The organism is Pseudomonas sp. NFACC16-2 (assembly GCF_900119205.1).
GTDB classification, from domain to species: Bacteria; Pseudomonadota; Gammaproteobacteria; order Pseudomonadales; family Pseudomonadaceae; genus Aquipseudomonas; species Aquipseudomonas fluorescens_Q.
Genome location: NZ_FPIX01000036.1, coordinates 1 through 56,417, shown reverse-complemented (window position 1 = coordinate 56,417; position 56,417 = coordinate 1). Strand labels below are relative to the sequence as shown.

General features: G+C 59.7%; 53 protein-coding genes and 3 pseudogenes (1 of these 56 running past the window's edge). 24 read left to right on the top strand and 32 right to left on the bottom strand.

The window, feature by feature from the left end; translation table 11 throughout:
* The 3 genes in view from fdhF to BT116_RS23445 are tightly spaced (each overlapping or abutting the next) and all read right to left on the bottom strand, a layout consistent with a single transcriptional unit that may run on beyond the window.
* Positions 1-935, bottom strand: the 5' end (the start) of a protein-coding gene (gene fdhF / locus BT116_RS23455) for a formate dehydrogenase subunit alpha (RefSeq protein ID WP_072347466.1). It extends 1,942 nt beyond the left edge of the window; only the first 935 of its 2,877 coding nucleotides appear in the window; its start codon is at positions 933-935; its stop codon lies beyond the left edge, outside the window.
* Positions 932-2,491 (bottom strand): formate dehydrogenase beta subunit, encoded by a 1,560-nt coding sequence (locus BT116_RS23450; protein WP_072347464.1) that lies wholly within the window; start codon positions 2,489-2,491, stop codon positions 932-934. Before BT116_RS23450 ends, fdhF begins: the two co-directional genes overlap by 4 nt.
* Positions 2,485-2,967 (bottom strand): formate dehydrogenase subunit gamma, encoded by a 483-nt coding sequence (locus BT116_RS23445; protein ID WP_063321514.1) that lies wholly within the window; start codon positions 2,965-2,967, stop codon positions 2,485-2,487. The genes BT116_RS23450 and BT116_RS23445 overlap by 7 nt, the downstream gene beginning before the upstream one ends.
* A 1,148-nt stretch (positions 2,968-4,115) precedes the next feature.
* Between BT116_RS23445 and BT116_RS30795 the strand changes: the two genes are divergently transcribed.
* A complete protein-coding gene (locus BT116_RS30795) occupies positions 4,116-4,646 on the top strand; it encodes a hypothetical protein (protein ID WP_139209482.1) in 531 nt (176 codons plus the stop codon).
* Between the two features lie 173 nt (positions 4,647-4,819).
* Here BT116_RS30795 and BT116_RS23440 read toward each other — a convergent pair.
* Positions 4,820-5,233 (bottom strand): annotated as a pseudogene (locus tag BT116_RS23440) (LysR substrate-binding domain-containing protein); the annotation flags it as partial.
* A 1-nt stretch (position 5,234) separates the two neighbouring features.
* Here BT116_RS23440 and BT116_RS23435 point away from each other — a divergent pair.
* Positions 5,235-5,548, top strand: a pseudogene (locus tag BT116_RS23435) (alpha/beta hydrolase); the annotation flags it as partial.
* A gap of 18 nt (positions 5,549-5,566) precedes the next feature.
* On the opposite strand, the gene BT116_RS23430 reads toward BT116_RS23435, so the two are convergent.
* The gene (locus BT116_RS23430) at positions 5,567-6,118 is read right to left on the bottom strand and encodes a cytochrome b (protein ID WP_072347462.1); all 552 of its coding nucleotides are present in this window, start codon (positions 6,116-6,118) and stop codon (positions 5,567-5,569) included.
* Positions 6,119-6,398: 280 nt separating this feature from the next.
* On the opposite strand from BT116_RS23430, the gene BT116_RS23425 reads away from it, so the two are divergent.
* Positions 6,399-6,560 carry a DUF2986 domain-containing protein gene (locus BT116_RS23425; protein ID WP_072347460.1) on the top strand — a complete coding sequence of 54 codons (162 nt, stop codon included), beginning with the start codon at positions 6,399-6,401 and terminating at the stop codon, positions 6,558-6,560.
* Between the two features lie 23 nt (positions 6,561-6,583).
* Here the strand turns inward: BT116_RS23425 and BT116_RS23420 are convergent, their stop codons facing one another.
* Positions 6,584-7,300, bottom strand: a complete 717-nt coding sequence (locus tag BT116_RS23420) for a class I SAM-dependent methyltransferase (RefSeq protein WP_072347481.1) — start codon at positions 7,298-7,300, stop codon at positions 6,584-6,586.
* A gap of 206 nt (positions 7,301-7,506) precedes the next feature.
* Here BT116_RS23420 and arsH point away from each other — a divergent pair, with 206 nt between their 5' ends.
* On the top strand, positions 7,507-8,241 hold the full coding sequence (gene arsH / locus BT116_RS23415; RefSeq protein ID WP_072347458.1) for an arsenical resistance protein ArsH: 735 nt from the start codon (positions 7,507-7,509) through the stop codon (positions 8,239-8,241).
* A gap of 97 nt (positions 8,242-8,338) precedes the next feature.
* On the opposite strand, the gene BT116_RS23410 is transcribed toward arsH, so the two are convergent.
* Positions 8,339-8,644 (bottom strand): NIPSNAP family protein, encoded by a 306-nt coding sequence (locus tag BT116_RS23410; protein WP_072347456.1) that lies wholly within the window; start codon positions 8,642-8,644, stop codon positions 8,339-8,341.
* A 219-nt stretch (positions 8,645-8,863) separates the two neighbouring features.
* On the opposite strand from BT116_RS23410, the gene BT116_RS23405 reads away from it, so the two are divergent.
* Both BT116_RS23405 and BT116_RS23400 read left to right on the top strand, forming a co-directional pair.
* Positions 8,864-9,157, top strand: coding sequence for a hypothetical protein (locus tag BT116_RS23405; protein WP_072347454.1), 294 nt, complete (start codon positions 8,864-8,866; stop codon positions 9,155-9,157).
* A gap of 190 nt (positions 9,158-9,347) precedes the next feature.
* Positions 9,348-11,111, top strand: a complete 1,764-nt coding sequence (locus tag BT116_RS23400) for a S8/S53 family peptidase (protein ID WP_072347452.1) — start codon at positions 9,348-9,350, stop codon at positions 11,109-11,111.
* 20 nt (positions 11,112-11,131) lie between these two features.
* Here BT116_RS23400 and BT116_RS23395 read toward each other — a convergent pair whose 3' ends face one another.
* Both BT116_RS23395 and BT116_RS23390 read right to left on the bottom strand, forming a co-directional pair.
* Positions 11,132-11,839, bottom strand: coding sequence for a class I SAM-dependent methyltransferase (locus BT116_RS23395; RefSeq protein WP_072347450.1), 708 nt, complete (start codon positions 11,837-11,839; stop codon positions 11,132-11,134).
* A gap of 215 nt (positions 11,840-12,054) precedes the next feature.
* A complete protein-coding gene (locus BT116_RS23390) occupies positions 12,055-12,624 on the bottom strand; it encodes a carboxymuconolactone decarboxylase family protein (protein ID WP_072347448.1) in 570 nt (189 codons plus the stop codon).
* Positions 12,625-12,697: 73 nt separating this feature from the next.
* Between BT116_RS23390 and BT116_RS23385 the strand changes: the two genes are divergently transcribed.
* Positions 12,698-13,033, top strand: coding sequence for a winged helix-turn-helix transcriptional regulator (locus BT116_RS23385; RefSeq protein ID WP_072347446.1), 336 nt, complete (start codon positions 12,698-12,700; stop codon positions 13,031-13,033).
* Positions 13,034-13,079: 46 nt separating this feature from the next.
* On the opposite strand, the gene BT116_RS23380 is transcribed toward BT116_RS23385, so the two are convergent.
* Positions 13,080-14,363, bottom strand: a complete 1,284-nt coding sequence (locus BT116_RS23380; protein ID WP_072347444.1) for a hypothetical protein — start codon at positions 14,361-14,363, stop codon at positions 13,080-13,082.
* A gap of 304 nt (positions 14,364-14,667) precedes the next feature.
* Here BT116_RS23380 and BT116_RS23375 point away from each other — a divergent pair, with 304 nt between their 5' ends.
* Entirely contained in the window at positions 14,668-15,105 is a 438-nt protein-coding gene (locus tag BT116_RS23375; protein WP_256572596.1) for a hypothetical protein, read from the top strand.
* 87 nt (positions 15,106-15,192) lie between these two features.
* Here BT116_RS23375 and tssI read toward each other — a convergent pair whose 3' ends face one another.
* Entirely contained in the window at positions 15,193-16,521 is a 1,329-nt protein-coding gene (gene tssI, locus BT116_RS23370) for a type VI secretion system tip protein TssI/VgrG (protein WP_072347439.1), read from the bottom strand.
* A gap of 152 nt (positions 16,522-16,673) precedes the next feature.
* On the bottom strand, positions 16,674-17,777 hold the full coding sequence (locus BT116_RS23365) for a polyamine ABC transporter substrate-binding protein (protein ID WP_072347437.1): 1,104 nt from the start codon (positions 17,775-17,777) through the stop codon (positions 16,674-16,676).
* A gap of 138 nt (positions 17,778-17,915) precedes the next feature.
* On the opposite strand from BT116_RS23365, the gene BT116_RS23360 reads away from it, so the two are divergent.
* Positions 17,916-18,707, top strand: a complete 792-nt coding sequence (locus BT116_RS23360; protein WP_072347435.1) for a response regulator transcription factor — start codon at positions 17,916-17,918, stop codon at positions 18,705-18,707.
* Between the two features lie 28 nt (positions 18,708-18,735).
* Here BT116_RS23360 and argC read toward each other — a convergent pair whose 3' ends face one another.
* A complete protein-coding gene (argC, locus tag BT116_RS23355) occupies positions 18,736-19,665 on the bottom strand; it encodes an N-acetyl-gamma-glutamyl-phosphate reductase (RefSeq protein WP_072347433.1) in 930 nt (309 codons plus the stop codon).
* A gap of 113 nt (positions 19,666-19,778) precedes the next feature.
* Here argC and BT116_RS23350 point away from each other — a divergent pair, with 113 nt between their 5' ends.
* Both BT116_RS23350 and BT116_RS23345 read left to right on the top strand, forming a co-directional pair.
* The gene (locus tag BT116_RS23350; protein WP_072347431.1) at positions 19,779-20,663 is read left to right on the top strand and encodes a LysR family transcriptional regulator; all 885 of its coding nucleotides are present in this window, start codon (positions 19,779-19,781) and stop codon (positions 20,661-20,663) included.
* A 129-nt stretch (positions 20,664-20,792) separates the two neighbouring features.
* Positions 20,793-22,652, top strand: a complete 1,860-nt coding sequence (locus BT116_RS23345; RefSeq protein ID WP_072347429.1) for an ABC transporter ATP-binding protein — start codon at positions 20,793-20,795, stop codon at positions 22,650-22,652.
* Between the two features lie 28 nt (positions 22,653-22,680).
* On the opposite strand, the gene BT116_RS23340 is transcribed toward BT116_RS23345, so the two are convergent.
* From BT116_RS23340 to BT116_RS23325, 4 genes are all read right to left on the bottom strand, one after another.
* Positions 22,681-23,199: a hypothetical protein gene (locus BT116_RS23340; RefSeq protein WP_072347427.1), complete on the bottom strand. Its 519-nt coding sequence runs from the start codon at positions 23,197-23,199 to the stop codon at positions 22,681-22,683.
* Between the two features lie 181 nt (positions 23,200-23,380).
* Complete coding sequence (locus tag BT116_RS23335; RefSeq protein ID WP_072347425.1) at positions 23,381-23,824, bottom strand: HIT family protein; 444 nt, start codon at positions 23,822-23,824, stop codon at positions 23,381-23,383.
* A 186-nt stretch (positions 23,825-24,010) separates the two neighbouring features.
* Positions 24,011-24,412: a response regulator gene (locus tag BT116_RS23330; protein WP_072347423.1), complete on the bottom strand. Its 402-nt coding sequence runs from the start codon at positions 24,410-24,412 to the stop codon at positions 24,011-24,013.
* On the bottom strand, positions 24,409-26,592 hold the full coding sequence (locus BT116_RS23325; RefSeq protein WP_072347421.1) for a PAS domain-containing sensor histidine kinase: 2,184 nt from the start codon (positions 26,590-26,592) through the stop codon (positions 24,409-24,411). The genes BT116_RS23330 and BT116_RS23325 overlap by 4 nt, the downstream gene beginning before the upstream one ends.
* 532 nt (positions 26,593-27,124) lie before the next feature.
* Between BT116_RS23325 and BT116_RS23320 the strand changes: the two genes are divergently transcribed.
* Positions 27,125-28,474 (top strand): S8 family serine peptidase, encoded by a 1,350-nt coding sequence (locus tag BT116_RS23320; protein ID WP_072347419.1) that lies wholly within the window; start codon positions 27,125-27,127, stop codon positions 28,472-28,474.
* 110 nt (positions 28,475-28,584) lie between these two features.
* On the opposite strand, the gene BT116_RS23315 is transcribed toward BT116_RS23320, so the two are convergent.
* The 3 genes from BT116_RS23315 to BT116_RS23305 all read right to left on the bottom strand — a co-directional run bounded on the left by BT116_RS23315 (position 28,585) and on the right by BT116_RS23305 (position 31,587).
* Positions 28,585-29,415 (bottom strand): amidohydrolase family protein, encoded by an 831-nt coding sequence (locus BT116_RS23315; protein ID WP_072347417.1) that lies wholly within the window; start codon positions 29,413-29,415, stop codon positions 28,585-28,587.
* Between the two features lie 28 nt (positions 29,416-29,443).
* The gene (locus BT116_RS23310) at positions 29,444-30,733 is read right to left on the bottom strand and encodes an MFS transporter (protein WP_072347415.1); all 1,290 of its coding nucleotides are present in this window, start codon (positions 30,731-30,733) and stop codon (positions 29,444-29,446) included.
* 122 nt (positions 30,734-30,855) lie between these two features.
* Positions 30,856-31,587, bottom strand: coding sequence for a GntR family transcriptional regulator (locus BT116_RS23305; RefSeq protein ID WP_072347413.1), 732 nt, complete (start codon positions 31,585-31,587; stop codon positions 30,856-30,858).
* Positions 31,588-31,897: 310 nt separating this feature from the next.
* Between BT116_RS23305 and BT116_RS23300 the strand changes: the two genes are divergently transcribed.
* A complete protein-coding gene (locus BT116_RS23300) occupies positions 31,898-33,241 on the top strand; it encodes an OprD family porin (RefSeq protein ID WP_072347411.1) in 1,344 nt (447 codons plus the stop codon).
* A gap of 44 nt (positions 33,242-33,285) precedes the next feature.
* Here BT116_RS23300 and BT116_RS23295 read toward each other — a convergent pair whose 3' ends face one another.
* Positions 33,286-34,227: a LysR substrate-binding domain-containing protein gene (locus BT116_RS23295; RefSeq protein WP_072347409.1), complete on the bottom strand. Its 942-nt coding sequence runs from the start codon at positions 34,225-34,227 to the stop codon at positions 33,286-33,288.
* Positions 34,228-34,320: 93 nt separating this feature from the next.
* Here BT116_RS23295 and BT116_RS23290 point away from each other — a divergent pair, with 93 nt between their 5' ends.
* Positions 34,321-35,334, top strand: coding sequence for a DMT family transporter (locus tag BT116_RS23290; RefSeq protein WP_072347407.1), 1,014 nt, complete (start codon positions 34,321-34,323; stop codon positions 35,332-35,334).
* Positions 35,335-35,617: 283 nt separating this feature from the next.
* A complete protein-coding gene (locus BT116_RS23285; protein WP_072347405.1) occupies positions 35,618-36,601 on the top strand; it encodes a zinc-dependent alcohol dehydrogenase family protein in 984 nt (327 codons plus the stop codon).
* Here BT116_RS23285 and BT116_RS23280 read toward each other — a convergent pair.
* A pseudogene (locus BT116_RS23280) lies at positions 36,591-36,866 on the bottom strand (universal stress protein); the annotation flags it as partial. The gene BT116_RS23285 and the pseudogene BT116_RS23280 overlap by 11 nt on opposite strands.
* A gap of 152 nt (positions 36,867-37,018) precedes the next feature.
* On the opposite strand from BT116_RS23280, the gene BT116_RS23275 reads away from it, so the two are divergent.
* Complete coding sequence (locus BT116_RS23275) at positions 37,019-37,582, top strand: GNAT family N-acetyltransferase (RefSeq protein WP_072347403.1); 564 nt, start codon at positions 37,019-37,021, stop codon at positions 37,580-37,582.
* A gap of 51 nt (positions 37,583-37,633) precedes the next feature.
* On the opposite strand, the gene BT116_RS23270 is transcribed toward BT116_RS23275, so the two are convergent.
* Both BT116_RS23270 and BT116_RS23265 read right to left on the bottom strand, forming a co-directional pair.
* The gene (locus tag BT116_RS23270; RefSeq protein WP_072347401.1) at positions 37,634-38,545 is read right to left on the bottom strand and encodes a universal stress protein; all 912 of its coding nucleotides are present in this window, start codon (positions 38,543-38,545) and stop codon (positions 37,634-37,636) included.
* A gap of 100 nt (positions 38,546-38,645) precedes the next feature.
* Complete coding sequence (locus BT116_RS23265) at positions 38,646-39,896, bottom strand: MgtC/SapB family protein (protein WP_072347399.1); 1,251 nt, start codon at positions 39,894-39,896, stop codon at positions 38,646-38,648.
* 257 nt (positions 39,897-40,153) lie between these two features.
* On the opposite strand from BT116_RS23265, the gene BT116_RS23260 reads away from it, so the two are divergent.
* A complete protein-coding gene (locus BT116_RS23260) occupies positions 40,154-41,077 on the top strand; it encodes a universal stress protein (RefSeq protein ID WP_072347397.1) in 924 nt (307 codons plus the stop codon).
* Positions 41,078-41,373: 296 nt separating this feature from the next.
* Here the strand turns inward: BT116_RS23260 and BT116_RS23255 are convergent, their stop codons facing one another.
* Positions 41,374-42,696 carry a sigma-54 interaction domain-containing protein gene (locus tag BT116_RS23255; protein ID WP_072347396.1) on the bottom strand — a complete coding sequence of 441 codons (1,323 nt, stop codon included), beginning with the start codon at positions 42,694-42,696 and terminating at the stop codon, positions 41,374-41,376.
* Positions 42,697-42,927: 231 nt separating this feature from the next.
* Here BT116_RS23255 and BT116_RS23250 point away from each other — a divergent pair, with 231 nt between their 5' ends.
* From BT116_RS23250 to BT116_RS23230, 5 genes are read left to right on the top strand one after another with little or no spacing between them, the layout of a single operon-like run.
* A complete protein-coding gene (locus BT116_RS23250; protein ID WP_072347394.1) occupies positions 42,928-43,806 on the top strand; it encodes an MBL fold metallo-hydrolase in 879 nt (292 codons plus the stop codon).
* Between the two features lie 46 nt (positions 43,807-43,852).
* The gene (locus BT116_RS23245) at positions 43,853-45,523 is read left to right on the top strand and encodes a bifunctional protein tyrosine phosphatase family protein/NAD(P)/FAD-dependent oxidoreductase (RefSeq protein ID WP_072347392.1); all 1,671 of its coding nucleotides are present in this window, start codon (positions 43,853-43,855) and stop codon (positions 45,521-45,523) included.
* A 28-nt stretch (positions 45,524-45,551) separates the two neighbouring features.
* The gene (locus tag BT116_RS23240) at positions 45,552-46,355 is read left to right on the top strand and encodes a sulfite exporter TauE/SafE family protein (protein ID WP_072347390.1); all 804 of its coding nucleotides are present in this window, start codon (positions 45,552-45,554) and stop codon (positions 46,353-46,355) included.
* Between the two features lie 43 nt (positions 46,356-46,398).
* Entirely contained in the window at positions 46,399-46,833 is a 435-nt protein-coding gene (locus BT116_RS23235; RefSeq protein ID WP_072347388.1) for a YeeE/YedE family protein, read from the top strand.
* Positions 46,834-46,835: 2 nt separating this feature from the next.
* Positions 46,836-47,255 carry a DUF6691 family protein gene (locus BT116_RS23230; protein WP_072347386.1) on the top strand — a complete coding sequence of 140 codons (420 nt, stop codon included), beginning with the start codon at positions 46,836-46,838 and terminating at the stop codon, positions 47,253-47,255.
* 246 nt (positions 47,256-47,501) lie between these two features.
* On the opposite strand, the gene BT116_RS23225 is transcribed toward BT116_RS23230, so the two are convergent.
* The 7 genes from BT116_RS23225 to BT116_RS23195 are packed head-to-tail and all read right to left on the bottom strand — an operon-like array spanning position 47,502 to position 53,796.
* The gene (locus tag BT116_RS23225) at positions 47,502-48,869 is read right to left on the bottom strand and encodes a sensor histidine kinase (protein WP_072347384.1); all 1,368 of its coding nucleotides are present in this window, start codon (positions 48,867-48,869) and stop codon (positions 47,502-47,504) included.
* Positions 48,866-49,528: a response regulator gene (locus tag BT116_RS23220; RefSeq protein WP_003201124.1), complete on the bottom strand. Its 663-nt coding sequence runs from the start codon at positions 49,526-49,528 to the stop codon at positions 48,866-48,868. Before BT116_RS23220 ends, BT116_RS23225 begins: the two co-directional genes overlap by 4 nt.
* Positions 49,529-49,539: 11 nt before the next feature.
* A complete protein-coding gene (locus BT116_RS23215; RefSeq protein WP_072347382.1) occupies positions 49,540-50,184 on the bottom strand; it encodes a tetratricopeptide repeat protein in 645 nt (214 codons plus the stop codon).
* Complete coding sequence (locus BT116_RS23210; protein ID WP_072347380.1) at positions 50,181-50,990, bottom strand: SDR family oxidoreductase; 810 nt, start codon at positions 50,988-50,990, stop codon at positions 50,181-50,183. The genes BT116_RS23215 and BT116_RS23210 overlap by 4 nt, the downstream gene beginning before the upstream one ends.
* Positions 50,977-51,651 (bottom strand): iron-containing redox enzyme family protein, encoded by a 675-nt coding sequence (locus tag BT116_RS23205; protein ID WP_072347378.1) that lies wholly within the window; start codon positions 51,649-51,651, stop codon positions 50,977-50,979. The genes BT116_RS23210 and BT116_RS23205 overlap by 14 nt, the downstream gene beginning before the upstream one ends.
* Positions 51,648-53,129, bottom strand: a complete 1,482-nt coding sequence (locus tag BT116_RS23200; protein ID WP_072347376.1) for an AMP-binding protein — start codon at positions 53,127-53,129, stop codon at positions 51,648-51,650. The genes BT116_RS23205 and BT116_RS23200 overlap by 4 nt, the downstream gene beginning before the upstream one ends.
* Positions 53,119-53,796: a thermostable hemolysin gene (locus tag BT116_RS23195; protein WP_072347374.1), complete on the bottom strand. Its 678-nt coding sequence runs from the start codon at positions 53,794-53,796 to the stop codon at positions 53,119-53,121. Before BT116_RS23195 ends, BT116_RS23200 begins: the two co-directional genes overlap by 11 nt.
* 244 nt (positions 53,797-54,040) lie before the next feature.
* On the opposite strand from BT116_RS23195, the gene BT116_RS23190 reads away from it, so the two are divergent.
* On the top strand, positions 54,041-55,747 hold the full coding sequence (locus tag BT116_RS23190; protein ID WP_072347479.1) for an amidase: 1,707 nt from the start codon (positions 54,041-54,043) through the stop codon (positions 55,745-55,747).
* 394 nt (positions 55,748-56,141) lie between these two features.
* The coding region (locus BT116_RS23185) for an IS4/Tn5 family transposase DNA-binding protein (RefSeq protein ID WP_305883634.1) at positions 56,142-56,417 on the top strand (276 nt) is incomplete at its 3' end.

The following is a 56,417-nucleotide window of genomic DNA, read 5'->3' as shown; positions in this document are numbered from 1 at the left end:
CACGGGTCATCGATATGCTTGCGGATCATCGGCTTGGTGATGCGGTCCGGGTGCGTAGCGTAGCCCCAGGCGAAGCGGCCCTTGACGCAGGAGTGGCCGTGGTTGGCCTGGCCGTTCTTGTCCGGAACCATGCGCACCAGTTGTTCGCCTTTCATCTCGGCGCGGAACGAGCAACCCACGCCGCAGTAGGCGCACGTGGTAATGACGCTGCGCTCCGGCTGGCCGATCTCCACGACGCTCTTGTCGATCAGGGTCGCCGTCGGGCACGCCTGCACGCAGGCGCCGCAGGAAACGCACTCGGAATCGAGGAAGTTGTCACCGCCGGCCGCTTCCACCCGGGAATCGAAGCCGCGTCCGGTAATCGTCAGGGCGAAGGTGCCCTGGATTTCCTCGCAGGCACGCACGCAGCGGTTGCAGACGATGCACTTGCTCGGGTCATAGTCGAAATACGGGTTGGAAACGTCCTTGGCCTCAGCCAGGTGGTTGGCGCCTTCGTAGCCGTAACGCACTTCGCGCAGGCCCACCTGCCCCGCCACGGTCTGCAATTCGCAGTTGCCATTGGCCGGGCATGTCAGGCAGTCCAGCGGGTGGTCGGAAATGTACAGCTCCATGACGTTGCGCCGCAGCGTGGCGAGCTTGGAGGTTTGCGTGCGCACCACCATGCCTTCGGTCACCGGCGTGGTGCAGGACGCGGGATAGCCGCGCATGCCGTCGATCTCCACCAGGCACATGCGGCAGGAACCGAACGCCTCCAGGCTGTCGGTGGCGCAGAGTTTGGGGATGGTGGTGCCGAGCAAGGCCGCGGCACGCATGACCGAGGTGCCGGAGGCGACGCTGATTTCACGCCCGTCGATGGTCAGGCTGACCTGCACGTCGCTTTCACGCGCCGGGGTGCCCAGGTCGATGTCGGTGCTGGGATCGAAGATGTTGATCATTGGTCGGCCTCCGTGGTCGCCAGACCGAAGTCGGCGGGGAAATGCTTGAGGGCGCTGGCGACAGGGTAGGACGTCATCCCACCGAGGGCACAGAGCGAACCGTATTGCAGGGTGTCGCACAGATCCTGCAACAGCAGGGCTTGTTCCTGACGAGCACCGGCTTCGGTGCTGGCGATCAAGCGATCCACCACTTCCACCCCGCGGGTGGAGCCGATCCGGCACGGCGTGCACTTGCCGCAGGATTCCTCGGCGCAGAACTGCAAGGCGAACCGGGCCATCTGGGCCATGTCCAGGCTGTCGTCGGCGACCACCACACCACCATGGCCAAGCATCGCGCCCATGGCGGCGAACGCCTCGTAGTCCAGCGGCGTATCGAATTGCGAAGGCGGCACCCAGGCCCCCAACGGCCCACCCACTTGCGCGGCTTTCAGGGGGCGACCGCTGGCGGTACCGCCGCCGTAGCCTTCCACCAGTTCACGCAGGCTCAGGCCGAAGGCGCGCTCCACCAGACCGCCCTGACGGACGTTGCCGGCCAGTTGGAACGGCATCGTGCCCAGGGAACGGCCCATGCCGAAGTCGCGATAGAACTGCGCGCCCTTCTCCAGGATGATCGGCACCGAGGCCAGGGTCACCACGTTGTGCACCAGCGTCGGCAGCCCGAACAGGCCTTGAATCGCTGGCAGTGGCGGCTTGGCGCGAACCGTGCCGCGCTTGCCCTCGAGGGATTCGAGCAGTGCGGTTTCTTCGCCACAGATATAGGCGCCCGCCCCGACACGAACCTCAATGTCAAAGGTGCGGCCGCTACCGCTCACGTTCGCCCCCAGATAGCCGGCGTCGCGAGCAATGCGCAACGCATCGTTCAGGGTACTGATGGCGGCCGGGTATTCCGAACGCACGTAGATGTAGCCCATCGTCGCGCCTACGGCGAGGCCGGCGATGATCATGCCTTCAATCAGCAGGAAGGGGTCGCCCTCCATCAACATGCGGTCGGCGAAGGTGCCGGAGTCGCCTTCATCGGCGTTACACACCACATACTTCTGTGCCCCCACGGCATCGCGCACCGTGCGCCACTTGATGCCCGCCGGGAACGCCGCACCGCCCCGACCGCGCAGGCCGGAATCGAGCACGCTGGCGACCACGTCAGCGCCATCCTTCTGGATGGACCGGGCCAGGCCCTGGAAACCGCCCTGGGCACGGTAATCGTCCAGGGACAGCGGTTGTGTGATGCCGGCGCGCGCGAAGAGCAGGCGCTGCTGGCTCTTGAGATAGGGAAGCTCCTCCACCGGCCCCAGGGCCAGCGGATGGCTGCCGGGATCGCCTGCCAGCGCATCCAGCAGGCCCGGCACATCGGCCGGTGTGACAGGGCCAAAGCCCAACCGGACGCCGGCGCTTTCAAGCTCCACCAACGGTTCCAGCCAATAGAGGCCACGGGAACTGGTGCGCAACACCGTCAACGGCAGCTGTCGACGCTCAGCCTCAAGGGCCAACGCATCGGCCACCTTGTCCGCGCCCACGGCACGGGCTACCGAATCGCGGGGGATACAGAGCGTCAGCATGCGCCCTCCTCCCTGCAATCATTGACCAACTGACGCAGACGCTCAGGCGTGATCCGCGCATGCAACTCCCCGTCCAGCTCCAGGGCCGGCGAACAGACGCAGGCGCCCAGGCAATAGACCGGCCGCAGGCTGATGCTTCCATCGGCGCTGGTACCGTGATCGTCCAGCGCCAATTGCTCGCGCAACTGCGCAGCCAGGGTCTCGGCGCCCATGCTCTTGCAGGACTCGGCCCGGCACAGGCGCAGGGTATGGCGCGCCGGCGGCGTGGTGCGGAAATCGTGGTAGAAGCTGATGACCCCGCGCACTTCAGCCTGGCTGAGGTTGAGGGCGTGGGCAATCTCCGGGACGGCGCTGTCGGGGACATACCCGCAGCCTGCCTGGATGGCATGGAGAATAGGCAGCAAGGCACCGGGGGTGTCCTTTTCGCGCGCAAGCACGCTGTGGATCAAAGGCAGGTGAAGCGTCTCATCGGGCATAAACGTACCTCGGCATCTCGAACGACACCACCGCATAGCGGCAGCCGTCCGGAGTCTTGGCTGCGGCGCTCGGCCCACGTCACGGTCGCGTGGCACATCCGATCGCCATTCTCGCTCTCCGGCCAGGTGTCTTTGGCGCATCTGGTCCGGGGCATCCTCACAGCTTGCCACTCCCGGGGGCTGGCGATTGCACATGGACGACGAAACGTGTTCTGAAAGCGACTAGGCGTGAAAAGTTGCCCTGCGTCCGCGGGAAGTCAAATACACAAGTGAGTGTAGGCGACCCGCAGCGATCGGTGGCTATTGGTCGTTTTCCTGACTGGCAGCGTGGCGAGTGCTTTGTGGGATCACAACATAAGGTTACAAACACACTATATATGTATCGTTTTCACAGCGTCGCTCCAAGAGATCATCAAGGGAGTTTAAAACCTAAAAAACCGCAAGGACGCCCAATGTTACCCAAAATACTCGCCTCATACTCTCTGTCACTCTCACTGCTTGCCACTAGCTTTAACACAACAGCAGAGGAATATTATTGGCATATTCAACCGGAAGCTTGGGATTGGCAGGGACCGCAGAAAAATCATCTATCCCCAGAACAAGCCTGTCGATTTCTGCACGAAAACACTGAGTACGAAATGTATGAATACGGCTCTGCCACTCCCACCTTATCCGGGGCGCCGGGCCGAGCCGGTCTATTCTTAGGAGGACAACTGAACCCCGACGGAACACTTTGCGCCTATGGCGGACTTATGGGCGGCATTCCGGGACCTAACTACAGCACTGGTCCCATAGAGTACTAAACAATGATCGCATACATTTTTTCAATACTGGGTCTGACTTATATAAGCCTGATGATAACGGCGTATCCACATGCCAAAAAGGGCCAAGGCATTGTAGTGGCCGGACCATGGTGGTGCCTCTATAAGAGCAGCTATAAAGAAAGCGTTGGAAATCTCTGCACTTTTGGCAGAATCATCCTAGGACTCGACCTAATCCTTCTTACTTATATTTACTTATAGCGATACAAAATAATAACCAAGCGGACATATGCGCAGCCAAGGGCAACAACTCTCCTGAAAACCGCCCCAAAAGCTGCATGACATTTCTTAACAATGGAATTTTAAGGACAGAGGCAAGCTCTGAAGGTGCGCACTATTAATACCATTCTTAAACTGTCGAAAACAACAGCAGCACTAATTGCTTTGGTGACTGTGGTTTTTGCTGTCATCGGACTCAAATACCAAGAACCCGTGAACATTGAACGGGCTTGCGAGAACTCTCGACCTCCGCTAGTAAACAACTTCAACAGCTGCAGCCTTGTTGATCAAGCATTGGATTTCCTTGAAGCAGAAGGCTACAAACCTGTACTCCTAGAAAGCTCAGAAAAAAACAGCGGCCTTCTTCGAAAAAAATTCTCTTTAAAAATATTTGAAGTGTCCAACTACAAAATGAACAATAGCACCGGCCCTGCGCAATTCAGTTTTATAAACGGACGATTATTTGCCATATCCTACTTTCCGAAAGCATCAGACGCCGTATTCGAAAGGCATCCAGCAAGTAAATCCGAGACGCTGACTGTAAAACACCTGACCAACCACCAGGGATTGAAATACATATCATGGTCAAACAATCACCTTGAAATCTATATCACTTGGTGGATATCGAGATTCTCATGAGGGCTAGCACGTGAGTTACTAAACGTTACGGCTTGCCCCAAGCCGTAACGTTTCTTTAGAGGTATTTGAGCGCCCGGTTTAAAGCGATTACTTGAAAGCCGTACCCGTGAATCAGCGCTGCCTGAACGAGCAAGACATACGCCGGATCCGCTTATTTGAACCGGCACTCGTCCTTAATGGGCTTGGCGCAATGCGTTGGCAACCAACGTAAATGCAGGCGAAGGTTGCCGCCGGCTGGGATAGTACAAATAGTAGCCTGAAAACGGTGGGCACCAATCTTCCAGCACGCGCACCAGCCGGCCTTCTTGCAGGTACGGTTCAAACTCTTCTTCAGGCAGGTAAGCAACGGTCAGCCCGGCCACTGCCGCCTGCACGATATGAGTCGACGCGTTGAAAATGAGCTGGCCGTCAACTCACACGCTCACCTGCTTGCCTCGACGCTCAAAGTCCCAGACATAGAACCCGTCTGATGTTTGCATGTGCTGGTTGATACACCGATGGCTCATCAGATCGTGGAGGGCCTTGGGAATGGCGTGGGCAGCGAAGTACGCTTGCGAAGCGACGACAGCCATCCGCAATGGAGGGCCTCGCACCCCGCGCGGTGAGTTCACGCCATCGAGCTCGTCCAAAGACCTACCACGCACCCGACGCTGACAAGCAACGTCAAGTTCATGAATTTTTATCCCCTCAATGACATCGAAACCATTTCGCCTCATCCGATGTTATTCATTGCTGGCGCCGATGCGCACTCCAGGGAGTTCAGCGAGGAGGCTTACAAGCTCGCCGGTCAACCCAAGGAACTTGTCATCATTCCCGGGGCAGGCCATGTCGATCTTTATGATCGGATCGACCTCATTCCGTTCGATAAGCTGACGAGCTTCTTCCAGAGCCATCTGAGATGACAAGGGACGGGAAAGTGGTCAAGAGCGGTTTCGCCCCGGCAGCATCCGGACCAGGGTATTGTCACCCACCCAATAATGATGGAACAGCCCCGCCGCCGCATGCAGGCCGATGAGCCAGTAGCCACTGCTGCCGAGTAACTCGTGCCAATACTTGAGCTGTTTGGCCAAATCGGGATCCACCGCCGCGGGAGCCGGCAAGAAGAACCCGAAGTACGGTACGGGCTTACCGCCGGCGGCCAGCATCAACCAGGCCAGCAGGGGTGTCGCGATCATCAGGCCATACAAGGCCGCATGCATCAGGTGGGATACACCCGTCTGCCAGGCTGGCGGCGCGGGTGTGATGGACGGGCGTGGTGTCAAGCGCCCGAACAGACGAACCCAAACCAGTGCAAAGATGCTCAGCCCGAAGAGCCCGTGAAGCCCCAGGAACAGGCTTCGCCCGGTGCTGCCACGGGGCAACCAACCCTTGATCTCGATGCAGGCATACACACCGACGAACAGCGCCAGCATCAACCAGTGCAGGGTGATCGACAGTTTTCCATAACGGTTTACGGCAACATCGCGGGTCATGACACGCCTCGTGAAAGTCTGACGGCTGCCGACTCATTCGCAGCCTCGATCCGGTCGCTGGGAACCGATGCTGCCAACTTGCAGGCAAAGTCTTAAGGCAGTCTGAAGAGCGACATTTCCAAGAAGTTTTTGACCTTCAAACTTCGGCGATCCGGTTAAAGGCCCCAAATGACTCGATCATTATCGAGCGCCGCGTGAAGTCCATAGCCAAGTCAGGAACAAGCCTGGAAAAACGGAAAGCTGATACCATCCTGGAAATTGACATGCTGAGCAGAACACCATGAATCGCCGCAAGAAAATAAACCAGCTATTGAAGGCTAACGCCAAAAAAGCCAGTGCCAAGCTGGCCCCCAAAAACAAGACTCCCTACATCAGCAAAGCCGACCGATTGAAACTGGCGGCTGAAGCCAGCGACGCCCCCATCACGCCGCCGGAAAGCTGATCCACGTTGCTGAAGTTCCATCCTCAGGCCGTTTTGCACGTTAACCAGGCGCTCCAGAAAAGACTGCTGAAGAACCGGGTAGCACTGCCGAATCCTGCATCACTCAACAGTTTTTGAACCGCAGCCTCGGAATGTGGAGGATCGGCGCCTTGAAGAATCTTGCCAAGCTTGACTGTCACTTCTTCCGGGCTGGCGCCATGCTGTCGCCACCGTTGCCCCCAGGCCGCGAGCAGTAACGGTTGACTGGCATACGCATATTGGTTCCCGGCGACAATCAGCGGCGCCCCCGGCTTTAGGTGTGCCTGGATGGACCGCAATATTTTCGACTTGGCTTCATCCCCATCGAGATGATGGAGTACACCGATCAAGGTGGCAGCATCGTACGATCCGTTGGCTACCAGGTCTTCAACGTGCCCAAGATGCAGGGCGGTTCTTCCGAGCAAGTTGTTTGCGGCTAATTGCTGCTTCGCGGCCTCCAGCATAGGTTCGGAGGGGTCGATGGCAGTGAAGCGCCAACCCGGCTCCAACCTGGCCATTGCAATGATCTCTTGCGCCGTACCGCCGGCGCCCACCACCAGTATTTTCGCCGAGCCCACATTCCCAAGGGTCGCCGCCAGCATGCACGCCGCCAGGTCCTGGCAGGCGTCGTATCCAGCGAGCGCAATGCGGCTCTGCCGGCCGTACTCGTTGGCCCGTGAGGTATCAAATTTTTCCGCTGAATTAAACGAGGATGATTTCAAAGCGCAGTTCTCCATGTGCTGAAATCAAACTACGCCTCGCTTAGGAATAATAAAAATTCATTAATTTTATGCTCAGCATTCCCATAAGGAATATCGTTTTCCATCGGCAGAATTTTGCGCGGCCAGCCAATTGCGACTTGCGATAAACATATGGAAATACGAATATGCTTTTTTCCATATGTTCTGGACCGAATTGGAGCTGTGTAATGACTGAATTCTCCAGCGAAACCCCGCATGACTTCCCAAATCTCGACCTGTCACTCTTCGATGTACCCACAGCGGAAAAACTCGCAAAGGGCGCAGAACCAGAACATAAACCGCGCATACTTTTACTGTATGGATCAACCCGCGAGCGCTCTTTCAGTCAGTTGCTGACCCGCGAAGCGGCGCGCCTGCTGGAGCTCATGGGCGCCGAAACCGCGATCTTCGACCCGTCCGGGCTGCCATTGCCGGACGATGCGCCCGTCGATCACCCCAAGGTGCAGGAACTGCGCGACCTGGTGATGTGGTCGGAAGGCCAGGTCTGGTGCTCGCCAGAACGCCACGGTTCGATGTCGGCGGTGTTCAAGGCACAGATCGACTGGATCCCGCTGGCGCTGGGCGCGGTTCGTCCTTCCCAAGGCAAGACATTGGCGGTGATGCAGGTATGCGGCGGCTCACAATCGTTCAACACGGTGAACCAACTTCGTGTGCTGGGGCGTTGGATGCGCATGGTCACGATCCCCAATCAATCTTCCGTCCCCAAAGCCTTCCTTGAGTTCGACGAAGCCGGGCGGATGAAGCCATCGCCCTATTACGACCGGGTCGTCGATGTCATGGAGGAGCTGATGAAGTTCACCTTGCTGGTGCGCGGCAGAGAAACCTATTTGGTCGACCGCTACTCCGAGCGCAAGGAAAGCGCCGAAGCGCTCTCCAAACGCGTTAACCAGAGGTCTATCTAGGTGCAGCGATAGTGATAGGTTCTTCGGTGGGATGTAGAACTTTAACGGACGTTGGTTCATGGCTTGAAATCTGGCATTGATTCAAGCATCCACCCGCTCAATCCAGGACAGGGCGCAGGAAACTACGCTCATAACTCAGAATGAATCGTTGTTCCGTCGCCTGGGTCACCAATTCAACGCACGCTGGATCCTGTTCGGCTTTCCTTCGATAGTTTTCGTAACCGGCCAGGCTGGCAAAGCTGAACAGGCAGTAGGCGATGTTGTTGGCGCCTTCGGCGGGGAGAAAGTAGCCATGATGGACGCCCCCCATTCGGGTCACCACTTCGATCCATTGGCGCGAGTAGCTCTCGAAAGCTGGGATCTGGTAGGGGTCAATGACATACCTGACATGGCAAGTAATCATGGGCACAATCCTTTGAAAACTAAAAAAAACGGATTCTACACAGGATACGAGGCATGTCGTCGATGATTGCCATTGGCCGAACAACTTCTTCGCTCGCTCCCTCTCATCACCCGGGTCAGTATTCCCCTGCCATGATCGAGCGCTCAAAAAACAAATGCGGCGCTTGCTATCGCAGTGCCTGACACCCGCGATCAAATCATCAACCCGGATCGAAACACCATGGATGAACGCCAAGCAACCATCAAGAACAAGATCCACGCCGTGGTGACGAGCGGCGAATCCGACGAGATTACCTATCGGTCAGAGTGGCTCGGTTACCTGCCCTTCCCGGTTTTCCGATGGATTGAATATCAGGGTGAAAGCTTTTCCAGCGATTTCCCCTTTGATTGGACCCTTGAGGATCTGGCGAGTCTTGAGTGCACAGGGTTCTTGGAAACACTGGAAGCTTATGAAAACCCGGAAGACAGTTTTGATCGGGATATCAGGTATCGCGTTCATGTTGGGCGCGGGTAACGGTTGGCTGGCAAAATGGAAAATTCGAGGAAAGGGAACATGATCGAGCTCGCGCAGCAAGCAGGTGTTGAAGTACGCCTCGATAGCTTCTGAACGAAGAGGCGTCATCGCTGGATAACGTTATCCCGCTGAACAAAGCGAGCAAGGTAACAGTCGGAGCAACAAGACCCTCGGCAAAGAAAGCTGGCTCATGCCCCTACGATCCGCTGCCCTCGCTACGTTGTTCTCTTTGGCTGCCAGCGCGGCGGTCGCAGTGCCTGAACCGCTGCGCCTGGAAAGCCTGAAACGCTGCGGCGACTTGCTGCAAAGCCAGCACCAGGACTGGTGCCTGACCGTACGCGGACTGGGCAACGCAACGCCGCAACTGAAACTGGGCGCCAAGGTGATACCGGCAGACACGATCCAACGCGAAGGGGACAACCTGCGCTTGCGCCTGGACAGCACCGGCTACCAGAGTGGCCCGCTCTCGCTGCAGGACGGCCCACGCGCCAGCAATGCCGCCTGGCTGACGTTGCGCAACAGTCATGTACTGGCCGCCGGAGCGCACGAAGTAGCGAAGAACATGGATGGCCTGACCACCTACCTCGACTTGGTCAGCGTGCTGATCGAGGAAGACCGTGACGGCCGCCAGGAAGCCGAGCGCCTGGCCCGCAAGTATGAGGCAACGGTGGTCGGCAGCATCGCGCCGCTGAACCTGTACCAACTTCGCCTGCCGGCCAAGGACCTGGTGCAGCGTGACGCCCTCGTGTTGCGCCTGGGCAGCGAGACCAGCGTGGACGCCGTGGTCATCGAAGAGTCCTCGGCCGAAGAAACCGAGCAAGCCGCAGCCCATCCGGAACCGAAGAAGCCTGCACTGGACTCCGATGAGTGGGCCGCGAATCGCTTCCTCGACGCGGTGAATTATTACCAACGACGCATCCCCGCACGACAGCCGCCCATCCAGCCGCAACCGGTACGCATCGGCCTGATCGAGCGTGATGTGGATTTCGACACGACGGATTTCGCAGACTACCTCGGCGCCTGCTCACCGCCGCGCACCTGTGTCTACGCCCGCGATGCAGACAAACCGGACAACCATGGCACAACCGTCGCCGGCATTCTCGCCGCGCGCTGGGATGACAACGGCAACACTGGTTTTCTCCGTGGCCTGGACAAAGCCAGCGGCGGCTTCGAGGTCATCGTCGAGCGTAATTCCGATGCCGGGATCACCGCCAATATCGCCGCCTCCGTCAACCTCGTGGAGGACGGTGTGCGCGTGCTCAACTGGAGCTGGGGCATCCACCGCGTCGGCGCCAAAGACATCAAAGGCGATGACGTCGACTCGCTGCTGCGCTCGGGCATCGCAATGGGCGGATACGAGGAGTTGCTGGAGGAGTTCTTCCTCTGGCTGCGCAAGGAACATCCGGACGTCATCGTGGTGAACTCCGCCGGCAATGGCGCTTCGTTCTCGGGCAGCGACGAATACCGCCTGCCCTCCTCCTTCATCACCGAACAATTGCTGGTGGTCGGCGGGCACCAACGCAGCGAACATACCGGCGTCGCCGTCGACGACCCCGCCTATGCCGTCAAGCGCAGTTCCTCGAACATCGACATGCGCGTCGACATCACCGCCGCCGCATGCGCCCATGCCTCGACGACCAACGCCGACCAGCAAGGCGCAGTGCATTGCGGCACGTCCTACGCCACGCCCATGGTCGCGGGACTGCTGGCGGCGATGCTGTCCATCAACCCGCAACTGCAACCCGAGCAACTGCGCATGCTGCTACGCCGCAGCGCCATGACCATCGGCGACAACCACGACTTCGAACAGATGGACGCCGAAGACCTCACCGCGCCCATCCTGCCGTCGGAGCGTCGCTATCGACTCAACGACAAAGACGTCGGCCGCTCAGCGCGACTGGACATGCAAAAGGCCCTGGACCTGGCCGCACAAAGCCGCGACCGCGTGCGTTGAAAGCCAAGGTCACGTCCAACTCAAGACGATGTCTGCTTGCGCGGGCAGAACCAGCCATGCATCAGCCCCGCCTGGAAGAACTGTACCGGAGCCTCGAACCCAGCGGTCTCGATAAGACCTGCGACCTGCTGTGTCGGCAAGATAGCCACGTCTCGGGCGTAGGCGGCACGAGCTCGGGCCAGCATCTCCGGCTGTACGCCTGCCGAGGACATCAGCGTCATCCAGTTGCGCAGCAGTGCCTCATAGGTAGGTGATTCGATGTCAGCGGCGAGGTCAGCGTTTGCCAGTATTGCGCCCGGCTTGAGCCGTCGGGCGATCTCGTTGAAGAAAGTTATGCGGGTCTGTGGCTCGAGCAAAAATTGAGACACCAGAAAGCAGGTAGCGCCGTCGTGTCCAGGCTCGGCAGGCAGCGCGTCGAGGTAACCTTGGTGAAAGCTGCAACGCGACAGGAAGCCTTCTTGTACCGCTTTCTGCCGGCAGATATCGAGCATGGCGTCCGAGGGGTCAACGGCGGTGAAATGCCAGCCGCGGTTCTGCTTGGCCAGGTGGACCAGTTCCGCACCGGTGCCCACGCCGACACAGAGAATCCGGGCATTCTCCGGTAAGTCAGCGAATACCGCGTCGAGCAGGATGTACAGGGCGTCACGAATAGGCGCCATTCCCGCCCATTGCTTATCGTAGCCGGCGGCCTGCTGGTCGAATAAGGCCTTGAGTTCTTCATTGCGCATGTAGAGCACCTTCCTTTGCGTCGTGATGGGAGGTAACCACGATGGATGTGGCGACGCTTTCAGTATCCCAGGGCTGTCAAGCCCATAGGTGTCGAAGGTCCAGGCTGGTGGCGATGAAGACGTGGGCGGTGGGCATTTGTGACTCCTTGTGGTGGGGTAGCTCTCGCTGGACCAGAGAAAGACTTGTGGCCAAAAGCAATCAAGGTCGGGCTACCTCAAGTTTTTGCAGTCATCCCCTTCTGATATTCGCTGAAGCGGGCTGCATTTTGCTCGAGCGGTAATGCAAGGCCATTCGCAATGTACGAGACCGTACGGTAAAAGCCCGCGAGCATCAAAATCTCCAGCACCTGATCGTCGTCGAAGTATTTTTTGAGGCTCAAAAATTCTTCATCGCTCAACGCTGCTCGATCATGAAGCGCATCGATCGCGGTGAGTAGAATGGCCTCGTCCTCCTTCCAATGCTCCGGGCGAAGAGGATGTTCCAACGTGCCGGCCACCTCTTCTTTGGAAAGCCCGGCAGCCTGTGCGAAGGCCATCACATGTACCCCCCACTCGTATTCACACGCCGTGCGAGCACAAACCCTATCGATGACCAGTTCTCTCTGGCGAAGTGTCAGCAACGATCCATCCAGCAGCGAACCGCCCGTGAATTTTCGCCACGCACGATCACTGCTTGCAATGGTTGAGAATAGAACCAGCGGCGGTACTCCTACTCCCATTATCTTGTCGAATGTCGCCCTGACCTCGACTGGGTAGGGCTCACCGAGTGCTTTGATTCGTGACATCGCGTATCCTCCGCTATCAAATATGTAGCAAGGATAATCGCTACTGAATATGTAGCAAGCAAGGTCAATCACGATGAATGATAGCCAGAGCCGCGTTTCATCAATACTCAGGGGACGCCGGCCAATTATGGCTCTCCTGGACTTACTCGGACAAAAATGGGCGCTTAGAGTCCTTTGGGAGCTACGCCATGGAGCCATGAGTTCCAGGGCTTTAAGAAGTGCGGCGGGAGACATCTCTCCCACCGTGCTGCAAAGCAGAATCCATGAGCTGCGCGACGCGGGCATTGTCGAACGAGTCGACGGCGGCTACAGCCTCACGCCACTTGGCTTGGAACTATCGGAAGCATTCGCCCCCCTCTACCGGTTTGCGGGCAAATGGGCCGACTGCCTGGAGCGGGAACCCCGCTAGGTGCTTCAGCAAGCCGTCTGAAAAGCAAGAAGCTGATGCAGAACTGCTAAGTCGGACCATACGCCCCCCCGATCGAAGGGGAAGAAAACTGAGCCTTCAGGCATAACCGCTTCCCCTCCAGCAACGCAACGTAATCAATCAGAAACCTGCGAAAGTCCCCCTTGAAGATGCCGTTGTGCGCTTCTATCAACTCGTTCTCACTGTAGGCGACCACGACCGGGCTGAACTGTTTGCTCCGGCCAGGCAATGCGGCCAAGGTTGCATTGGCGAACGGAGCACCAGGATTAGTCAGGTCAAAACCCAAAGCCTGCTGGCAATAATCTTTCGAAAACTCGAAGGAAGTCGTATTGGGCTGCAACTTCAGCGAATGCGTTCGTTGTGGCTCGTACTCACCCAACGCGGTAATCCACTCAGCTTTGTTCTCATCGCTTGAAAATGCCGGCCTGAACCAAGCACTGATACGCCGCCCGAGCGGGAAGAACCATTGCCGCGCCCAATCCCTCTCCCCTGAAAACACCAGAAGCACAGGTGTCTGTGCCGGGCTGTAGGTGTACCTGGACTGCAAAGCTCGCAGGCGATCGAACTGGGCGGCTTCAAACGCTGGATTGATCAGCACGGTGACATCGCCCACGCTGGCCACTGGCATCTGGGCGGGTTGCCCCTCGTGCAGCAGGAAATTATCTTCGAGGGATGCCGCGACGGATTTATAAAGCACCTGCCCACCAAAACTATGGCCGATGCTGACCAGGCCCATGAAATGCTGCTGGTCGCCTTGGTTACGTTTTTTGTATATCTCGTTGAGGCGGAAGATGAACTCCCGCGCCGCGCCATCCCCTACTCGCTCCGCAGCAGCCTTGCGCCCCCAGAATGTTGAGTAATCCAGAAAACCAGGTAGCGACTCGCCCCGCCAGGAAAGATAGATACCCACAACCTTTACATCACCGCCGATCTTTAACGTCGTTCTGGCGTCCCGGTAAATCTGTTCCTTGAGCTTGTCATCCACTGCCTTAACAGTAATGTGAAAATCGCTGCGGTTGGTGTCGTCGTCTGCTGCGTTATGGTGCCAGCCATGGACAAACAGCAACACGACCACATTGGAGGTCGCCGCACTGTCATCAATCGCATTGAGGACACTTTCCGCCTTTGTGCGATCCCAAAAATTGCCAAAATCATCTATTTCCACATCGACAGTCGATAGGTCATGCGTGGATTGTAATGGCGCCTGCTGAAACGGCCGATGTCCGTAATTACAGCTGGTCAAAACAATGGTGGCGATGCCCAGCAAGGCTAGCAGGCCTGCCCTTCTTCGCTTGCCAGCCAGATTGGTCATTTAATTCACTCCGTTGATTTTCTAGCCGGCGGCTAGACAAACTGAGTGTAGGTTGCGGCGGATCAGCACGCGCTATAAATGGAGCCAACGACGACGTGATCTATGGCAAAAGGTGAATAGTGCAACTGACAGCCGAGATAGACGAGAGCCAGCCAGGAGCGGACATCAGAACGCCTGTGTTATATCTACCCCAGTCCGAGTACCGAGGTGCCTATTGGATAGCCGCTATTCCTATTCAGTTACGAGAACAGCCCAAGACCTAAACAGTGCACGTTTACTGGTAGGTAAGAGGCTGAGCGTGCTGATGCATGACCAGTGCTATTTCAACGGAGAGAAGAGTCTGGGAGATGTCGGTTCCATTGAATGGCGTTTCGGCGAGCAAGAGATGATATCCATGTACCTCTTGAGTGATGGTGAGAGCGTAGGGACCGACCTATTTCCCATCAATACGCCAGACGCCTTCGAGATTGAGCCTAACGCCATTTGCTCCTGGAAGAGGGAAAACCTCCTGGTAGCTTTATCAGCATCCTATCTCGAAGGCGAAAAAATTTGCGAGGTTGAGGGAATTCTTGACTCCCTCAACGGCCAGGAGTCCCGGCTAATGGGATTTAGAGTCGAGTTTGAGTCCGGGGACTTTCTGATTTTTCTTAACCAAGGTGACAATGCCGTCATGTTGGTCAACACGCTCCCCTCTGCAAGCGTCGAAATCGAAACCAACTTCGTTACCTTCATACAACAATGACAACTATGGGGCGATTCTGTTGAAAAAGTAGCTCCCCTGCCTGGCTGGATCAGCAACCCATGCCTAAGACCATAAAAAACGGCCCCCTCACCGACAACACAAACAACCGCTGACCACCGGCTGATCAGGATCGCCCTCAAGAAATGTGACCATGATTTCCATGCCCGTCCGGGGCAGCCCAATCTCACAGCGCCAATCAGAGGCGCCCTTCAGCCAGCAATGACTCTTGTCGTCAAATCTATCTTCACGGTCCCAGGGGAACTTGACCTTGATCCGCCCGAAGCGCCGATCACTCTGGATCCCCTCGCCTTCTAAAGCGACAACTGCAGCGGTCTGCATGCTTGGCACCTGAGGTTTCTTGTGGGCCAACGGCGGACGATAGGAAACATTCCACGGAAGAACGACAAAGCGGTTGCGGTAACCCTGATGAAAGTCATCTTCGTTCACAGTGTTGCCACGGGCGACGTTCTCACCCAATACCTGTGGTTGCCGGCCTTCGTGGATGACCTGGGTCAGTAGCCATAGGGTGTTCCACTCTTGGCGTGGATGGCCTGAGATTTCCAGCACATGGCCGCTGACTAACCGAGTCTGGTCACTTTGCCCTTCAGCTTGTCGATAGGCCGCATGGCGGCGCTCCATAGTCCGAAGACGTATCTGCTTGCCATGCTCATGACCGGTATAACGCTCTGGACTGTCATCTTTTTCAATGTCCAGCTGTTGCTCGAAATCATAGTTGCGGTGCGAAATACGACTGGTGAGTTGTCCCAGACGCAGGTTGATGCGCTTGATCAAGGGTTCGTCCGCCACCCTATCGCTCTCATGCCGATAAGCAGTGGGTTGGCCAATACTGGGAAAAGCCGACTGATCATCGCCAAAGACCAGCACGTGGCCTTGAGCGCTGTGTTGAAAGTGAAAGTGGATACCCTCTTCTTCGCACAAGCGCTGAATGAAGTGCAAATCCGTTTCGTCGTACTGGGTACAGTAGTCACGCTCGGGGTAGGTCGCCCCCAGATGAAACCGATAGGCGTCGCCCAGGATGCCGTGCTCTTCCAGTATCAAGGCGACGATTTTCGGCACCGAGAACTGTTGATAGATCCTCTGGTTGATGCGATGGCGCAAGTAGGCCAGGTGCGGTACGAGGGCCAGCCTGTAGCGCGTCAAACGCTCACCGTTACTGCTGTGAGCGATGTGGTAGACCCGTCCATGAATACCATTGCCCTTCGAGTCGAAGGTCAGAAAAGCCTCGACGTCGAAGAAGCTCTTGAGATCAAGGTCAGAGCGCTCGCTAACAAACTCCACATTGAAGAGGTAAGGCCTGCTGATCGCCTCTTTTCCAGTGAATGCGAGCACTTGAAAATCGTGCTCAAAACTTTCGATGGTCAAACTGAAGTGCATTTGATTGGCTGGGCTGAACATCCGCTGTTCTCTTCTTACATAAGACGGCGCAATGGACCGGAAGACCCCGAACAATACTGGGCTGATGGATTAACAGGCACGAACCCACCCGCCCAGCGTTCCTGTATATCGGCGTTTGCGCCTTACTTTCCAGACATATAAATCAAGTCAGATCAGACACCACTCTTTACTTTGGTCCAGATTCGCGTGCGGATCCGCTCCAACTTCAACGGCAGTGGCTCAAGTGGAATAAGTGTCGCGATCGTTTTTTTGTCTGGATAAATCCAAGGATTGTCTCGCAGCTTCTGCTCGACGAACTCAGCGGCATCCTTATTGGCGTTAGGGTATAGCGTGTGATTTGAGGTCTTGGCGATAACTTCCGGTCGCATCATATAATTAATGAACGCCATGCCTTCCTTGGGATGGGGAGCATCTTTCAGCAAAACCAGATTCTCTGACCAGGACAGCGCTCCTTCGCGGGGAAGGCTGTAGGCGATCTTGCGCCCCGTGTTGGCCTTCTCGTTGATGGCCTGCGCAGCAAGGGCACCGTTAGCCCATCCCACAACTGCACAAATATTGCCATCGGCCAGGTCAGCGTCGATTTTGGAGGAGTCGAAATAGAGGACGTAAGGACGAATTTTCAACAGCAAGGCTTGCGCTTTCTGGTAATCATCCGGGTTCTTACTGTTGCTAGGGAGTCCAAGGTAATTCAACGCAATCGAAATGATCTCACTTGGAGAGTCAAGCATTGCCACGCCACACGACTGTAGCTTGCTAATGTTTTCCTCTTTGAAGATCAGGTCCCAGCTATTCACCGGAGCGCTATCACCCAACGCGCCCCTGACTTTGTCAACGTCATAACCAATGCCGGTAGTGCCCCATAGATAAGGTACGGCGTAACGGTTACCAGGGTCATTGACCGCGAGCTGGGACAGGAGATCAGGATCGATGTGCGAGAAGTTACTCAGTTGACTACGATCCAATGGCTGAAGGACTCCCGCCCGGATCAGGCTGGGCAACACATTGGAGGTTGCCACAACCACGTCATACCCGGTGCGCCCGGCCATGACCTTGCTCTGCATGATTTCAGCGCTGTCGAACGCATCCATATGCACGCGCGTGCCAGTTTCCTGTTCAAACTCCTTTGGCGTCTCCGGCGCAAGCAACCCGAACCAGTTATACAGATACATCCCGGGCTCTACAGCCGCTACTGACGTGCTTATCCCTGCCCAGAGAAGCGAGGCGGAAAAAATGGTTCGCAAATGTGACTTTCTCATGCAACATCCTTGTCAAGACGATACGCCCTCATGGCCATCGTTAATCCTGGCAGCGAATATACCGGGTGTTACCGAATAGTAAATACCTACGAATACTTACCTTCAACCTGCGAATCCCTAACCCTAAAGGGGTAGAAAATGCCGTTTGACCTCCACAGCCTGGCTTGGCATCGATCGATTGGGAAGCTGATCATGCAGCTGAATCGTCCAGATTTCTGGAGTTCACTTGTTCGCACCTTAAATGAATATGTACAAATCGATAATTGGGTTGTATTGATTTTCAGCAACCAACACGTGCAGGTTGTCAGCCTTCCTGAAATAGCAGACGCGGAAGAAGTCGACGCATTCATTCATCGTTATGTGAAGGGTCTTTACTTGCTGGATCCGTTCTATATAGCCAATCGGGAAAATCCACAGAGTGGTTTCTTCCACCTACTGGATATAGCACCGGAATACTTTCTTGAAACCGAGTATTACCACCAGTACTTTGCCCAGTACATCTCCATGGATGAGGCACAGTTCAATGTCCAACTCGACCCAGACAGAACGTTATGCATTTCCATCGGCAGCAAAGTCCGTTTTAGCCAAGAACAAATAACCATACTGGACATCATAAAACCGTGGGTGACAGCATTGATGCATCAGCGCATGGGTTTTGAAATCGACGTAGAGAAAACCCTGACTGAGCCACCCCTGTGGCCGGAAACGGTCAATCAGCTTGGCACCCAAATAACAGCACGCGAGAGTGACGTACTCCGTTTATTACTCAGCGGCTTCTCCAATAAGGAAATAGCCGGAAAGCTGTCCCTCTCGGCGGAGACCATAAAAGTTCACCGTCGCAACATTTACGCAAAATTGAATATCAAGTCGCAATCTGAGCTATTTGCTCGATTCTTCATGCCCAAACAGAATGTTCCCGCTACCCATTGAAGCCAGGACACCGGGCTGATTTGCTCGGTCATGCGCCTGCAAGCATCAAGTTCAGATTCTGCACCGCCGCGCCAGCGGCGCCCTTCCCAAGATTGTCAAACACCGCAGCCAGCAAAACCTGCCCGGTCTCATCGTTATCAAACACCGACAATCGCAAATCATCAGTTCCGTTAAGCGCTTGAGGATCAAGGGACGTCAACGCTTTCGCTTCTTGCATCGACATCACCTGTACATGGCGCGCATCGGCGTAGTGCTGCATCAAACACCCATGCAACTGCACCGCGCTCACGCCTGGCGCCAGCAATCGGGTGTGCAAGGGTATGGTCAACACGATCCCCTGCCTGAAAGCGCCATAGGCCGGTACGAACATCGGGCACTGCGTCAGTCCGCTTTGCTGCTGAATCTCCGGAATATGCTTGTGTGCCAGCCCCAGTCCATAGACCTGAAACGCCGACGCCTGTGCTGCGCCTACTCCCTCATGCTCTTGCACGCCGGCACGTCCTTTTCCGGAATAACCCGATACAGCATGAATGTTCAGCGGGTAATCCCTGGGCAGCAATCCGGCCTCCAGCAATGGGCGTAGCAACCCGATCGCCCCCGTTGGATAGCAACCGGGATTGCTGACCCGTCGCGCAGCGGCGATGCGTTGGGCCTGTTGCGGACTCATCTCTGCGAAACCATAGGTCCAGTCTGGCTGGGTGCGGTGCGCCGAACTCGCGTCGATCACCCGAACGGCGGGGTTTTCGATGGTCGCTACGGCGTCGCGTGCGGCTTGGTCGGGCAAGCAGAGAACCGCGATGTCGCAGTGATTGATGGCTTCGGCGCGACGTTGCGGATCCTTGCGATGTTCGGGGCTGAGTGTGAAAAGCCGCAGATCGTTGCGTTCGCGCAAACGTTGATGGATTTGCAACCCGGTGGTGCCTTGGTCGCCATCGATGAATACAAGGGGACTTGCCATGGATGCTCTCGGACATTGGAAATCAGGAGCCCCAATCTTCAGCGACGCTATAAGATAGGAAAAGTTGAATTTACAAACGATGAAATTCAGTTTTTCTGAACAAGGAAATCTTCATGCGCGAAATCAGCCTGGACCGTCTGCGCACGTTGGTGGCGATTGCCGACCTGGGATCGTTTGCCGAGGCCGCCCGTGCGCTGCACCTTGCCCCCCCCACCGTCAGCCTGCATATCGCCGACCTGGAGGCGCGCGTAGGCGGCAAGCTGTTGTCGCGCACGCGCGGGCGCGTTCAACCTTCAGCGATAGGGAGCACGCTGGTAGAACGCGCACGGCGCTTATTGGCAGACGCAGAGCAGGCGCTTGAGGACATCGAACGTCAGGTGCAAGGGTTGGCCGGGCGTGTACGGCTAGGCGCCTCCACAGGGGCCATCGCACAGTTGCTGCCGCATGCCTTGGAGTCGTTGAGCCAACGTCACCCCGCTATCGACGTACAAGTCGCGGTGCTGACCTCCCAGGAAACCTTGCAGAAACTTGCCGAGGGCTCCTTGGAGGTAGGTTTGGTTGCACTGCCGCAGTCCCCGGTGAAGGGCTTGCGGATCGAGCCGTGGCGACGGGACCCGGTCATGGCGTTCCTGCCGGCTCGCTGGGAGTCCCCGGAGGTTGTGACCCCCACTTGGTTGTCCGCCCAGCCGTTGATTTTGAATGACGCCAGCACGCGTCTTTCACGCTTGACGGCGGAGTGGTTCGCCAGTGATGGGCAACAGCCTGCGCCGCGCATCCAACTGAACTACAACGATGCGATCAAAAGCCTGGTGGCGGCAGGATATGGTGCGACGTTGTTGCCCCATGAGGCGGCCACGCCATTGCTTGATAACAGGATCGTCATGCGGCCATTGAAGCCCTTATTGTGGCGTCAACTGGGTATCGCCCACCGCAGTCTGGACATCGAGCGGTCTACGCAACATGTGCTGGATGTGTTGTGGGAACTGAGTGCGCAGTGATGCCCTCGAATGGCCCTGCGCACGGCGCCGGATGAATTCCAATCCCTCAGAGCGGTCAATTCGACCACAGCGCCACATAAGCCTCAAAGCCGCCGTTAAATGGCAGAATGATCGTTTCGGAGACCTCCCATGCTTCGCGTGTTTGAACAAAGACTCGACCCCTTCCCGCCCGACGAGGTACCGCCGCCACCCGAAGGCCTGGCTCGGTTTCTCTGGGCGTGCACACGGGGCGCCCGCGGCTACATCCTTGCTTTTGCGCTGCTCAGCGCCGGAGTGTCGATCTACGAAGCCTGGTTGTTTTCTTTCCTCGGCCAGGTTGTGGACCTGCTCTCGACCTGGCAAGCCGGTGGTGAGGCGGCGGCGCAGGAAGGTCGCGTCCTGTGGGGCATGGGCATCGTCATGCTGGCCAGCATCGGGCTGGTGGCGTTGCGTACCATGGTGCAGCACCAGGTATTGGCGATCAATCTGCCATTGCGCCTGCGTTGGGACTTTCATCGTCTGATGCTGCGGCAAAGCCTGTCGTTTTTTTCCGATGAGTTCTCCGGTCGGGTCACCACCAAGGTGATGCAAACAGCGTTGGCCGTGCGTGACGTGCTGTTCACCCTGATCGAGATTGCCCCCGGAATCGGCGTGTATTTCATCGCGATCATCGCACTGGCCGGCGGCTTTGCCCTGAAACTGATGCTGCCTTTCCTTGCCTGGATCGTGTTGTTCGGGCTGGCCATGCTCTACTTCGTGCCCCGCCTGGGGAAAGTTGGACAGGAACAGGCCCATGCGCGCTCTTCGATGACCGGGCGCATCTCGGACGCCTACACCAACATCACGACCGTGAAGCTGTTTTCCCACTCCAATCGTGAAGCGCACTTCGCGCGCGCGGCCATGGAGGATTTCAAACAGACCGGCTTTCGCCAGATGCGCCTGGTCAGCCAGTTCGAAATCGTCAACCAGGCGCTGGTGGTGGGGTTGATCATGGCCGCAGGCGGTTATGCCCTTTGGCTGTGGCACCAGGGCGACGTCGGCGCCGGTGCCGTGGCGGCGATCACTGCCATGGCGTTGCGTATCAACGGCATGTCGCACTGGATCATGTGGCAAATGACCTCGCTGTTCGAGAGCATCGGCACCGTGCAGGACGGCATGGCCACCCTGACCCGCGGCCCCAAGGTGCAGGATGCGCCGGACGCCGGGGTGCTGGAGACCTCCGGCGGAGCGGTCACCTTCGACAATGTGAGCTTCAACTACAACGGTGAACGCCAGGTGCTCGATGGCTTGAGCCTGAACATTCGCCCGGGCGAGAAAATCGGCCTGGTGGGTCGCTCCGGCGCAGGCAAATCCACGCTCATCAACTTGCTGCTGCGCTTCTATGACGTCGACAGCGGGCAGATTCGCATTGACGGGCAAGACATTGCGCATGTGACGCAGGACAGCCTGCGCAGCGCCATCGGCATGGTCACCCAGGATACGTCCCTGCTGCACCGCTCCATTGGCGACAACATCGCCTATGGCCGACCCGATGCAAGCGACGCACAAATCCGCCGTGCCGCGGCCAATGCCCAGGCCGATGAGTTCATCAGCCAATTGAGCGACCGCCAGGGTCATACCGGCTACGACACTTTGGTGGGCGAGCGCGGCATCAAGCTGTCGGGCGGGCAGCGCCAGCGCATCGCGATTGCCCGAGTGATGCTCAAGAACGCTCCGATCCTGCTCCTCGACGAGGCGACCAGCGCGCTGGATTCGGAAGTCGAAGTGGCCATCCAGGAAAGCCTCGATGAAATGATGCAGGGCAAGACCGTCATCGCCATCGCCCATCGGCTGTCCACAATTGCGGCGATGGATCGACTGATTGTCATGGACGATGGACGCATCATTGAACAGGGCACTCACGCGCAATTGCTCGCCAAAAACGGCATCTATGCGCGGCTATGGCAGCATCAGAGTGGCGGGTTCCTGGGCGAGGACCGGTGGGTGACCGAGGCGATGGATCAGGTATGAGCGTGGATGGCCCGGGGGACAACCCGACTTACCTTTTCTCTACCAATCGCAGTGACTGCGCCCCCTCCAACGATAGGTGAATCACAGCAGCCCTGCTCGGGAAGTTCGGCGCATCGTCATCGGTATTCTCCATCACCGGAATGTCGATCAGCGTCTGCTCACCGGCCGGATCACTGACCAGCTTGGCATCCAGTTTGTCGATGGCACGCCAGCTGTCGCCGCCGATGCGCATCACGTCCAACAGGCTGTAGTGCGGCACGCCTTCTTCGTTCTCTTCGGGCGTAAAGGCCGCCAGGTATTGGCTGTAGTTGTTGCCCATACCGAAACCCTCGACGGTGAAGACCGCAAGGGTGACCTGGCTGTCCTCGCCGGTGTCCAGTGTCTGCACCAGCGTCGCTTCAGGATAGCCGGTGGCATAGCTGTCCTTGATGAGCGCTACCAAGTGCCCGATCTGTTCTTCCAGGGCTTTCGGAACGGGTTTCGATTCAGCGGCGTGAGTCAGGGTGCAGGTGAAAAGCAAGGCAGCGGTCAACAGGCGCAATTTCATGGAAGTGAGGTCCGGGGTATTGGGAGATCAGCGCGCAATGGTAGCGGTTGGCCAGGGATTGGGTGGTGAACTGTTGATGGGTTCTGTGGCGGGATTCACAACCTTGGACGTTGTGGCAAGGTTGCCGAGCATTTTGATGAGTGGGGCACGCTCTGTGCCCCTTACGGCGTCCTGCCCAGCGTCAGGCTTGCGAGCGAATCCGCTCGACCAGACGCGCCTGGAGTGCTTCCAGATCCTGCGGATCGGCCTTGCCCCTGCCATGCACACCGGGCGCCTCACCGTCCCAACGAGGAATGATGTGCATGTGAATGTGATAGACCGTTTGCCCGGCCACAGCACCATCGAACTGCGCGACCTGAACCCCGTCCGGCTGCAATTCGTCCACGATGATCCGCGTCAGGCGCTGCACGGCAGACATCATCGCGCCCAGGACAGCGGGCTCGACTTCGAGGATATTTCGCGCCTGGGAGGCTTTGGGGATGACCAGGACATGGCCGCGCGATTGAGGAAAGATATCCAGGAAGGCCAACACATCGGCGTCTTCGTAAATCTTGTAGCACGGCGCATCGCCGCGAAGGATCAGCGCAAAGATGTTCTGCGGATCGTAATGACCGTGGAGACTCATGATCACTCCTTGGAGTTTGGGGAGGTTGGTTGCCGGTAAGAGATTTAGCACAGTCCAGAGGCAACGTCTCGTAGAGGCCTGCCTGGAAGCCAAGGGCTGGGCGCGCTCCCACAGTTTTTTCGAGCGGTTCGGCAAAAGTCGTGTCTGGCCCAGATCCCTGTGGAGCTTGCTCGCGATGGCGGCGGCTCAGTCGACATCGGTGCTGGCGGCCAAGCCGCTTTCACGAGCCCCCGTCAGCGTAACGGCAATTTTTTGCTGTAGTTCACTTTGCGAAAACGGCTTGTGCAAGACCGGGCAGCCGGCGTATTCGGCTGGCAGTCCGCTGGCGCCGTATCCGGTGCTGAACAGGAAGGGAATATGGCGACCGCGAAGGATTTCAGCCACCGGAAAAACGCGCTCGCCAGCCAGGTTGACGTCCAGGATCGCCAGATCGACCTGCACCGAGCCGGCCATGTCACGCGCTGCCGCGAGCCGGGCGACCGAGGCCACCACTTCGCATCCGAACTCCTCCAGCATGTCCTCGATCAACAGGGCAACCGCGCCTTCGTCCTCGACGACCAGCACCCTGACGCCTACAAATGGGGTCATGCCCCGGTCACCCCAATCAGGAACGAAAAGCGGCAGCAAACACCTTGCGGAGCGTAGGTAAGGTCGAACTTGCCGGCCAAGTCGCGCTCGATGCAACGCTGCATCAAGCGAGAACCCAGCCCTTCCCGTTCCGGCGGTGACACGGGTGGTCCTCCTTGTTCGCGCCAGTCGAAGGTCAGCAATGTTCCGCCCGCCCGGGCTTGCAGGTGCCAGGTGACGGCAAGCGTCCCGCTCTCGACCGACATCGCACCATATTTCAGCGCGTTGATCGCCAATTCATTGAGGGTCATCGTAAGGTTGAGCGCCACGCGAGTGCCGACGTCTGCAGAAGGGCCTTCGATCACGATGCGGCCAGGCTCATGCCCAAACACCGGCATCAGCACTTCGTGGGCCAGGGTGTCGAGCGGCGTCTGTCCCCAATGCCGTTTCGTCAAGAGATCGTGTGCCCGTGACAAGGCCAAGAGCCTTGCCTCGAAACGCCTGTAGCCGTCTTTCGCATCCTCTGCGTTGCGTGCCGTCTGGGCTGCCAGCGATTGCACCGTGGCCAGGGTGTTCTTGACCCGGTGATTGAGCTCATCGATCAGCGTCTTCTGCCGATTTTCCGCCTGCTTTCGCTCGGAGATGTCGACCAGCATGTTGATGGCGCCCACCAGGTTTCCATCGGCATCATGCAAAGGCGTGGGATAAGGCGTGAACGGAACGCGGCTACCGTCTGGCCGTTCTGCAATGGCCTCGACGCCGCGTATCGGCCGGTTTTCCTTCAGGGCCACCGCCATCGGGCATTGATCGTGAGGCAGCGCGGTTCCATCCGTATTGAACAGCTTCCAGGTTACACACCACATGTCGCCCAACTGCGGTGTTCGTCCCGACAGTTCGACGGCGGCGCGATTGTAGAAGGTAATGCGGCCATCGGCGTCAGTGGTGTACACCGCAGCAGGCAACGCCTCGAGAAGATTGCGCATGTGCCGTTCGCTTTCGCGGACCTGGTTTTCCATCCGCCGCGCCAGCGTGACGTCCTGCAGCACTCGAACGCCATAACGAAACGTACCGTTGGCGTCTCTCACCGAGGAACTGTGGATGTCGAGGTAAACGACCTCGCCATCGGGCTTCACGGCGCGCTTGCGAAGCACGTAGTTATCAAGCTCACCGGCCACCTGGCGGGCGTACAACCCGGCGTCCTGCGGGATGCAATCCGGGTGGGTATAGTCCAGGAACGTCATCGACAAAAGCTGTTCCCGCGAGCGGCCCAGCATGTTGCACAGGGCATCGTTGACGCGGAGCAAGCGACCGTCGACGTCGGCCTCGGCAATACCGATGGTCGCCGCTTCATAGGTCGCCGAAAGTCGGTCATCGCTGTCCTGGCGCGCCGCCTCGGCCGCATGGACACCGCTCCGGTCTATGGTGAAGCAGCGCGTGTTGAAGAGTTTCCCGTCTTCGAAGCGGCCATTGGAAGTGATCATGACATGCTTGATCGAGCCGTCCTTTGCTCTCAGCCGCGCCGGATAGCTTTGCAGACAGTCGCCGCTGCCCAGCTTGGTGAGGATGTCGCCGATAACCGGTTCGTCGACATGAAACTCGGTGATGTGGCGGCCGATGTACTCGTCGGCCGAATAGCCCAGCAGCGCCAGCTCCGCCTTGTTGGCGCGCTGGATAATGCCTTCGCCGCTGACGATATGCAGGCCCACCGCGCTGTTTTCGAAAAAGTCTTCCAGGTCGGCGCTCTTGCGCCGAAGCTCTTCGGCCATGGCGTGGTGCGCCGAAACGTCCTGGAAGCAGTTGATCACCCCTTGAATGACGCCTCGGCAATCCTTGAGCGCGCGGATGTTCATCAGCGCCACGAACCGCGAGCCATCCGGGCGCTCGATGAGCACTTCCTGATTGCGCGAGGCAATGCCGGTATTGAGCGCCATGGCTGTCGGGCAGTGTTCGAATGCCAGCGGCCTACCGTCGGTCAGGAACAGTCGATGGGCGCCGCAGAAACGGTCACCGTTCTCCCCAAGTGCCGGCGCCCTTCCCCATAGCTCGGCCGCCTCACCGTTGTACCTGACGAGCCACCCCTTGCGATCACAGAGGTACACCGCACCAGGAATGGCATCGAGTGCGCTCGTCCCCATCGCGATCAAGCTTTCGTATTCGCTTGGTGTACGCGTTTCCCTGGGTAGCTCTTCAATGTTCGACATCAGTCATCCTCAAGCCGCCTGGCTGAAACCTTTCACAGGACATCAATGGAGTCTAGATCCCTATTCACCGGGCGAGTTCAGGAAAAACTCAACGTCACAACCTCGCGCCCTGAAACAGTGCCTGAGGTTCCTGGACTATTAACCTCCGCATACGCATAAGTGGCGCCGAACATTCCAACGCGCACAACTGCTCCATCGCCGTTTCGAAACCAATATTCGCTTTATGCCGCTTGTGCGACCAGTCGATCAGCTTCCTTCCTGGCGCGCAGATGCGCGGTGTCCGAAAACTCGCCAAGCCATAAATCGAGAGCCTTCACGGCGCTTGACGGCGGACAAACTTTTACTATTCTCTGAATTGGCCATGATCCGCGCCCTTACCTAAGGGCTTAAATGACGATAACGAGCGAGCAGTTGAGAGCGGCAAGAGCGCCACTGCTGTGGGACCAGAAGTCGGGCTGAAGCTGAACATAGCCAGCCTTGGTTGTAGTTTTCACAACAGCACTTCTCAGGATAGCCCCATGGAGAGTGCGTGATGAACAAAACCTATAATTTGCTTGTGAAGTTCACTCCAGCCAGTATTTCCAACGTAGTAAATGGAAAGATATTTTTCAATGAATCAGAAAAAATATCAGAGGATGCGAGTTTTTTATCTAACTTGGAATATCGCCATGCCATTCCGGATTTGGCAGAGACAGGCGAAATAAAAAACGAAGAAAACAGCATTGATTTCTCTCAATACAAGGGGCTCGTTTATATTAAAAACGCCCCCTGCATGCCATTCGAAGAAGTGCAGCACCTCGCAACCGCGTTGAAGAATATGGCTATTGTAGAATATGTCGAGATCGAACCAGTCGAACCTGTGCCTGATCCAGTCGAGCCTGCTCCAACGCCGTCAGGCGAATGCATGTCAGCAGGCCCCACGAGTACAACGCCGGACTTTGTTGATCGGCAAGATTATCTCCAAGGTGATTCGGGATCAAATGTTATCGGTATAGATGCCATGAATGCCTGGCGATTATTTGAGGCCACAGGGCAAGGAATCAGATGTGCAGATATCGAAAACGGCCCTTTTGTTGATCATGAAGATCTGGAAGGCTCTAATTTTATAGAGCTCGTCCCATTACCTGGTGGGAGTACTAATGACCACGGCATTGCAGTTGCTGGTATCGTCTTTGCTAGAAACAATGGATTTGGCATGCTGGGCGCTGCCTATGATGCTGATGTATTTTATGGGATTTCGCAGGGGCCTCTTGGCCGTGTTGGCGGTATTGCTGAGGGCTTGAAGCATTTAAGGGCAGGGGACGTATTTATATATGAAATGCAAACTGGCGGCCGTGAGAACGAACTTGTACCCGCTGATTTCAATAGAGGTGTTTGGGATATAACGAAACAGGCCACCGACGCTGGAATTATTGTTGTCGCCGCCGCCGGCAATAGCGGTGAAGATTTAGACCATCCGTTCTATGATGAATATAGAGGTCGTGGGGATAATGGGAGCATTCGCGTCGGCGCTGGAACTCGGACAGGCCGTAATCGCTTCTATTTTTCTACATATGGTAGCCCGATACATTTACAGGGGTGGGGTGATGGCTATGTAGCCACTTGTGGCAAGGGTGATCTTTTTAATGGAGGGCCTACGAAGACTTATACCTCAACTTTTGCAGGAACCTCTGCGGCCACGGCAGTTGTAGCGGGAGCCGTCATTGCGGTGCAGTCATGGTTTAAAAGAAAGGGCACGGTAATAACGCCAAGACACATGAGAGAGCTGTTAATTCGGACGGGATCACCTCAAGGAACAGGTGGGCATATCGGTCCACTTCCCCATATCGTGAACGCCATTGCTTCACAGTCTGCGGCCGAACTGCCGGCGTCGGCGATCTAAACAGACCAGTGGCAGCCAGCTCGATCCGCTGGCTGCCGTGACCACGCTGACGATGCTGATGCCGCAATACGGTGATATGGCAAGTGCCGCCCCCTACGCATCTGCACACCTCAAAACTTGAAGAGCGCCTGGGGTGCCTGGACCATTAACGCATGCATCAGCGACGCCGAACACTCCAATGCACGCAACTGCGCCATGACCGTCTCGAAGCCGACATGCGCTTCATGCTGAGTGTGCGGCCAATCGCTGCCCCACACCAGGCGTTCGGGGCCAAAGCTGCGTTCCAGCACCGCCAACGAAGCACGGGCGAATTCAAGGTTTCGCGGGGCTGTTGCACCCAATCGATAGATACCGGACACCTTCATCCACACCTGCCCGCCCTGCCCCAACTCCATCAAATGGGCAAAGCCAGGTTGATCCAACCCCAGACGCGCATCCGGGCGACCGAAGTGATCGACCACCAACCGGACGCCAAACGGCAACAGTTGACCGATCAGCCCTGGCAAGTCCGCCAGGTTGGCATGCAGCTCGACATGCCAATCCAGTTCGGCGAGATGACGCAAAAAACCGTTCCAGGCAACGTCACGAAAATCAGGCAACGCCTTGCCCATCAGGTTCAAGCGCACACCGACCACCCCCAGCCGGGCCATGTCGTCCAGCTCGGCCCGGCTGACGTCTCGCTCCACTACCACGACCCCGCGCAACTGCTCCGGTGCTTGCCGCAATGCAGCCAACAGGTAGCGGTTATCGGTGCCAAGAAAGCTCGGCTGCACCAACACCCCATGGTTCAAGCCATGGGCGTGCAAGTGGCCCAGGTATTGAGCGAGCGTAGCGTCATAGTCAGGTGTGTAGCGCCGGACAGCCGCCAGTTCCAGCCCACGGCTGAATACGTGGGCGTGGCAGTCAATGCCGGTGATCGGCGTAGTACGGATATCAACCATGGGTTTCATCTATCGACAATAAGGAAAATCAGGCTCGGGCGCCCTGGCCGTCACTCTCCACCACAGGCGCCGATGCCGCAGTGGCTTCCAGGCTGCGGCCGCGGGTTTCCGGCAGGCACAGCGCCGCGATCACCGCCACGCCGTAGGCAATCCCGGCGTCGATGCCAATGGCCGAGCCCAAGGACATGGAATCGCTCATGTGGCCGACCAGGAACGGGAACACCGACGAGAGCACCCGGCCGAAGTTGTAGCAGAACCCCACACCGGCACCGCGCACATCCGCCGGGTACAACTCGTTGAAAAACGCTCCGAGGCTCGCCGGAATACCGGCCGCGAAGAAGCCGAGCGGGAACCCCAGGAACAGCATCTGGGTGTTGGTCAACGGCAGGAACACATAACACTGCACGGTGACCACGCAGCACAGCGCGAACAACACGATGTTCTTCCGACGTCCAATGCGATCGATCAACAGGCCACTGACTACGCAGCCGCACCAGAAGGCGAAGATGATCACCGCCAGATAGCCGCCGGAGTTGAGTACCGACAGGTTGCGCTCGGTCTTGAGAAAGGTCGGCAACCAGGTCATCACCGCGTGGTAACCACCGTGCGCCCCTAGCCCCAGCAACCCGCCAAACAAGGTCACGCGGATCAACTCGGGGCGAAAGATGCCGGCCAGGGATTTGAAGAAACTTTGCGGGATGACGTTGTCTTTTTTCAGGCGCTGGAAACTGTCGGGCTCTTCAACGTTGCGCCGCACCCAGATGATCAGCAACGACGGCAGCAGGCCCACGACGAACATCACCCGCCAGGCCATGTCTTGCGGCACGAGGGAGTAGATCAGCGTGAAGACGCCGACCGCCAGCCCCCAACCCACCGCCCAGGCGCTTTGCACCGTGCCCATGACCTTGCCGCGATACTTGGGGTTGATGGTCTCGGCCATCAATACTGCGCCGGCGGCCCATTCCCCGCCAATCCCGAAGCCCTGCAGCGCCTTGACGATCAACAGCTGGTGGAAGCCTGTGACGAATGCCGACAGAAAGGTGAAGAACGAAAACCACAAGATCATCCACTGCAACGTGCGCACCCGACCGTAACGGTCCGACAACGTCCCGCCGACCCAACCACCAATGGCCGAAGTGACCAGGGTCACGCCGCTGACCAGCCCGGCATCGCCCTTGCTCAAGGCGAACGCGGCGATCAACGCCGGGATCGCCAGGCCGAACATCTGTACTTCCAGCGCATCGAGCGACCATCCGCCGAAACAAGCCCAAAACGTTTTGCGCTCCCGCGCAGTGACTTGGCGATACCAACTGAACATGATTGTTATCCTTATGGGTGGAACGAAAGGCAGCCGAGAGCGAACCGCGCCGCTACAGGGCCAGTCATGACAAACAAAACGGTAGGGACAGCGGCGACCGACTCGCCGCTAGCCAGGTGGGGTCAGCGGATTTCCACGCGGTAGCGGAAATGCTCGGCGTGCCCGCGCGAGCGTCGCCACTCCAGAGGATTGCCGGCGTAGTCCCGCGCCAGACGCTCGATCACCACCACCGGGCTGTTGACCGGTACTTGCAGCAATCGCGCGTACACCTCATTCACCGATTCGGCGGTGAGGGTTTCTTCGGCATAGGCGACAACCTGGCCGCAAACCTCTTCATAAATGGGGTAAAGCAACGGGCCCTTTTGACTCAGGTCGATTTCGAGCAAGGTTTGGAAGCGGCTACGGGGCAGCCAGATTTCTTCGGCGAGCACCGGCGCCACATCCAGCAGACGCACCCGCACGATGCGAATCACCGGCGCATCCGTCGGCAGTCCCAGCGCCTGGGCCACCGCCGAAGGCGCGGCCACCGGCTCCACGGACAGGATCCGGCTCTCGGGAACCCGGCGTTCGCCTGAAGCGCTTTGAAAGCGGAAAAAACGGAACAACGACGATTGGAATTGCGGCCGGCGAATGAAGGTGCCGCGCCCTTGCTGGCGCTCCAGGACGCCCTCGCTGACCAGCGCATCGATGGCCTTGCGCACCGTGCCGGTAGACAACTGGTATTCGGCTGAAAGTGCCGCCTCAGTAGGAATCGCCTCCCCCGGGCGCCAACGGTTATTGGCGATCTGCTCAGCCAATTGGTCGCGTAAACGTTGATAAAGCGGCAGGCGGGCATCACTGGAGAGAGATTTCATCGACCTTATTCACCTTGTTATCTAGTCATATATATGAATATGAGCGGCAAGTATTTACCCAGGCGCGATGGCTGTCAAGAAATGCCAGGATGGCTCGTTGACGAATGGTAAAGCCAATGATGTAGCGGCCCGCAATTAACAACGTTTAACTCGCACGCTCGCTCCCCACGCCCAAGAATGAAGCCCTCTGCCCAGACCTGGTTTCTCAAGCGCAAAGCTGCTCGGCCACCCTGCGCCGCGCCGGACACTTCCCACCTGGCTGCGCGTAGTACCGCCCCCTCACCCGCCCAACTTCACTTGGAAATGAAGCATGTTACCTGCACCACACCACTCACCCGCCGCCCTGAAGCCGCTCTGGCTGCTTGCCCTGCTCACAAGCGGCACCGCACCGGCGATGGCAGCGGAACTCGCGCAAAGCACGCCTGGCTTTCTCGACGGAGCGACGCTGCAAGTCCTCAGCCGCAACTTCTACCTCAACAATGACTATCGCGCCCCGACCCCGGCAGGCAAAAGCTACAAACAGGAGTGGGCCCAGGGCTTCATCGCCTCGTTCGAGTCCGGTTTCACCCCCGGCACGATCGGTGTAGGCATCGATGCCCACGGGTTCCTGGGGTTGAAACTGGACGGCGGCAAGGGGCACTCCGGAACGGGATTATTACCGCTGGATGAGAATGGGCGAAGCGAGGACCACTACTCCAGTGCCGGCGGTGCGCTGAAATTCAACGCCTCACGCACCACCCTGGCGGTCGGCGAAATGACTGTGCAGAGCCCGGTATTCGATACCGCAGACAAGCGCCTGCAACCCGAATACGCCAGCGGCCTGCTACTCTCCAGCCGCGAGTTCGAAGGGGTCGCCCTGCAGGCAGGCCACTTCAGCGCGTTCAAGAATCAGGACGCCTCGACCAGCAAGGGTGATTTTTCCGGGTATGGGGCGACGACGCGCCACGGTGTCATCGACTTCATCGGCGCCGACCTGTTCACCGGCCAAGCCCTGGGCGGTGCACTCTACGCCTCCGAACTGAGCGATACCTGGCGCCAGTACTATGCCAATCTGCATGCCACCGTTGGCGAACTGTTCCTCGACGCCAACCTGTATCACACCCGCGACGATGGCAAGGCCATTGCCGGGGCCATCGACACTACAGCCTATAGCCTGAGCGGCAAGTACCGGTTCAATGCCCAGGCGTTTACCCTGGCCTATCAGAAAATCAACGGCGACACACCCTTCGATTTCGTCGGCGGCGACTCCATCTACCTGGCCAACTCGATCAAATATGCCGACTTCAACGGCCCCGGCGAGCGCTCGTGGCAAGCGCGCTACGACCTCGACCTGGACACCTTGGGCATCCCCGGCCTGAGCTTCATGGCCCGCTATGTGACTGGACGCGGGATCGACGGCAGCCATGCCCCCCAAGGCGGCGCCTACAACCCGTTCGATAGCGACACCGGCACTTACAGGCCGCAACAAGGCGCTGGCGGACGCCATTGGGAGCGCGACCTGGACCTGCACTACATCGTGCAGTCAGGCCCGGCCAAGGACCTGTCGTTGCAACTGTCCCACGTCACCCATCGCGCCAACAGCAGCCAGGGCGGCGATGACATCGACCGGCTGTATATCGTCATCCAATACCCGCTCAAGCTGGGGCCGTTCTGACCCGGCCACAATGGATACCCAATACTTTATCCGTCATGGCGGCCTCACCGGTTTAACCGCGACTGGCCGAAGCCGGCCTGACGATCACTTCCCAGTTCACCTTCAAGCCAGTCGAGCAGCGCGCTTACCTCAACCCGACCTTCCCCGCCCGGCCGGCTGAACACCGATATCGCGTCAGGCAATGGGACGCTTTCTGCGCAAGGTCTCACCAACGCACCGCTCTCAAGCAGCCCTTGGGCGGTGCGCCGCCACCCCAATGCGATGCCATGCCCCTCGACAGCCGCCTGGAGCATCAAGGGATAGCTATCAAACAGCGAGCCCTTGGGAACGTCGTCGAGCGACTGTCCAAACGCCTGGAACCAGGCCCTCCAGTGCATCCAATGAGGCGGCGTAGCGTGATAGTGCAAAAGAATGTGGGACTTCAGGTCAAGGACTTGCAACGTTTTGTGGGAACGCAGGTAATGAGGACTGCATACGGGAAATACTTCATCAGCGGCGGTAAACATCAAGCCATGGGTGCCGCTGGGTCGTCCTGTGCTTTGCAGGGCTACGTCAAAATGCTCATTGAACTCAGTCAGCGGCCCGGTGGATGTGGCCACCTGGATCTCGATTTCCGGGTATCGCTGGTGGAACGTCGAGAGCCGCGGCATCAACCAGTAGAACGCTTCGCATAATTGGCACAGCAAAACGACGCGGTTTTTACCTGGCGATTGACGAAGGCTGACAGCACTGGCACTGATGCTTTGCAGTGCGTTACTCACCACACGTCCCAACTCACGCCCTTGCGGGGTCAGGAAAACGGCGCGGTTACGACGGCAGAAAAGTTTCAGCCCCAGGTCCTCTTCGAGCCCACGGATCTGCCGACTGATCGCCGCCTGGGTAATGTGCAGTTCCTCGGCGGCCTTGGAAAAACTTTCCAGGCGCGCAGCCGCTTCGAAGGGCAACAAGCTGGCAAGCGGCGGTAATGACTTTCCAAGGGTATTCATAATCAGAGGTAATGCATCCAGGGCCGAGAACTCGTTTGTAGCATAGCGGCAATGCTGTGCAACATGCGCTCAATGCCTCAAGGATATGCATGAATGCCCAATGCCTACTCGAACACCCTCGCCGGCGTGAGCCTTGCCATCGTCGCGACGCTGAGCTGGGCGTTGAATTTCATTGCGCCTTACGTCGTCGGTGCCTACACGATCCACGATCTGTTGATCATCCGGTTCCTGATCGCCGGGGCGCTGGGTGCGGCTGTCGTGGTGGGCTATCGGACCCAGCTTCGGCGCCTGCGCCGTAGCCAACTGCTACTTGGCGCAAGCCTGGGGGTCATCGGGTACCTCGGCTATAGCAGTTGCATTGCCGCAGGCGTCATGTTTGCCGGGCCGGTACTGACCCCGGCGTTCATTGGCATGGTGCCGGTCTTGCAGGCACTGCTCGGCAATGCCACCCACAAAACCCTTCAATGGCGCAGACTGGTGATACCCCTGGCCTTTTTAACAGGAGGGCTATTGCTGTCGAACATCAGCAGCATCCAGCAGCCCCCGAGCGACGACGGTTCATGGTTGACGGGCGTGTTTTTCTCGATCGGTGCAGTGCTCTTATGGCTCGTATTCAGTTGGTTGAACCAGGGCGCCTTGGTCAATCTATCGGCCAGCGCTTCGGGGGCCTGGACCGGTCTCATGATGGTCGGCGCAGGAATCGGCACCTTGTGCTTGTTACCGGCGGCGCAAGCGCTCGATCTTCTCAAGCTGCCAAGCCTGGGTTTCAGTATTTGCGTGGCGAGACACCTGTACGCCTGGGGTTTTGTGATTGCGCTGATGTCGTCAGTCATCGGGGCCTGGGCCTGGAACGCGGCGTCCCGTCGCCTTCCCATGGTGCTTTCCGGGCAGTTGATATCCCTGGAATCACTCTTTGCCACACTACTGGGCTTGTTGTTTCATCACCGGCTACCAACGCTTCTGGAAGCGTCAGGTCTTGCTGGCGTGCTGGTGGGGGTGGTGATGGCAGTTCGTATCATTCTGCTCCCCCGAGGGATAACACTGGGTGAAGCTCCCCGCAAGGTAGCTCTGGGCGACGATGGCCGGGCCGCCGACCGGGGCCGGTGATCAGGATCATGTTAAGAACTGCCCTACGGCCAGGTCATTGAACGCACGCCAGTAGGCGTCAATACCTTCCAGTTGGTCGGGGCTGAGAAATCGCTCATCACGTCCTCCGCAAAGACACAGGGTTGCCATGCCTGATTCTGGAACGCGGGAATAAGGGTGACTTGATTTACATCAGAACCATTTACATCAGAACCAGGGACGCTAAGGTCATACAAGGTGCTTGCTCGATGCCCTGGCGCCGCTCACTGGCATGGCGAGCGCCCGCTCACACAGGAGAATGCTCATGCGCGCCATGGTCCTGCATACGATTGGCCAGCCCTTGCAACTGGAGGAACGCCCTCAACCGACGCCGGCCGCCGGGCAACTGCTGATCGAGGTGCAAGCCTGCGGTGTGTGCCGCACCGACTTGCATCTGTTCGACGGTGAACTGCCCCAGGCTCGATTGCCTCGGGTGCCGGGCCACGAGATCGTCGGTGAGGTCACCGCCGTCGGCGCGCAGGTGGCCCCGGACTGGATCGGCCGACGGGTAGGCGTGCCCTGGCTGGGGTGGACGTGTGGGATGTGTGAGTTCTGCCGCTCGGGCCGGGAGAACCTCTGCGACCAGGCACTGTTCACCGGCTGCCAGCTGGACGGCGGCTATGCCGACTACACCGTTGCCGATGCGCGATTCTGCTTCCCCCTCCCCGATACGCTTGAGGCCGCCGAAGCCGCGCCTTTGCTGTGTGCAGGGCTGATCGGTTTCCGGGCCTTGCAGATGGCGCAAAACGCCCCTCACTTGGGCCTTTATGGCTTCGGCGCCGCTGCGCACCTGGCGATCCAGGTCGCCGTGGGCCGGGGCCAGCAAGTCTATGCCTTCACTCGCCCCGGTGATGACCCCGGCCAGGCCTATGCCCGTTCGCTGGGCGCGACCTGGGCCGGGGCATCGGATCAGCTCCCGCCCCATCTGCTGGACGCCAGCCTGATCTTCGCCCCCGTCGGCGAACTGGTGCCGCTGGCCTTGCAAGCCACCGCCAAAGGCGGTTGCGTGGTGTGCGCCGGCATTCACATGAGCGACATCCCTGCCTTCCCCTATCGCTTGTTGTGGCAGGAGCGCAGCGTGCGCTCAGTGGCCAATCTGACCCGCGCGGACGGCCTGGCATTTTTCGAACAGATCCAGCGCACCCCCGTGCATTGCAACGTGACCTGCTACCCATTGGTCCAAGCCAACCAAGCGCTGGAACACCTGAGGAGCGGACAGGTCAACGGGGCCATCGTACTCATCCCTTGACCGCCAGCACACTGCCCGGCACCGAGTACAAGGCCCGTTCTGTCGTGCTGCCAATCAAACGCTCAAGACCGGCGCGGTGCACTGTGCCCATCACCACCACGTCGGCCTCGAATTCGTCGATGAATTCCTGGATGACCGGCACTGGCAGGCCAACGACGAAGTGCCGACGCTCCGCCGGTACGCCACAGTGCCCGGCCAGGCTGATAAACGCCGCATGCAGCGATTCGCGCAGGGCGTCGGCAAAGTCGTCATCCCAAGCCCCGGACGGTTTGATCTGAATCAAAGGCCGGGCAATCGACGGGCGGATACGCAGGCACTGATCCAGATCAGAATCGATCGCCGTGGCGGGCGTAGAACAGTACCGAATGCGTAGCTTCTTATCGCACCGCACGTGCACATCCGAGGGAGGATCGCACCATGCTCACTGTCAAAGACCACAACGAACGCGCCGCTGCCCTGTATGCCAGCATCAGTGGCAAACACTGGATCCAGGCACTCAAGGACGGCCGGCATGTCTTGATCCGCCCGCTCAGGGAGCAGGATCGCCAGCGCGAATACGACTTCATCATGCGCCTGTCACCGGAGTCCCGGCACATGCGCTTCCTGGCGCAGATCAATGAGCCGGGCGCGGCGCTGCTCGATAACTTGATGGACGTCGACTGCAAGACGCGCATGGCCTACATCGCGCTGGTCCATGACAACGGCGAGTTGATCGAGATCGGTGTCAGCCGCTATTGCGCGACCCAGGAACACGAATGCGAGTGTGCGGTGACGGTCGCCGACCCTTGGCAACACCTGGGACTGGGGACGTTGTTGATGGAGCACCTGATCGACACCGCGCGTAAAAACGGCTATCGCCAGATGTACTCCGTCGATGCGGCCAGCAATGCCCCAATGCGGGACTTGGCCCATAGCCTGGGTTTTGAAACCCACAGCGATCCCGACGACACCCGGCAGGTCATCCACCGGCTCTACCTTTGATCCCGGACGCGGCGCGAGGCCTTGGCATGGCCTCGCGCGGCGTTGCGCCAATCACGCTTGCGGCTTGATCGCCAATACGCTGCAGGGCGCCCGTTGCAGCAGCAACTCAGCGGTGGTGCCCAAGCGCTTGTCCAGGCCACGATGCGCCGTGGTGCCCATGACGATGACATCGATCTGGTGATCGGTGGCGAACGTGCAAATGCTGTTCAGCGGCGCCCCTTCGATGAAGTGGCACTGCTGCGGTGCGACCCCGTGCCGCTCGGCCAGGGACTCGAACACCTCGTGCTGTGCCTGGCCCAACGCTTCATAGAGCCCGGTGGCCAGGGGCAGCGCACCAATGCCCATATCCGAGGCGTAGACAGCCGTCCAATCGAAGGCGTGCAGCAATTCAACCTGGGCGTTGCATTGTTCCGCCAGTTTGACCGCGGCGTCGACGATCCGGTCGTTGAACACCAGGTCCTGCTCCTCGCTGCGCAGCACATCGACAATCGCCAGGACCCGCCGAGGCCGCGGGTTACGAGCGTCCGTAACCAGATGCACTGGCACCGGACAGTCGCGCAGCAAGCGCCAGTCCAGGGGTGTGAAAAACACCCGCTTCATTGCCGGTTCCGGCTGCGCGTCCTTGATGATCAACGCCATCGGCATCTCCTTGACGTATTGCTGCAAGGCTTGGAAGGCATCCTTGCTCCACACCACCTCGCAGGTCACCTCGACGCCGTGCCGGCGCGCCAGTTCGGCCTGTTGCCACAGCCAATGCCGATGGGTTTCCAGATAACCCTCACGCGCTTGCTTGACCTGCTCCGGGGCGAACAGGCCGGCCACCGAGAGCACCTCCAGGTAGTGGATCGCCACAATGTGCAGGGGCAAGTCCAACGCCAGGGCCAACTCGGTGGCGCGGTCGAACGCCGGCGTACGGATCATGGCGTCGGGCGCCAATAACAACAAACGTTGAGTCTGGGACATGGAACACCTCGGCACGTGGCGACAGCCACTTAAAGGATTGAGGTTTCCAGAATGGACGCCTGCCCGAGACAGGACTTGATCTTCATCAAGCAGCCATCATTCAGGCTGACAAACTCGGGAGCAACAGCCCCGCCCACATCGCCAGTGTGACCAGCACCTGGCCGGGAATCACATACCCGGCGAACCTTCGCCCGCCACTGAGCCAGGCTACGATGCATTTGCTCAGGGAGTTGCTGCTCAGCGCCATCAGCACCGGTACGGCGACGCCGTCGAAGGGCAACAACCCGCCCTTGGCCAGGGAAGCGATGGAGGCCGTCGAGGCATGGGCGTCGAGCAACCCGCTGAAAATCGCGGTGACGGTCACTCCGGCCTGGCCAAACGCATCGAGCATCGCCGACGAGAGGACGGTGATAGCGGCCATCGCCAGGACCATCGTCATCGCCAGTTTGAGGCTGAAGGCGCCGCTGTGCTTGATGGTTTCATCGGCCCGCGCCCTTGGCCGGGGAAACATCAGCACGCTGGCATAGAGCAATACCATCAGCATCCCGCACAATAGCGGCCCCCACATCCAACGCAGCAGCGCGGGGTCCACGGCTGCGAGAATCAGGCCCATTTGAACCACCGTCGCAAGGTTGGATAACACTGCCGCGGCGCTCACCACCTTGAGATTGATCGGGTCTTTGGCCGCGATGCCACCCATGGTCGCGACCGTCACTGTGGCGGAGGCGAATCCCGAGGCAATCGCACTGAGGGCGTAGCCGTAGCGGGTCCCCAGGGTTCGAACCGCGACATGCCCCAGCGCACCCACCGCCATCAGCATGACGGTGAGGGTGCACAGGTTGCGCAGGTTGATGGCGTCATAAGGCCCGAGGAATCGATCCGGTGCCAGCGGGAGCACGACCAGCGCGGCGATCAACAGCACCAGGCCATCGCGCATCTCGGTGGCCGTCAATTGGTTGCGGGCAAAGTGGTGCAACGCCTGGCGGCTGGCGAGCAGCCCGGCCATCACCACCCCAATCGAGGTCGCCAGGCCTGGGGCGCTCGCACAGAGCGCGCCCAGTGCCAATACTGCGAACAAGGCCACCTCGCTGGTGATCCCCGGATCCTTGTCGAGGTTTCGCCAATAGGCCACGGCGACCAATGCGCCCAGGGCGAGCGTCATGCCCCCCAGCAACAAGGGACCGCCCGCCTGGACCGCCAGGTAGCCGAGCACGGACGTGATGGCGAAGGTACGCAGGCCGGCGAAGTCGCGCCGGTCGCCCTCGCCTTTGCGCCGTTCGCGCTCAAGCCCCACCAGCAGGCCGATTCCCAGCGCGGCGGCGGCATTGGCGAAGGCCAGGCTTTCAGTCATGGTTACGGCTCTCTGGCACTGCCTGCGGTTGTCACTCAATCCAGCGGTCCGAGCCGGCTGCGCTCGTGCCCTGGGGCGACTGATCATGCTCAAACATAGCGCGATTGCCGCGCCGTTGCCGCCTTCGATGCAACGCTTTGAAGCGTGTTTGATGCAAATCAAGTTACCGGGCTCCATGACGCTCATGATCGATGACAGACACCACGCCGCGCGAAACGTCGCCCGGCGCCAACAGGTCCTTGCCCGGGAGGTTTGTCATGTCTACGCAATCACGATTGATGCTGGTTGTCTCGCCCCTGATGGAACACAGCCCGGCGTTCGACCGGGCTGCCGCACTGGCCAGGGCCGAAGGCGCGGCGCTGCATATTGTCGCGTTTGACTACCTCGAAGGCCTGGCCACGGCGGGCCTGGTCAACGAGCAGGCGCTGGAGCAGATGCGCCTGGGCTACATCGAGCGCCACCGGCAGTGGCTGGAAGAACAGGCCAGGCCCCTGCGCAACCTCGGCATCGAGGTCACGACAGAAGTGACGTGGGTCGAGCGCCCCTTGCAGGAAATCCTGGTCCACCTCAAGGAAGCGCCGATGGAAGCGCTGATCAAGTCGGTGGACCCTGAGTCGTGGTTTTCCCGACTGATGTTCACGCCGCTGGACGTGCATCTGCTGCGCGAATGCGAGGTCCCGCTGCACTTCGTCAACAAGGTCGCCCACGCCCGCCCGCGCAAGATCCTGGCCGCCATCGACCCGTTCCACCAGGACGGACGCTACGAAGGCCTCAATGATCGGATCCTGAGCGAAGCCAACAAGCTGGCCACCCGCTGCGACGCGACGCTGGAAGTCATCTACGCCTATGACCTTTCGTCCATTACCGCCGCTGAATACGGTTTTGGCAACGGTTCGATGTTCTTCTCCTCGACCCTGGCCCGCCAGCTCTACGAGTCCCAGGGCGCCGCCTTCGATGCACTGGCCGAACGCAATGGCATCGCCGCGGATCAGCGACGCATGATCATGGGTGACCCGGTCAAGGTGCTGGCGAGCTACGCCGCGTCCCATGACATTGATGTCATCGTCATGGGGCGCGTGCGCTACGGCAGCCTGGACAAGCTGATCGGCAGCACCGTCGAAGGCCTGCTGTACAAGATGCCCTGCAGCCTGTGGGTGATTGCGCCGCAGCAGATGGGCTGAAGGCAGCCCTGTACCGATGGCCTGTAGAACAACCGCTCCGTATCCACAGGAAACAAATGGGCAACCACTATTCCCGGATGACGCCTGAGCAGATGATGCAACAACAGCAAATGAGCCCACCAGCGCGCTAGGCCGGCCTCCAGTGCCCACTCACCTGCCGCGTCGGCAGGTGAGTTTACTTGCTTGCCCCTTGGGCCGAGGTGGGTACGCCGAACCTGTCACTGAGGGTGTTCGAGTCGAAACCTGCCAAACTGCCAGGGGCTGGCAGTCATTGGCAGTCCAGGCTCCGATGACGTTCAGGCCAGGCCTTGTTCTTTCAACCGCCTGTATAACGTGCGCTCACTCACGCCCAGGTGCCTGGCCAGTTCGCGGCGGGTGCCTTTGAAAGTGGCCACCCGCTGTTCCAGGTCCCTGCTATCGCGGGCAGGCGTCAAGGCTGGGGCGGACAACACCAAGGGGGGCGCGGGCAGATGCAAGGCGTGAATGACGCCGTCGTCGGCAAACAGCGCAGCTCTTTCCAGGACATTGCGCAGCTCGCGGATATTGCCCGGCCAGGCAAACCGCTGCAATTGCATCAGCGCCTCGGGATCGATGGTCAGCCGACGCTTACCGATCCCGGAACGTTGCAGGAATGAATCCACCAGCAAGCCGATGTCTTCAAGGCGATGCCGCAAGGGCGGTAAATGGATAGGGAAAACGCTGATGCGGTAGTACAAGTCCTGCCTGAACTCGCCCTTCTCCACCATCTTCTCCAAGGGCTTATGGGTCGCGGCCACCAGCCTGAAATCGGCGTGCTGGGTTTCTACACTGCCAACACGGCGATAGGTTCCAGACTCGATCAGTCGCAACAGTTTCACCTGCATGGCCAGGGGAACATCGCCTATCTCATCGAGAAACAGCGTACCGCCCTGGGCCGTCTCCACCAGGCCCACCTTGCGCGTGGTGGCGCCGGTAAATGCCCCCTTTTCGTGGCCGAACAGCTCGCTCTCAAACAACGTTTCGGTCAAGCCGGAGCAATCCACCACGACAAAAGGCCCGGCGGCCCGCTCACTGGTTTCATGGACGGCGCGGGCAAACAGCTCCTTGCCTGTGCCGGACTCTCCCAGCAACAGCACCGGCAACATCGAGGGCGCTACCCGCCGCAGTTCCAACAGCGCCTGATTAAAGGCCGGCGAACTGCCCACCAGCCCCTCATTACTGGGCCGTGCCGATGCGCTCCGCACCTGGGTAAGGCGCTCCACATAAGCGGTGATGACGCCGTGCTCATTCAGGATCGGACGCAATTCCACATCGACGTGTTCGGGCCCGCGCGGTGTGTGATGAATGTGCAAGACCCGATCCGGACTGCGCATCTCCCTGGCCTTTTTCATCGGGCAGTTCTCACCGGCCTGGTCACAAGGCACATCGTAGTGGTGGGAAACCCGATAACACTTATGGCCAATGAACGGCTTCTCGGCGCTGCCGAACTGACGCAGGTAAGCCGTATTCCCCGCCAGGATGTTGTAATCAGGATCGAGGACGATCATCGGCTGGGGCTCGTGCTCCAGAAACGAGACCAGGGACTGCACCTGGTCTGTACGTGGAAGCGGGTCTTGGGTAGACGGCAGGCGGTGTGTCATCGCGGCTCCAGTGAATTCATCCAGCACAGGTGGCACTGCCACTATGCCAACAAACACTGCCAATGGCAGTTTAATTGTCTGGACATCGGCCCGCGTCCTCGCGGAACTTATTAATTTAAATCAATAAAATCATAATGTTAGTCCTTTAAAACTACCCAGCACCCACCTGGCAGCATTATTGCTCTGTCTGTTCTTCAAGCGGTTCGATGAGAGCCCCGATGGAGACCGTTCATGACCGTAAAACCGTACGTCGAAGGATTTTTCGATCCTGAGACCCACACTGTCAGCTATCTGGTGCTGGACGAAGCGACTCGCCGGTGCGCGTTGATCGACAGCGTCCTGGATTACGATCCCAAATCAGGCCGTACCACAACCACCTCGGCCGACAAGCTGATGACCCGGGTGATCGAGCTGGGGGCGAAGGTCGAATGGATTCTTGAAACCCACGTCCATGCCGACCACCTCACCGCCGCCCCGTACCTGAAGGAAAAGCTCGGCGGCACGATAGGGATCGGCAGCCAGATTACCGCCGTGCAGGAAGTCTTTGGCACGCTGTTCAACACCGCTGGGCAGATGCCCCGCGATGGCAGTCAGTTCGACCACCTGTTCGTCAATGACGAGTCGTTCACAGTCGGAACGCTGCAATGCCGTGCGCTCCACACACCGGGCCACACGCCCGCCTGCATGACATATGTCATCAGCGACGGCAGGGAAACGGCTGCATTCGTTGGCGACACCTTGTTCATGCCCGACTACGGCACCGCACGGTGTGACTTCCCCGGTGGCAACGCGCATACCTTGTTCCGGTCCATCAACAAGGTCTTGAGCCTGCCGGCCAACACCCTGCTCTACACCTGTCACGATTACCAACCCGGTGGCCGCGAGGTGCAATTTTCCAGCACCGTCGCCGAGCAACGCGCCGACAATGTTCATGTCCGTAACGGCATCAGTGAAGAAGCATTCGTGGCAATGCGCACCCAGCGCGATGCCTCGCTGGACATGCCGACGCTCATCCTGCCATCGGTCCAGGTCAACATGCGGGCCGGGCATTTCCCGGAGCCGGAGTCGAACGGCACGTGCTACCTAAAAATCCCACTCAATCGGCTCTGAAGACCCGCCCCCTCTCATAAGAAAAACCGTCATCACGGAGACAGTCATGGACATCCGCCACCTTGCGTCCGGCCTCTCGATCTCGGGGCAGATTCAACCCGAGCAAATGAGTGAGATCAAAACCAGCGGCTTTCGCGCCATCATCTGCAACCGTCCTGATGGTGAAGGCAGCGATCAACCTTTGTTTGCCGACATCCAGCGCGCGGCACAAGCGATGGGCATCGAGGCGCACTACCTTGCCGCAGAGTCCGGCAAGGTGACCGATGAGCAAGGTGTTGCCTTCGGCAAATTGTTCGAGTCCTTGCCCAAGCCAGTGTTGGCGTATTGCCGCTCCGGCATGCGCTCGACGACGATGTGGGCACTGTCCCAGGCCGGCCAGCAGCCCTTGCCGCAGATTGTCGAAGCCGCCAGGAAAGCCGGTTTCGACATGAAAGGCGTCATTCGCAGAATTGCCAACGAGGGACGCACGCCTGTTGGCGTGGCCGAGGCCCGACATGCCGTGGTGATTGTCGGCGGCGGCGCGGCGGGCATCGCCACAGCCTCGAGCCTGTTGGCCCGCGAGCCAGGCCTGGACATTGCCATCATCGATCCGGCGGATGTGCATTATTACCAGCCCGGCTGGACCCTCGTCGGCGGTGGCGTGTTCGAGGCACAACAAACCGCCCACACGATGGGTGCGACCATTCCCCGGGGCGTGCATTGGATCAAGGCGGCTGTCGCGGCTTTCGAACCTGAAAACGACGCCATTATTCTCGATGGGTGCCGCGTGGTCCGCTACGAGCAGTTGATCGTATGCCCGGGCCTGAAACTGGACTGGCATGCCATTGAAGGCTTACCGCAGACACTGGGGCGCAACGGCGTCACCTCGAACTATCTGTACCACCTGGCCCCCTACACCTGGGAACAGGTGCAGCAATTGCGCAGTGGCCGGGCCATTTTCACGCAGCCCCCCACGCCGATCAAATGCGCCGGGGCCCCTCAAAAAGCGATGTACCTGTGCGCCGACCACTGGAAACGCCAAGGCGTACTCGGCGATATCGAGATCGACTTCTGCAGCGCCGGGGCTGTCCTGTTCGGTGTTCCCGACTACGTGCCGGCCTTGATGGAGTACGTCCGCGCCTATGAGATCGACCTGAATTTCGGCAGTACGCTGACCTCTGTCGATGGACCGGCACAAACGGCGACCTTCCGCTGCGTCAAGGCCGATGGCAGTACTCACCGGGTGACGCACGACTTCGATCTGCTGCATGTGGTGCCCCCTCAGATCGCGCCGGATTTTATCCGCGTAAGCCCGCTGGCCGATGGGGCGGGCTGGATCGATGTCGATCCCGACAGCTTGCGGCATAAAACCTGGGCGAATATTCACGCACTGGGCGATGCCACCAATACCAGCAACGCAAAAACCGCAGCGGCGGCGCGCAAGCAGGCGCCCGTGGTCGCCCATAATGTGCTGGCGGCCATGGGCAAGGCCAAGGGCAGCGCCCATTACGACGGCTACGGTTCCTGCCCGCTGACCGTGGAACGAGGCAAGGTCGTGCTCGCTGAATTCACCTACGGCGGCAAGCTTGCCCCCAGCTTCCCGTCCTGGTTGATCGACGGTACTCGGCCTTCGAGACTCGCCTGGCTCCTTAAAGAGCGAATTCTTCCGCCGCTGTATTGGAAAGCCATGCTCAAGGGCCGTGAGTGGCTGGCGAAACCTGAACTGGCGGACCTATGAAATCGAACCTCTGCTCCAGGAGACCGAGATGATTGCAGTCCTGGTACTGGGCTTTGCGGTGGGCGTGATCCTGGCGCTGACCGGTGCCGGCGGCGGCATACTCGCCGTCCCGTTCCTGGTTTTTGGCGTGGGCTTGAGCATGGCCGAGGCCGGGCCCATTGGTTTGCTGGCGGTGGGCCTGGCCGCCACCCTGGGCGCCGTGATGGGCCTGCGCAATGGCATCGTGCGCTACAAGGCGGCGCTGTTGACGGCCAGTGCGGGGGTCATCTGCTCGCCGCTGGGCCTTTGGCTGGCGCAGCGCACACCCAACCGTCCGCTGACGATCCTGTTTGCCTTGTTGCTGATGTACGTGGCGTTTCGGGCCTTGCAAAAATCACTGCCCGCTCGTGCCGGGGCAAAGGCATTCGCCGCGCGCAAACCGCCACCCTGTGTCCTGGACGAAAGTCGCGGCAAGCTGAACTGGACCGGCCCTTGTGCATGGGCGCTCACCGCTTCGGGCACGATCGCCGGGGTGCTTTCCGGACTGCTCGGCGTGGGCGGTGGTTTCGTCATGGTTCCGGCGCTCCAGCGGTACACCAATTTGACCACGCAGTCGGTGCTCGCCACGTCACTGACTGTCATCGCCTTGGTTTCCATGTCAGGGGTGCTGGCGAGTTCGGCGATGGGGCACCTGCAATGGCCAATAGCGCTACCCTTTTCCATGGGGGCCATCGTCGGCATGCTCGGCGGGCGCCTGGTCGCTGCGAGATTGCCGGAAGTCTACCTGCAAAGAGGCTTTGCCCTGGTGTCCACGCTGGTAGCGATCGCGCTGCTGGTAAAAGCCCTGGGTTGAGTTGCCTGGTGGAATTTCAATGATTGTGCATTGGAGAACGCTGATGAATCTCGACTGGCTCAACTTTACGCCGTGGTCATCCCTGGCCGGCGGCATGTTGATTGGCCTGGCGGCCAGCCTGTTCGTGGTCGCCAACGGCCGGATCGCCGGCATCAGCGGGCTGATCGGCAGCCTGCTGCAGCGAGGCAGCGAAGGGGTGGGCGAAAAGGCCCTGTTTCTCCTGGGCCTGCTCGTCGCGCCGCTGGTATGGGGCGTGTTTGCCACCTTGCCGCCGATCGAGTTCCAGAACGGCTGGCTTGGCCTCACTGTCGCGGGCCTGTTGGTGGGTGTCGGCACTCGTTACGGTTCGGGCTGCACCAGTGGCCATGGCGTGTGTGGCCTGTCGCGCCTTTCACCGCGCTCGATGGTCGCCACGGCGTGTTTCATGCTCAGCGGTTTCGCCACGGTATTTGTCCTGCGTCACGTGATGGGGGTTTGAACATGCGCAAACTGACGGCATTCATCGCCGGCCTGCTCTTTGGTTTCGGGCTGCTCCTGGCGGGCATGGCCAACCCGAAAAAGGTGTTGGGTTTCCTGGACCTGGCCGGCACCTGGGATCCGTCCCTGGCGTTGGTGATGATCGGAGCGATTGGCACCGCCATCGCCCCCCTGGCTTGGGCACGCCAACAGACTCATTCGCTGCTGGGCAGCCCCATGCAGTTGCCGGTCAAGCGAGAACTGGACCGACGCCTGATCGGTGGCAGCCTGGTGTTCGGCATCGGCTGGGGCATTGCCGGCATCTGTCCTGGCCCCGCCGTGGCCATCCTGCTGAGCGGACACTGGCAAGCCATTGTGTTCATGCTGGCCATGTTGGCGGGCATGTTGCTGTTCACCGTGCTGGAAACCCGGCGCAACCGCTGATCGTGAATTCACCGTTATGCCCCGCTCCCAGTCAGAAAGTAGATAAATCCGTGGCGAGGGAGCTTGCTCCCGCTTGAGTGCGAAGCGCTCACAAAAAAGGGCTGCTGCGCAGCCCAGCGGGAGCAAACTCCCTCGCCACAATGACTCACACAAGCCTTAAGTGAACAGCATTACTGGTGGTGGGCGGCAATCATTCAGGGGCGCCGATTCTGGCCCGGAAAAAAGTCATGGCGGCGGGAACGTCATTTAAAAGCGCCCTATTTCCAAGGTCGCGCACAGCCCACCCTTGGTGCGATTCTCCAGGCGTATGCGCCCCCCCAGACGATCCGCGATGGTGCGTACGATCGTCAGCCCCAACCCCGCCCCTTGGTCATTGCCGCGGCTGTAGAACCGCTCGAAGAGCCGCTCACGCTCGGCCTCGTCGATACCCGGCCCCTGGTCTTCAACTGACAGCTCGTAGTGATCGCCCTTCCTGGCCAGGCGTACGGTGATCGTGCCGTTGGCCGGCGAAAAATTGGCCGCATTGGTCACCAGGTTGTTCAAGGCGATATCGATGGCCACCGGGTCGATTCGAACCGGGCCGATGTCATCGCTGACATCCAGCACTGGCTCGAGCCCCTTGCTCAACAACCAAGGCGTCATTTGCACCAGGCTCGCCCGAACCGTGGCGGCCAGGTCGATGACCGCAGGCGTCGGCACACCTGCCTGCGGTTCGAGCCGCGCCATGGTGAGCAGTTGATTGACCAGACGCGTAGTGCGATCGACGCCGGCGATCAGGTGTTCCAGGGACTCGCGACGGCTTTGCTCGCTCCCCGCCTCCATCAGGTTCTGCGCATGCACCCGCAGCACGGCCAACGGCGTACGCATTTCATGGGCGGCGTCGGCAATGAAACGCCGCTCACGGCCCATCACCTCCTGGATCTGCGCCAAGACGCGGTTGAGGGCCGCCTGCATGGGCTCCAGCTCCGTAGGGAGCGGCATCATTTGCAGGGGCTCCAGTGAGCCGGGATGCCTGGCCCGCAACTTCGCCGCCATATCGACCAGGGGTTTGAGCCCCCAGCCGATGGCCAGCCAGATCACGGCCGCAAGCACCACGCTGCCGATCAGGTTGGGGACGACGGTGTGACGAACAATGCGGTCGACCAGGTCGGCACGCACGTCGTCACGCTCGCCCACCCAGATCTTCAAGCCGTATTGCGCGTCGTCGAGGACGAACGCCCGCCACTTACGGTTTTTCTGGTCCACGACCTCACTGAAGCCAGGCGCGCTCGGCGGTGAGGTGAACGACGGTGCGCTGGACGTATGCACCAACACCGAACCCTGTGAGTTCCAGACCTGGAAAGCGATCTTGCTTTCATAGGGATGACCGTCGACTTTGGGCGCTGCCTGCCCCAACGCCGAATTGAACGCCTGATACAGTTCGGCGTGCTCCTTGCTCGCCATCGGCATGCGCATCACGCCCTGCAATAGCCGGGCATTCTGCGCCAACTGGGCATCGTAGACCTCGGCGATTTCGTGGTTGCTGTCATGCAGGTTGAATACGGTGATGATCAACAAACCAAGGAACAGCAGGCCAAGAATCAACGTGAGGGTGCGACGCCGGATCGAACTCATCGACGCTCCTCCACCAGGTATCCGACCCCGCGAATGGTGCGGATCAGGTCGGTGGAGAATTTCTTGCGCAGGTGATGGATGTGCACTTCCAGCGTGTTGCTCTCGGCCTCCTCGCTCCAGCCGTAGAGCAGTTGCATCAGATGATCGCGAGTCATGACGCGACCCGGCGGCGAGAGCAGCTCATGGAGCAACTGATACTCCTTGGGCGTCAGGGCCACCGGCTTGCCTTGGTAACTGACTTGCTGGGTACCTGGGTTCAGGCTGATGCCGGCATGTTCGATCAACGCTTGGGCGCGGCCGGCGCTGCGACGCAACAGGGCCCGTAGCCGGGCCTTGAGTTCCGCCAGATCGAAGGGCTTGACCAGATAATCGTCGGCCCCGGCGTCCAACCCGGCGATGCGATCCTCGGTGGCATCGCGGGCAGTGAGGATCAGCACCGGCAGGTTGGAGCCACTGTCACGCAAGCGCCGCAACACTTGCAGGCCGTCCATGCGTGGCAGGCCCAGGTCGAGCACCGCCAGGTCGAATGTTTCACTGAGCAACGAATGCAAGGCGCTGCTGCCGTCCTGCACCCAGTCGACGGTATAACCTTCGCGACTCAGGGCCTGATGGATGCCCTCGCCCAGGGCCACGTCATCCTCGATCAGTAATAAACGCACATCCGCTCCTGTCAGTTCAGTTGCTTGTTCACATCCACCAGTAAGGCGTCGATCTCCTTGCGGCGCCCGGCATCAGCCGTTTCCCGACCCGGCCGCGGTGCTGCCTGCAAGGCTTTTTGCAACGCTGCCTTGGCTTCGCTATAGCGCTTCTGACGGTAGAGGTGATCGCCCCAAAAGTACAGGCTGTCGATGCCGTTCGGGTTGAGTTGCAACGCCTGCTTGAGCAATTGCTCGGCCTTGTCGGAGTCGCCGAAACCCAGGGGCCAGCCCGGCACCCGGTCGTAGAGTGCGCCGAGGCTGGTATAGGCCGAGCCTTGCAGGGCCTTGGGGTCCAGGGTCAGGGCTTTTTCCAGGTCGCCCTTGGCATCCTTGACCTTGCCCAAAGCACCGATCCCCCCCTTGGCACCGGCCCAACTGCTGTTGACGATGCCAGACCAGATCCACGCTTCGGCCACCGATTGGCGCTCCTGCTTGAACGCCGAGGCCTGGACGGCGAGTTTTTCGAACGCATCGGCGCGTTGGCCTTCGGGCACTTCATATTGAATATGGGCCCAACTCTGCTGGATGTCGCTGAGACGTTGCTGGTCGGCCGCCTCCAACGCCCAGACGCTTTGGCTCAGGGTGCCGATCAACAGGCAAGCGAGGATTTTTTTCATGGCTTGAGATGCTCGTTTTCGGGTTTGTGACTGAGACGGCGCACCAGTGGCAATTGCTTGCGCAGGCCACGGTCCACCAGGTTGGGCAGCAGGCTGTTGAGGCCGACGAAAAAGCGTTCGGGCCAGCCCAGATACAACTCGCGTCGGTCGCCGATAATCGCGTGGATCACCGCCGCCGCCACGGTTTGCGGGTCGTCGACGTTGGCCTTGAGGGCTTGGTTGAGCGCATCGGCCGCCGGACTGTTCATCGAGGTACGGGTGGCCCGGGGCGCTACGTAGAGCACCCCGACACGGGTATCGGCCAACTCCCGGCGCAAGGCTTCGGAAAAACCGCGCAAGGCAAACTTGCTGGCGCAGTAGCTGGCATAGCCCGGGTAGCCGATTGATCCATAGGTCGAGCCAACATTGACCACCATCGCACTGTCAGCCTGCTTGAGCAGTGGCAAGAGCAGTTTGGTCAGGCAGATCGGCGCGCTGATGTTCAGCGCCAGCATGGCGTTGATCTCGCTGTCGTCGAGTTGTTCGAGCATGGCGAAGTGGTTCACGCCGGCGGCATTGATCAGCAGGTTGATACCGCCCTGGGCCTCGGCGGCGACCAGCACTTTGCGCCGGTCGACGAGGAAGGTCAGGTCGGCTTCGACCCAGCTCAAGTGCTGCGGATAACGCTCCAGCAACGGCTGCAAGGCTTCGTGATGCCTGGCCACGGCCAGCACCCGAGCACCACTGGCGCACAGGGCGGCGGCGATGGCCTGGCCGATTCCGCCACTGGCGCCGGTCAGCACGACACGCGCATCACACAGGCGCATGTTCATGCTCCCCGTCACGCGGCAGGCCGCGGAACATGTCGGTGTACAACCGATACACCACCTTGGAGGCATGGATCACCGCAGCCTGGTCCGCCGGATCCTCCAGCCGGTTCATCAAGCCGCGATAGGTCTGCATATGCTCGATGTCGAGCGAACCATGGGAGCTGAGGTAGCTGAAGGCCGTGGGTGGCAATTCCAGGCGCTGACGAATGCTGTCGGCGGCATGGGTCGCCAGAGCGATACTGGTGCCTTCCAGCACATTGACCATGCCGAACAGGCCCACCGGGTTGCCTCGGGCGATCAAGTCGTAGAGGTAACTGACCATCAGCTCAATGGGCAACGACGGCTGACCGTTGCGCACCGCTTCCTTATCGCCACCGCACACGGCAATGTCATCCAGCACCCATTGCTCGTGGCCGTACTCTTCGTCGATGTATTCACACACGGCCTTGCGCAGCCATTCCAGATGCGCTGGCAGGCGCGCCCCGCAAGCCATCATCAGCGGTACGGTGTGGCGCACGTGGTAATACGCCTGGATCAGGAACCCCCGGTAACTGGCGAGGCTGACCTGGCCGTCGAGGGCGTCGCGGATGATTGGCAGATTGAACAGGGTCTGGCGCTCTTGCTGGGTGGCTTCTTGCAACGTGTCAAAAAAACTCATGATGGGGATTCCTCGGACAAGACAGATGAGGTGAGCCGCGCGCGGTAATGCTCGACGATGGCCTCCCGGCGTGGCCGGCCATTGGCGGTGAGCATGCCGTTGGCAGCGCTGAAGGGTTGGTCCAGGCGCGTCCAGCGATGGACCCGCGCGTAGTCGGGCAGCGTGTCGTTGGCCTTGGCCACGGCCAGCTCCAGCGTTTGATCCGTGCAGTCGGCCCGGGCGGGCCAGAGCAGTGCATGGTTGTGCGGCATGGCTTCGCCATAGACAAAGGCCTGGGCAATGTCACCGCCCTGGGTGAGTTCGGCTTCAACCCATTCGGGGTTCACGTTGCGACCGAAACTGGTCACGAACTGATGCTTCTTGCGACCGCGCAGGTAAAGGAAACCGTCTTCGTCGAACTCACCCAGGTCGCCGCTGGGCCACCACTCGCTGGCATGCGGTGGCTCACCCAGGTAACCGAGCAGCGTCGAACCCTTGATCAGGACTTCGCCGTCCTCGGCCAAGCGGATCTCCACATGGGGTAGCGGCCGGCCGACACTGCCGGCGCGATGAGCCTCTGGCCGATTGAGGCAGACCACCGAGGCGCATTCCGACAGCCCATAGCCTTCAAACACCGGCAGGCCAACACGCTGGGCCCGCTGCAACAAATCGTGGGACACCCGTGCCCCGCCAACGGCGGCGAATCGCACGATGTGCGGGTTGAACATCTTTTGTTCCGCAGCCATGACCAACATCAGCAGCAGCTGCGGAACCAGGATCAGGCTCTGCGCCCGACGCTCGGCCAGGCATCTCAGCAGCCGCGTCGGGTCGACCCCACTGGCGCCCTGGATGCCGAGGGTTTTCTGACTGGGCAGGCTCAGCATGGCACCGGCATACAACGCCGCGTAGCAGCCAAGGTTTTCCAGCAAAATCGCCAGGGGCAGTAACGTCAGGTGATGCCTGGCCTCGACCGGTTGGCTGGCCTGCTCCAGTTCGCGGGCCACCCGCAACAGGCTGTCGGCGCTCAGGCAGACGCCCTTCGGCGTGCCGGTGGTGCCAGAAGTGAACGTCAGCTTGGCGGTGCCTGCCGGCAGACGGCTCGGTCCGTCGAAGTGCCGTCGCCAGAACTCGCCACTGTGCTGGTATCCGGCAGCTTGCAGTTGCGCTTCGAACGCGGGCTCGGCAATCACTCGCTCGGCTTGGCTCTGTTCCAGGCAGTGCTGACGTTGAGCCTGGCTGAAAAACCCGGGCAGGATGACGCAGGTCAGCCCTTCGAACAGTGCGGCAAGGTCCCAGAGCATCGCTTCGATGCCGTTATCCAGCGCCAGGGCGACAACACTGATGTGTTCATCGCGCAAGCGTTGCTGGCGGTACACCACTTCGGAATAAAGTGTCGCGTAGTCGAGCTGCGAGCCGTCGCCCCACAGTGCCACGGCATGGCCCCTGCGCTCGGCATGACCACGCAGAGTGCGCTTGAAGCGTTCCATTTCAGGCGACATGGCTGGTTTCTCCGAGGTCCGTCGGCAGTCCCAGGCGATTGAACACGCCGGTATTGCGCAGATGAATGAAACCGGCGCGGATGTTTCCGACATGAACCCACGGCTGGCTCTCGTAGTAGCGGCCCCAGAGATGACGGTCCTCGCCGAGGCGCTGCGGGTCTGCCGGGCACAGCGTCACAGGCTTGAGGCCCAGGCGATGGAAGCTGTTGACCAGGCCGATGTTGCCAGTGAACGCAACCCACTCCAGGCCGCCCATGGCCAACAGATAAGTGATCGCTATGATGCTCAGCCGGGCGCTGCCCGTGTCGCTGGCGGCCAGGTTGCCAACCTCGACGATGCCAGCGCGGTCCACCGCACGATCGGCGGCGGCGCTGATCAAGGGCTCGATGGGGCTATCCAGATAATGTTCGAGGAACAGCGGCCCCTGGGCGGCCAGGCGCACGCCAGCGGCTGCGCAGAGCGTGCCATGGACATCGTCGAGCCCGAACAGCTCCGGCATGAAGTGACGAATATCGGCACCGTGGACCTGGCGAAAACGCTGCTGGATGAACGCCTCGAACTCAGCTCGCCGGGCTTGTCCCGGCAACGCCCGGTGCAAGTGCCGAACCGGCGGGCCGGCATCACCGAAGGCCAGCGGCAGGTGGATGTTCCAGTCGAAATCGGGCATGGGTCAACGTTCTCCCTCGGGCTATTGGGAGAAAGTATCGAGGCCGTTTCTTAACGAAGTCTGAAGGTGGCAAATTTTCGGCTCGTTCGAGACGCAGTCCGGTCAAACCTGACTGCCCCTGATCGCTATTCCGTAGTACAGTGCGCAAGTCCGATAAATATCCACTTTGAGATGACCTGAAGTCTCAGGAGCAGCTTCAATGGAACCGAACACCCCGCAATCCCTCTGCCGCGGCGCTGACAGCATGATCGAAATCACCGAAGCCTCCATTGGCCAATTGCGCGCTGCGCTGGAGTCGGGCCAGACGACCGCGGTGGCGCTTGTCCAGGCCTACCTCGCCAGGATCGATGCCTACGACGGCCCCGACACGCCCACAGCTCTCAACGCGGTGGTGGTGCGCAACCCCGATGCATTGAAAGAGGCCCAGGCCTGCGATGCCCGTCGGGCCAGCGGCCAGACCCTGGGGCCGCTTGACGGCATTCCCTATACGGCCAAGGACAGTTACCTGGTCAAGGGGCTCACTGCCGCTTCCGGCAGCCCGGCGTTCAAGGACCTGGTTGCTTATCGCGATGCGTTCACCATCGAACGGCTTCGCGCCGCCGGGGCGATCTGCCTGGGCAAGACGAACATGCCGCCCATGGCCAACGGCGGCATGCAGCGCGGGGTGTATGGCCGTGCCGAGAGCCCGTACAACGGCGACTACCTCACCGCGCCGTTTGCCTCCGGCTCCTCGAACGGTGCGGGCACGGCAACCGCCGCCAGTTTCGCGGCGTTCGGCCTTGCCGAAGAAACCTGGTCGAGCGGGCGCGGTCCAGCGTCGAACAATGGCTTGTGTGCGTATACGCCGTCGCGCGGGGTGATCTCGGTGCGTGGCAACTGGCCGTTGACGCCGACGATGGACGTCGTCGTGCCCTTCGCCAGGACCATGGCCGACCTGCTCGAAGTGCTGGACGTGGTGGTCGCCGAGGACCCGGACACCCGTGGCGACCTGTGGCGCCTGCAACCCTGGGTGCCGATTCCGAGCGTTGATTCAGTGCGTCCGGCCTCGTATCCGAGCCTTGCCAGCACCCCAAGTGCGCTGGCAGGCGTTCGGTTCGGCGTTCCTCGGATGTACATCAACGCCGACCCTGAGGCGGGCACGGCCCAAGCCCCCGGTATCGGCGGCCCGACGGGGCAGCGAATCATCACCCGCGCCTCGGTGATCGAGCTCTGGGAGCAAGCGCGCAAGGCGCTTGAGGCCTGTGGCGCCGAAGTGGTCGAGGTGGATTTCCCCCTGGTGTCCAACTGCGAGGGCGATCGTCCTGGCGCACCTACGGTATTCACCCGCGGCCTGGTTTCCAAAGAGTTCCTGCACCATGAATTGTGGGACCTGTCGGCCTGGGCATTCGATGACTTCCTGCGGGCCAACGGCGATCCGAAGTTGAATCGCCTGGCCGACGTCGACGGACCGAAGATCTTCCCCCACGACCCGGGCACCCTGCCCAACCGGGAGGATGATCTGGCGGCCGGCATGGATGAGTACGTGAAGATGGCCCAGCGGGGCATCACGCCGTGGGACCAGATCCCGACCCTGCCCGACGGCCTGCGTGGGCTTGAACAGACACGTCGAATCGATCTGGAGGACTGGATGGAGCGGCTGGGCCTGGACGCGGTGATCTTCCCGACCGTCGCCGACGTCGGGCCGGCGGATGCGGACGTCAACCCGGCATCTGCCGATATCGCCTGGAGCAATGGGGTCTGGGTCGCCAACGGCAACCTTGCCATCCGCCATCTGGGCGTGCCTACGGTCACCGTGCCGATGGGCATCATGGCGGATATCGGCATGCCCGTCGGGCTGACGTTCGCTGGCCGCGCCTATGACGATTCGACGTTATTGCGACTGGCCTCGGCGTTCGAATCGATCGGTTCAAAACGCCTGATCCCGCCACGGACGCCGCCGCTGTCGGCTTGATCGTCTAGCGGGCTCGGTCTTGACCACAAGTCGATCGCTCCCACGCTCCTGCGTGGGAAAGCCGCCAGGGACACTCCGCGTTCCGCTTCTGGCAGGTGACGCAGAGCGTCACGGGCTGCATTCCCACGCAGAGCGAGGGAACGATCAAGCGTGGCGGAGGAGCTTGCTCGTGCTGGGTTAGGCAGCAGCCCCTGCCCTGGCTCTATAATCGGAAATACTGTTGTATCGATCGTTCCCACGCTCCTGCGTGGGAATGCCGCCAGGGACGCTCCGCGTTCCGCTTCTGGCAGGTGACGCAGAGCGTCACGAGATGCATTCCCACGCAGAGCGCTCATCGTTCTACATAACTCTGTTTTCAAGTATTTTGGGAATTCGGAGAAATGGAGAACGATGATTGAATTGGGCACAGGACGAAATGAAAACCGCCGACTTGGGTGATGGCCGTTTAAATGCCAGGCTCGCCAGCTTTTTAGGACGCCTAGCCGATCATCCCGGCAACAGCATCCCGACCGCTTGTCGAGGGCTGGCAGAAACGACGGCGGCTTATCGATTTCTTGATAATGAGAAAGTCACGTTCCAGAAGGTGTTGCAGCCCCATCAGGACGCGACCCTGCAACGGATGCAATGCAGTCCCGTGGTGCTGTTGGCGCAAGATACGACCGAGATGGAC

Bases quoted from the DNA above. Each gene is read 5' to 3' on its own strand.
- BT116_RS23450 (WP_072347464.1), bottom strand. From the start codon at position 2,491: ATGCTGACGCTCTGTATCCCCCGCGATTCGGTAGCCCGTGCCGTGGGC.
- BT116_RS23445 (WP_063321514.1), bottom strand. From the start codon at position 2,967: ATGCCCGATGAGACGCTTCACCTGCCTTTGATCCACAGCGTGCTTGCG.
- BT116_RS23430 (WP_072347462.1), bottom strand. From the start codon at position 6,118: ATGACCCGCGATGTTGCCGTAAACCGTTATGGAAAACTGTCGATCACC.
- BT116_RS23425 (WP_072347460.1), top strand. From the start codon at position 6,399: ATGAATCGCCGCAAGAAAATAAACCAGCTATTGAAGGCTAACGCCAAA.
- arsH (WP_072347458.1), top strand. From the start codon at position 7,507: ATGACTGAATTCTCCAGCGAAACCCCGCATGACTTCCCAAATCTCGAC.
- BT116_RS23410 (WP_072347456.1), bottom strand. From the start codon at position 8,644: ATGATTACTTGCCATGTCAGGTATGTCATTGACCCCTACCAGATCCCA.
- BT116_RS23405 (WP_072347454.1), top strand. From the start codon at position 8,864: ATGGATGAACGCCAAGCAACCATCAAGAACAAGATCCACGCCGTGGTG.
- BT116_RS23400 (WP_072347452.1), top strand. From the start codon at position 9,348: ATGCCCCTACGATCCGCTGCCCTCGCTACGTTGTTCTCTTTGGCTGCC.
- BT116_RS23395 (WP_072347450.1), bottom strand. From the start codon at position 11,839: ATGCGCAATGAAGAACTCAAGGCCTTATTCGACCAGCAGGCCGCCGGC.
- BT116_RS23390 (WP_072347448.1), bottom strand. From the start codon at position 12,624: ATGTCACGAATCAAAGCACTCGGTGAGCCCTACCCAGTCGAGGTCAGG.
- BT116_RS23385 (WP_072347446.1), top strand. From the start codon at position 12,698: ATGAATGATAGCCAGAGCCGCGTTTCATCAATACTCAGGGGACGCCGG.
- BT116_RS23380 (WP_072347444.1), bottom strand. From the start codon at position 14,363: ATGACCAATCTGGCTGGCAAGCGAAGAAGGGCAGGCCTGCTAGCCTTG.
- BT116_RS23375 (WP_256572596.1), top strand. From the start codon at position 14,668: ATGCATGACCAGTGCTATTTCAACGGAGAGAAGAGTCTGGGAGATGTC.
- tssI (WP_072347439.1), bottom strand. From the start codon at position 16,521: ATGTTCAGCCCAGCCAATCAAATGCACTTCAGTTTGACCATCGAAAGT.
- BT116_RS23365 (WP_072347437.1), bottom strand. From the start codon at position 17,777: ATGAGAAAGTCACATTTGCGAACCATTTTTTCCGCCTCGCTTCTCTGG.
- BT116_RS23360 (WP_072347435.1), top strand. From the start codon at position 17,916: ATGCCGTTTGACCTCCACAGCCTGGCTTGGCATCGATCGATTGGGAAG.
- argC (WP_072347433.1), bottom strand. From the start codon at position 19,665: ATGGCAAGTCCCCTTGTATTCATCGATGGCGACCAAGGCACCACCGGG.
- BT116_RS23350 (WP_072347431.1), top strand. From the start codon at position 19,779: ATGCGCGAAATCAGCCTGGACCGTCTGCGCACGTTGGTGGCGATTGCC.
- BT116_RS23345 (WP_072347429.1), top strand. From the start codon at position 20,793: ATGCTTCGCGTGTTTGAACAAAGACTCGACCCCTTCCCGCCCGACGAG.
- BT116_RS23340 (WP_072347427.1), bottom strand. From the start codon at position 23,199: ATGAAATTGCGCCTGTTGACCGCTGCCTTGCTTTTCACCTGCACCCTG.
- BT116_RS23335 (WP_072347425.1), bottom strand. From the start codon at position 23,824: ATGAGTCTCCACGGTCATTACGATCCGCAGAACATCTTTGCGCTGATC.
- BT116_RS23330 (WP_072347423.1), bottom strand. From the start codon at position 24,412: ATGACCCCATTTGTAGGCGTCAGGGTGCTGGTCGTCGAGGACGAAGGC.
- BT116_RS23325 (WP_072347421.1), bottom strand. From the start codon at position 26,592: ATGTCGAACATTGAAGAGCTACCCAGGGAAACGCGTACACCAAGCGAA.
- BT116_RS23320 (WP_072347419.1), top strand. From the start codon at position 27,125: ATGAACAAAACCTATAATTTGCTTGTGAAGTTCACTCCAGCCAGTATT.
- BT116_RS23315 (WP_072347417.1), bottom strand. From the start codon at position 29,415: ATGGTTGATATCCGTACTACGCCGATCACCGGCATTGACTGCCACGCC.
- BT116_RS23310 (WP_072347415.1), bottom strand. From the start codon at position 30,733: ATGTTCAGTTGGTATCGCCAAGTCACTGCGCGGGAGCGCAAAACGTTT.
- BT116_RS23305 (WP_072347413.1), bottom strand. From the start codon at position 31,587: ATGAAATCTCTCTCCAGTGATGCCCGCCTGCCGCTTTATCAACGTTTA.
- BT116_RS23300 (WP_072347411.1), top strand. From the start codon at position 31,898: ATGTTACCTGCACCACACCACTCACCCGCCGCCCTGAAGCCGCTCTGG.
- BT116_RS23295 (WP_072347409.1), bottom strand. From the start codon at position 34,227: ATGAATACCCTTGGAAAGTCATTACCGCCGCTTGCCAGCTTGTTGCCC.
- BT116_RS23290 (WP_072347407.1), top strand. From the start codon at position 34,321: ATGCCCAATGCCTACTCGAACACCCTCGCCGGCGTGAGCCTTGCCATC.
- BT116_RS23285 (WP_072347405.1), top strand. From the start codon at position 35,618: ATGCGCGCCATGGTCCTGCATACGATTGGCCAGCCCTTGCAACTGGAG.
- BT116_RS23275 (WP_072347403.1), top strand. From the start codon at position 37,019: ATGCTCACTGTCAAAGACCACAACGAACGCGCCGCTGCCCTGTATGCC.
- BT116_RS23270 (WP_072347401.1), bottom strand. From the start codon at position 38,545: ATGTCCCAGACTCAACGTTTGTTGTTATTGGCGCCCGACGCCATGATC.
- BT116_RS23265 (WP_072347399.1), bottom strand. From the start codon at position 39,896: ATGACTGAAAGCCTGGCCTTCGCCAATGCCGCCGCCGCGCTGGGAATC.
- BT116_RS23260 (WP_072347397.1), top strand. From the start codon at position 40,154: ATGTCTACGCAATCACGATTGATGCTGGTTGTCTCGCCCCTGATGGAA.
- BT116_RS23255 (WP_072347396.1), bottom strand. From the start codon at position 42,696: ATGACACACCGCCTGCCGTCTACCCAAGACCCGCTTCCACGTACAGAC.
- BT116_RS23250 (WP_072347394.1), top strand. From the start codon at position 42,928: ATGACCGTAAAACCGTACGTCGAAGGATTTTTCGATCCTGAGACCCAC.
- BT116_RS23245 (WP_072347392.1), top strand. From the start codon at position 43,853: ATGGACATCCGCCACCTTGCGTCCGGCCTCTCGATCTCGGGGCAGATT.
- BT116_RS23240 (WP_072347390.1), top strand. From the start codon at position 45,552: ATGATTGCAGTCCTGGTACTGGGCTTTGCGGTGGGCGTGATCCTGGCG.
- BT116_RS23235 (WP_072347388.1), top strand. From the start codon at position 46,399: ATGAATCTCGACTGGCTCAACTTTACGCCGTGGTCATCCCTGGCCGGC.
- BT116_RS23230 (WP_072347386.1), top strand. From the start codon at position 46,836: ATGCGCAAACTGACGGCATTCATCGCCGGCCTGCTCTTTGGTTTCGGG.
- BT116_RS23225 (WP_072347384.1), bottom strand. From the start codon at position 48,869: ATGAGTTCGATCCGGCGTCGCACCCTCACGTTGATTCTTGGCCTGCTG.
- BT116_RS23215 (WP_072347382.1), bottom strand. From the start codon at position 50,184: ATGAAAAAAATCCTCGCTTGCCTGTTGATCGGCACCCTGAGCCAAAGC.
- BT116_RS23210 (WP_072347380.1), bottom strand. From the start codon at position 50,990: ATGCGCCTGTGTGATGCGCGTGTCGTGCTGACCGGCGCCAGTGGCGGA.
- BT116_RS23205 (WP_072347378.1), bottom strand. From the start codon at position 51,651: ATGAGTTTTTTTGACACGTTGCAAGAAGCCACCCAGCAAGAGCGCCAG.
- BT116_RS23200 (WP_072347376.1), bottom strand. From the start codon at position 53,129: ATGTCGCCTGAAATGGAACGCTTCAAGCGCACTCTGCGTGGTCATGCC.
- BT116_RS23195 (WP_072347374.1), bottom strand. From the start codon at position 53,796: ATGCCCGATTTCGACTGGAACATCCACCTGCCGCTGGCCTTCGGTGAT.
- BT116_RS23190 (WP_072347479.1), top strand. From the start codon at position 54,041: ATGATCGAAATCACCGAAGCCTCCATTGGCCAATTGCGCGCTGCGCTG.